This is a genomic window from Micromonospora sp. NPDC048986 (assembly GCF_040649335.1).
In the GTDB taxonomy this organism is placed as follows: domain Bacteria; phylum Actinomycetota; class Actinomycetes; order Mycobacteriales; family Micromonosporaceae; genus Micromonospora; species Micromonospora alfalfae.
In genome coordinates, this window is sequence record NZ_JBEZFJ010000006.1 from 187,427 (window position 1) to 244,386 (window position 56,960).

Annotated in this window: 55 protein-coding genes and 3 pseudogenes (1 of these 58 cut by a window edge); 10 read left to right on the top strand and 48 right to left on the bottom strand. The window is 72.5% G+C overall.

The window, feature by feature from the left end; translation table 11 throughout:
- Both trpB and trpC read right to left on the bottom strand, forming a co-directional pair.
- A protein-coding gene (trpB, locus tag AB0B94_RS14855; protein WP_238667348.1) for a tryptophan synthase subunit beta crosses the window boundary here: on the bottom strand, positions 1–638 show its 5' portion. 601 nt of this gene lie to the left of the window's left edge; 638 of the gene's 1,239 nt are visible here — the first part of the coding sequence; it begins with the start codon at positions 636–638; its stop codon lies off the left edge, out of view.
- A gap of 38 nt (positions 639–676) precedes the next feature.
- Positions 677–1,480 (bottom strand): indole-3-glycerol phosphate synthase TrpC, encoded by an 804-nt coding sequence (gene trpC, locus AB0B94_RS14860; protein WP_030334428.1) that lies wholly within the window; start codon positions 1,478–1,480, stop codon positions 677–679.
- A gap of 487 nt (positions 1,481–1,967) precedes the next feature.
- Between trpC and AB0B94_RS14865 the strand changes: the two genes are divergently transcribed.
- Entirely contained in the window at positions 1,968–2,237 is a 270-nt protein-coding gene (locus AB0B94_RS14865; protein WP_357278465.1) for a hypothetical protein, read from the top strand.
- 28 nt (positions 2,238–2,265) lie between these two features.
- On the opposite strand, the gene AB0B94_RS14870 is transcribed toward AB0B94_RS14865, so the two are convergent.
- From AB0B94_RS14870 to AB0B94_RS14885, 4 genes and pseudogenes are all read right to left on the bottom strand, one after another.
- A complete protein-coding gene (locus tag AB0B94_RS14870; RefSeq protein WP_357277853.1) occupies positions 2,266–2,856 on the bottom strand; it encodes a Trp biosynthesis-associated membrane protein in 591 nt (196 codons plus the stop codon).
- Between the two features lie 52 nt (positions 2,857–2,908).
- On the bottom strand, positions 2,909–4,462 hold the full coding sequence (locus AB0B94_RS14875; RefSeq protein ID WP_357277856.1) for an anthranilate synthase component I: 1,554 nt from the start codon (positions 4,460–4,462) through the stop codon (positions 2,909–2,911).
- A gap of 58 nt (positions 4,463–4,520) precedes the next feature.
- Positions 4,521–4,883 (bottom strand): annotated as a pseudogene (gene hisI, locus AB0B94_RS14880) (phosphoribosyl-AMP cyclohydrolase); the annotation flags it as partial.
- Positions 4,884–5,225: 342 nt separating this feature from the next.
- Positions 5,226–5,510: pseudogene (locus AB0B94_RS14885) on the bottom strand (phosphoribosyl-AMP cyclohydrolase); the annotation flags it as partial.
- Between the two features lie 597 nt (positions 5,511–6,107).
- On the opposite strand from AB0B94_RS14885, the gene AB0B94_RS14890 reads away from it, so the two are divergent.
- The 3 genes from AB0B94_RS14890 to AB0B94_RS14900 all read left to right on the top strand — a co-directional run bounded on the left by AB0B94_RS14890 (position 6,108) and on the right by AB0B94_RS14900 (position 8,303).
- Positions 6,108–6,863: an ABC transporter ATP-binding protein gene (locus AB0B94_RS14890; RefSeq protein WP_357277861.1), complete on the top strand. Its 756-nt coding sequence runs from the start codon at positions 6,108–6,110 to the stop codon at positions 6,861–6,863.
- A complete protein-coding gene (locus tag AB0B94_RS14895) occupies positions 6,860–7,615 on the top strand; it encodes an ABC transporter permease (protein WP_238667352.1) in 756 nt (251 codons plus the stop codon). The genes AB0B94_RS14890 and AB0B94_RS14895 overlap by 4 nt, the downstream gene beginning before the upstream one ends.
- A gap of 91 nt (positions 7,616–7,706) precedes the next feature.
- On the top strand, positions 7,707–8,303 hold the full coding sequence (locus AB0B94_RS14900) for a TetR family transcriptional regulator (protein WP_238667353.1): 597 nt from the start codon (positions 7,707–7,709) through the stop codon (positions 8,301–8,303).
- Between the two features lie 132 nt (positions 8,304–8,435).
- On the opposite strand, the gene AB0B94_RS14905 is transcribed toward AB0B94_RS14900, so the two are convergent.
- The 3 genes from AB0B94_RS14905 to AB0B94_RS14915 all read right to left on the bottom strand — a co-directional run bounded on the left by AB0B94_RS14905 (position 8,436) and on the right by AB0B94_RS14915 (position 12,939).
- Entirely contained in the window at positions 8,436–9,185 is a 750-nt protein-coding gene (locus AB0B94_RS14905; protein ID WP_357277869.1) for a DUF2470 domain-containing protein, read from the bottom strand.
- A gap of 83 nt (positions 9,186–9,268) precedes the next feature.
- Entirely contained in the window at positions 9,269–11,059 is a 1,791-nt protein-coding gene (locus AB0B94_RS14910) for an ABC transporter ATP-binding protein (protein WP_357277873.1), read from the bottom strand.
- Entirely contained in the window at positions 11,056–12,939 is a 1,884-nt protein-coding gene (locus AB0B94_RS14915; protein WP_357277877.1) for an ABC transporter ATP-binding protein, read from the bottom strand. Before AB0B94_RS14915 ends, AB0B94_RS14910 begins: the two co-directional genes overlap by 4 nt.
- A 228-nt stretch (positions 12,940–13,167) precedes the next feature.
- On the opposite strand from AB0B94_RS14915, the gene AB0B94_RS14920 reads away from it, so the two are divergent.
- From AB0B94_RS14920 to AB0B94_RS14930, 3 genes are all read left to right on the top strand, one after another.
- The gene (locus AB0B94_RS14920; RefSeq protein ID WP_357277882.1) at positions 13,168–13,797 is read left to right on the top strand and encodes a TIGR03085 family metal-binding protein; all 630 of its coding nucleotides are present in this window, start codon (positions 13,168–13,170) and stop codon (positions 13,795–13,797) included.
- Between the two features lie 214 nt (positions 13,798–14,011).
- Positions 14,012–14,872 carry a terpene synthase gene (locus tag AB0B94_RS14925; RefSeq protein WP_357277886.1) on the top strand — a complete coding sequence of 287 codons (861 nt, stop codon included), beginning with the start codon at positions 14,012–14,014 and terminating at the stop codon, positions 14,870–14,872.
- A gap of 137 nt (positions 14,873–15,009) precedes the next feature.
- Complete coding sequence (locus tag AB0B94_RS14930; protein ID WP_357277891.1) at positions 15,010–16,836, top strand: long-chain fatty acid--CoA ligase; 1,827 nt, start codon at positions 15,010–15,012, stop codon at positions 16,834–16,836.
- 45 nt (positions 16,837–16,881) lie between these two features.
- On the opposite strand, the gene AB0B94_RS14935 is transcribed toward AB0B94_RS14930, so the two are convergent.
- Both AB0B94_RS14935 and AB0B94_RS14940 read right to left on the bottom strand, forming a co-directional pair.
- On the bottom strand, positions 16,882–18,186 hold the full coding sequence (locus AB0B94_RS14935) for a low temperature requirement protein A (protein ID WP_357277896.1): 1,305 nt from the start codon (positions 18,184–18,186) through the stop codon (positions 16,882–16,884).
- A gap of 88 nt (positions 18,187–18,274) precedes the next feature.
- Entirely contained in the window at positions 18,275–19,729 is a 1,455-nt protein-coding gene (locus AB0B94_RS14940; RefSeq protein ID WP_357277900.1) for a PLP-dependent aminotransferase family protein, read from the bottom strand.
- 59 nt (positions 19,730–19,788) lie between these two features.
- Between AB0B94_RS14940 and AB0B94_RS14945 the strand changes: the two genes are divergently transcribed.
- Together AB0B94_RS14945 and AB0B94_RS14950 are read left to right on the top strand one after the other, a co-directional pair.
- The gene (locus AB0B94_RS14945) at positions 19,789–20,460 is read left to right on the top strand and encodes a hypothetical protein (protein ID WP_357277904.1); all 672 of its coding nucleotides are present in this window, start codon (positions 19,789–19,791) and stop codon (positions 20,458–20,460) included.
- A gap of 101 nt (positions 20,461–20,561) precedes the next feature.
- Positions 20,562–21,023 carry a hypothetical protein gene (locus tag AB0B94_RS14950; RefSeq protein WP_091407765.1) on the top strand — a complete coding sequence of 154 codons (462 nt, stop codon included), beginning with the start codon at positions 20,562–20,564 and terminating at the stop codon, positions 21,021–21,023.
- Positions 21,024–21,028: 5 nt separating this feature from the next.
- Here AB0B94_RS14950 and hisF read toward each other — a convergent pair whose 3' ends face one another.
- From hisF to hisD, 12 genes are all read right to left on the bottom strand, one after another.
- A complete protein-coding gene (hisF, locus tag AB0B94_RS14955) occupies positions 21,029–21,796 on the bottom strand; it encodes an imidazole glycerol phosphate synthase subunit HisF (protein ID WP_238667363.1) in 768 nt (255 codons plus the stop codon).
- A gap of 73 nt (positions 21,797–21,869) precedes the next feature.
- Positions 21,870–22,865, bottom strand: a complete 996-nt coding sequence (locus AB0B94_RS14960; RefSeq protein WP_357277916.1) for an NADP-dependent oxidoreductase — start codon at positions 22,863–22,865, stop codon at positions 21,870–21,872.
- 46 nt (positions 22,866–22,911) lie between these two features.
- The gene (locus AB0B94_RS14965) at positions 22,912–23,343 is read right to left on the bottom strand and encodes an organic hydroperoxide resistance protein (protein ID WP_112668570.1); all 432 of its coding nucleotides are present in this window, start codon (positions 23,341–23,343) and stop codon (positions 22,912–22,914) included.
- Positions 23,344–23,348: 5 nt separating this feature from the next.
- Entirely contained in the window at positions 23,349–23,795 is a 447-nt protein-coding gene (locus AB0B94_RS14970; RefSeq protein ID WP_357277921.1) for a MarR family transcriptional regulator, read from the bottom strand.
- 80 nt (positions 23,796–23,875) lie between these two features.
- Positions 23,876–24,265 carry a RidA family protein gene (locus AB0B94_RS14975; RefSeq protein WP_357277926.1) on the bottom strand — a complete coding sequence of 130 codons (390 nt, stop codon included), beginning with the start codon at positions 24,263–24,265 and terminating at the stop codon, positions 23,876–23,878.
- Positions 24,262–24,987 carry a bifunctional 1-(5-phosphoribosyl)-5-((5-phosphoribosylamino)methylideneamino)imidazole-4-carboxamide isomerase/phosphoribosylanthranilate isomerase PriA gene (gene priA / locus AB0B94_RS14980; protein ID WP_357277931.1) on the bottom strand — a complete coding sequence of 242 codons (726 nt, stop codon included), beginning with the start codon at positions 24,985–24,987 and terminating at the stop codon, positions 24,262–24,264. The genes AB0B94_RS14975 and priA overlap by 4 nt, the downstream gene beginning before the upstream one ends.
- A gap of 14 nt (positions 24,988–25,001) precedes the next feature.
- On the bottom strand, positions 25,002–25,325 hold the full coding sequence (locus AB0B94_RS14985; RefSeq protein ID WP_238667366.1) for a hypothetical protein: 324 nt from the start codon (positions 25,323–25,325) through the stop codon (positions 25,002–25,004).
- 36 nt (positions 25,326–25,361) lie between these two features.
- Positions 25,362–25,994 carry an imidazole glycerol phosphate synthase subunit HisH gene (gene hisH, locus AB0B94_RS14990; protein WP_238667367.1) on the bottom strand — a complete coding sequence of 211 codons (633 nt, stop codon included), beginning with the start codon at positions 25,992–25,994 and terminating at the stop codon, positions 25,362–25,364.
- A gap of 13 nt (positions 25,995–26,007) precedes the next feature.
- Positions 26,008–26,178: a hypothetical protein gene (locus tag AB0B94_RS14995; protein ID WP_167362522.1), complete on the bottom strand. Its 171-nt coding sequence runs from the start codon at positions 26,176–26,178 to the stop codon at positions 26,008–26,010.
- A 58-nt stretch (positions 26,179–26,236) separates the two neighbouring features.
- Entirely contained in the window at positions 26,237–26,848 is a 612-nt protein-coding gene (gene hisB / locus AB0B94_RS15000; RefSeq protein WP_030334475.1) for an imidazoleglycerol-phosphate dehydratase HisB, read from the bottom strand.
- Positions 26,845–27,918, bottom strand: coding sequence for a histidinol-phosphate transaminase (locus tag AB0B94_RS15005; protein WP_357277940.1), 1,074 nt, complete (start codon positions 27,916–27,918; stop codon positions 26,845–26,847). Before AB0B94_RS15005 ends, hisB begins: the two co-directional genes overlap by 4 nt.
- Positions 27,919–27,985: 67 nt before the next feature.
- Positions 27,986–29,308 carry a histidinol dehydrogenase gene (gene hisD, locus AB0B94_RS15010; RefSeq protein WP_357277943.1) on the bottom strand — a complete coding sequence of 441 codons (1,323 nt, stop codon included), beginning with the start codon at positions 29,306–29,308 and terminating at the stop codon, positions 27,986–27,988.
- Between the two features lie 106 nt (positions 29,309–29,414).
- On the opposite strand from hisD, the gene AB0B94_RS15015 reads away from it, so the two are divergent.
- Positions 29,415–30,122: an LON peptidase substrate-binding domain-containing protein gene (locus tag AB0B94_RS15015; RefSeq protein ID WP_357277947.1), complete on the top strand. Its 708-nt coding sequence runs from the start codon at positions 29,415–29,417 to the stop codon at positions 30,120–30,122.
- Here the strand turns inward: AB0B94_RS15015 and AB0B94_RS15020 are convergent.
- The 25 genes and pseudogenes from AB0B94_RS15020 to mraZ all read right to left on the bottom strand — a co-directional run bounded on the left by AB0B94_RS15020 (position 30,037) and on the right by mraZ (position 56,877).
- A complete protein-coding gene (locus tag AB0B94_RS15020; protein WP_357277952.1) occupies positions 30,037–30,867 on the bottom strand; it encodes a DUF2567 domain-containing protein in 831 nt (276 codons plus the stop codon). The two genes, AB0B94_RS15015 and AB0B94_RS15020, sit on opposite strands and share 86 nt — an antisense overlap.
- Before the next feature lie 56 nt (positions 30,868–30,923).
- Entirely contained in the window at positions 30,924–32,624 is a 1,701-nt protein-coding gene (locus AB0B94_RS15025; RefSeq protein ID WP_357277955.1) for an AAA family ATPase, read from the bottom strand.
- A gap of 74 nt (positions 32,625–32,698) precedes the next feature.
- Entirely contained in the window at positions 32,699–33,730 is a 1,032-nt protein-coding gene (locus AB0B94_RS15030) for a hypothetical protein (protein WP_357277961.1), read from the bottom strand.
- 42 nt (positions 33,731–33,772) lie between these two features.
- On the bottom strand, positions 33,773–34,717 hold the full coding sequence (locus AB0B94_RS15035; protein WP_357277965.1) for an RluA family pseudouridine synthase: 945 nt from the start codon (positions 34,715–34,717) through the stop codon (positions 33,773–33,775).
- Positions 34,714–35,331, bottom strand: a complete 618-nt coding sequence (gene lspA / locus AB0B94_RS15040; protein ID WP_357277970.1) for a signal peptidase II — start codon at positions 35,329–35,331, stop codon at positions 34,714–34,716. Before lspA ends, AB0B94_RS15035 begins: the two co-directional genes overlap by 4 nt.
- A gap of 64 nt (positions 35,332–35,395) precedes the next feature.
- Positions 35,396–35,815 carry a TraR/DksA C4-type zinc finger protein gene (locus tag AB0B94_RS15045; protein ID WP_124854350.1) on the bottom strand — a complete coding sequence of 140 codons (420 nt, stop codon included), beginning with the start codon at positions 35,813–35,815 and terminating at the stop codon, positions 35,396–35,398.
- 225 nt (positions 35,816–36,040) lie between these two features.
- Positions 36,041–37,540: a potassium/proton antiporter gene (locus AB0B94_RS15050; protein WP_357277977.1), complete on the bottom strand. Its 1,500-nt coding sequence runs from the start codon at positions 37,538–37,540 to the stop codon at positions 36,041–36,043.
- A 22-nt stretch (positions 37,541–37,562) separates the two neighbouring features.
- Positions 37,563–37,868 carry a DUF167 domain-containing protein gene (locus tag AB0B94_RS15055; protein ID WP_238667376.1) on the bottom strand — a complete coding sequence of 102 codons (306 nt, stop codon included), beginning with the start codon at positions 37,866–37,868 and terminating at the stop codon, positions 37,563–37,565.
- A gap of 10 nt (positions 37,869–37,878) precedes the next feature.
- Positions 37,879–38,616, bottom strand: a complete 738-nt coding sequence (locus AB0B94_RS15060) for a hypothetical protein (protein WP_357277984.1) — start codon at positions 38,614–38,616, stop codon at positions 37,879–37,881.
- An 80-nt stretch (positions 38,617–38,696) separates the two neighbouring features.
- On the bottom strand, positions 38,697–39,506 hold the full coding sequence (locus AB0B94_RS15065; RefSeq protein WP_036411965.1) for a DivIVA domain-containing protein: 810 nt from the start codon (positions 39,504–39,506) through the stop codon (positions 38,697–38,699).
- Positions 39,507–39,550: 44 nt separating this feature from the next.
- Positions 39,551–39,856: a YggT family protein gene (locus AB0B94_RS15070; RefSeq protein ID WP_238667379.1), complete on the bottom strand. Its 306-nt coding sequence runs from the start codon at positions 39,854–39,856 to the stop codon at positions 39,551–39,553.
- Between the two features lie 30 nt (positions 39,857–39,886).
- A complete protein-coding gene (gene sepF / locus AB0B94_RS15075) occupies positions 39,887–40,579 on the bottom strand; it encodes a cell division protein SepF (protein ID WP_238667380.1) in 693 nt (230 codons plus the stop codon).
- A gap of 193 nt (positions 40,580–40,772) precedes the next feature.
- Complete coding sequence (locus tag AB0B94_RS15080) at positions 40,773–41,516, bottom strand: YggS family pyridoxal phosphate-dependent enzyme (RefSeq protein WP_357277997.1); 744 nt, start codon at positions 41,514–41,516, stop codon at positions 40,773–40,775.
- Between the two features lie 9 nt (positions 41,517–41,525).
- On the bottom strand, positions 41,526–42,641 hold the full coding sequence (gene ftsZ, locus AB0B94_RS15085) for a cell division protein FtsZ (RefSeq protein WP_357278005.1): 1,116 nt from the start codon (positions 42,639–42,641) through the stop codon (positions 41,526–41,528).
- Positions 42,642–42,886: 245 nt separating this feature from the next.
- Positions 42,887–43,705, bottom strand: a complete 819-nt coding sequence (locus tag AB0B94_RS15090) for an FtsQ-type POTRA domain-containing protein (RefSeq protein WP_357278010.1) — start codon at positions 43,703–43,705, stop codon at positions 42,887–42,889.
- The gene (gene murC, locus AB0B94_RS15095) at positions 43,702–45,267 is read right to left on the bottom strand and encodes a UDP-N-acetylmuramate--L-alanine ligase (protein WP_357278018.1); all 1,566 of its coding nucleotides are present in this window, start codon (positions 45,265–45,267) and stop codon (positions 43,702–43,704) included. Before murC ends, AB0B94_RS15090 begins: the two co-directional genes overlap by 4 nt.
- Entirely contained in the window at positions 45,264–46,370 is a 1,107-nt protein-coding gene (gene murG / locus AB0B94_RS15100) for an undecaprenyldiphospho-muramoylpentapeptide beta-N-acetylglucosaminyltransferase (protein ID WP_328652834.1), read from the bottom strand. Before murG ends, murC begins: the two co-directional genes overlap by 4 nt.
- Complete coding sequence (locus AB0B94_RS15105) at positions 46,370–47,824, bottom strand: putative peptidoglycan glycosyltransferase FtsW (protein WP_357278470.1); 1,455 nt, start codon at positions 47,822–47,824, stop codon at positions 46,370–46,372. The genes murG and AB0B94_RS15105 overlap by 1 nt, the downstream gene beginning before the upstream one ends.
- Positions 47,825–48,189: 365 nt before the next feature.
- Complete coding sequence (gene mraY / locus AB0B94_RS15110; RefSeq protein WP_030334519.1) at positions 48,190–49,314, bottom strand: phospho-N-acetylmuramoyl-pentapeptide-transferase; 1,125 nt, start codon at positions 49,312–49,314, stop codon at positions 48,190–48,192.
- Positions 49,311–50,708: a UDP-N-acetylmuramoyl-tripeptide--D-alanyl-D-alanine ligase gene (gene murF, locus AB0B94_RS15115; RefSeq protein WP_357278031.1), complete on the bottom strand. Its 1,398-nt coding sequence runs from the start codon at positions 50,706–50,708 to the stop codon at positions 49,311–49,313. The genes mraY and murF overlap by 4 nt, the downstream gene beginning before the upstream one ends.
- The gene (locus AB0B94_RS15120) at positions 50,705–52,267 is read right to left on the bottom strand and encodes a UDP-N-acetylmuramoyl-L-alanyl-D-glutamate--2,6-diaminopimelate ligase (RefSeq protein WP_357278035.1); all 1,563 of its coding nucleotides are present in this window, start codon (positions 52,265–52,267) and stop codon (positions 50,705–50,707) included. The genes murF and AB0B94_RS15120 overlap by 4 nt, the downstream gene beginning before the upstream one ends.
- Before the next feature lie 52 nt (positions 52,268–52,319).
- Positions 52,320–54,530 (bottom strand): penicillin-binding protein 2, encoded by a 2,211-nt coding sequence (locus AB0B94_RS15125; protein ID WP_357278042.1) that lies wholly within the window; start codon positions 54,528–54,530, stop codon positions 52,320–52,322.
- Between the two features lie 3 nt (positions 54,531–54,533).
- On the bottom strand, positions 54,534–55,139 hold the full coding sequence (locus AB0B94_RS15130) for a hypothetical protein (RefSeq protein ID WP_357278047.1): 606 nt from the start codon (positions 55,137–55,139) through the stop codon (positions 54,534–54,536).
- Positions 55,129–56,239 (bottom strand): annotated as a pseudogene (rsmH, locus tag AB0B94_RS15135) (16S rRNA (cytosine(1402)-N(4))-methyltransferase RsmH). Before rsmH ends, AB0B94_RS15130 begins: the two are co-directional and overlap by 11 nt.
- Positions 56,240–56,445: 206 nt before the next feature.
- Entirely contained in the window at positions 56,446–56,877 is a 432-nt protein-coding gene (gene mraZ, locus AB0B94_RS15140) for a division/cell wall cluster transcriptional repressor MraZ (RefSeq protein ID WP_030488958.1), read from the bottom strand.
- Positions 56,878–56,960 lie beyond the last annotated feature (83 nt).

Genomic DNA, 56,960 nt, shown 5'->3' on the forward strand with positions numbered 1-56,960 from the left:
CGCACCATCGCCGGGAACGGGTGCGGGCCCGCGGCGGTGCCGATCAGGTAGTGCGTCTCGTCGACGTTCGCCACCCAGTCGCGCATCGCCTCGTTCATCGCGTCCTTGAGGGTGCGCGAGCCGTTGGTGACCGGGACGACGGTAGCGCCGAGCATCCGCATCCGGGCCACGTTGAGCGCCTGCCGCTCGGTGTCGACCTGGCCCATGTAGACCACACACTCCAGGTCGAACAGGGCGGCGGCGGTCGCGGTGGCGACACCGTGCTGGCCGGCGCCGGTCTCCGCGATCACGCGGGTCTTGCCCATCCGCTTGGTGAGCAGCGCCTGGCCGAGCACGTTGCGCACCTTGTGCGCACCCGTGTGGTTGAGGTCCTCGCGCTTGAGCAGCACCCGCGCGCCGACCTTCGCGGAGAACCGCCGGGCCTCGTAGAGCAGCGACGGCGTGCCGGCGTAGTCGCGCAGCAGCGCGCCGAACTCCGCCCGGAAGGACTCGTCCGCCATCGCCGTACGCCACGCCCCGTCGAGCTCGTCCAGCGCGGCCACCAGGGCCTCGGGAACGAACCGACCGCCGAAGCGGCCGAAGTGGCCGGCGGAGTCGGGCTGCGGGCCGGCCACCGGGGCCAGCGCGTCGGCGCTCATCGGGGATCCTCTCGGTGGGACGTCGGACCGGGGCGGGGTCAGCGCACCGGCCGGGGCGTTGCCGGGTGGTTGCCGGCGTTGACCAACTCGGCTACCGCCTCGCGGGGGCTCTTCTGGGTGACCAGGCCCTCACCCACGAGGACCGCGTCGGCGCCCGCGGAGGCGTACCGGATCAGGTCGTGCGGGCCACGAACGCCGGATTCGGCGATCTTGACGACGCTGCTGGGCAGGCCGGGCGCGATCCGCTCGAACACCGACCGGTCGACCTCCAGGGTACGCAGGTCACGGGCGTTGACCCCGATCACCTGCGCGCCGGCCTCCAACGCGCGGTCGGCCTCTTCCTCGTCGTGCACCTCGACCAGGGCTGTCATGCCCAGCGACTCGATGCGCTCCAGCAGGCCCATCAGGACGTTCTGCTCAAGTGCGGCGACGATCAGCAGCACCAGGTCGGCGCCGTGCGCGCGGGCCTCGTGGATCTGATAGCTGGAGACCACGAAGTCCTTGCGCAGCACCGGCACGGTGACCGCCGCACGGACGGCCGCCAGGTCGTCCAGCGAACCGCCGAACCAGCGCCCCTCGGTCAGCACGCTGATCGCCCGCGCCCCACCGGCCGCGTAGTCGACAGCGAGGTCAGCCGGATCGGCGATCTCGGCCAGCCGGCCCTTGGACGGCGACGAACGCTTCACCTCGGCGATCACCGCCACGCCGGGCTTGCGCAGCGCGGCGTACGCGTCCATGGGTGGCGGCGCCGCCGCTGCCAGTTCACGGATCCGCTCCAGCGGAACCTGCTCCTGGCGTCGGGCGACGTCTTCACGCACGCCGGCCAGGATCTCGTCGAGCACGCTTACGGACGCTGCCTGGCCGGCCTCGTCCCCCTCCGCGTGCGCATGCTCAGCAGTCACGAACGGACTCCCCTCTCCGGGCGTCATGGGCCGATGCTAGGGGCAGCCGACCGACGCCGAATGCCGGGGGTATGGCGCTGCTCACGAAAAGGCCTGCGGCATAATGGCCGACTTGCCGTGAAGGGGTTGTCACGCAGCGCCACCTCCGGTATCGACCACCGTCACGCGGTACGGAGCCTGGCGGCCACAGTCAGACCGGGCCGATCCATCGATCATGCCACCAGTTTCCGCTCGCCGCCCGGCGGCAGCGATGCCAGTCGATGCTGTGAGCAAGCTCAAGGCCGAACGGACGGTGCCTGGTCACGACCGAGGCGAGACAGTTGACCGGGCGGTCACCGCGGCGAAACGTCGACGGGCGAGCATCGTCCTCGGGCAGACTCGATGGCGCGCCTGCCCCGACCGCAGCAACTCCTCGTGCGAGGTGACCATGAGCATTTCCGAGCCGAACCCGACCATCGGACTGACCACCATCTCGCGGACCGTGGCATCGCTCGCCGTCGGAGTGGTGCACACAGTGGAACGGGCAGTGGTGGGCGAGGGACGGATGCGGACGGCACGGGGCAACGCCTGGGAGGCGGTCTGCGCCGACCGGGCCCGCGCCGACCAACGGGCCGAGCTGAACCGCCTGGTCGCCGAACTGACCGCCGCCCGCGCCGCCAGTCACCGTACCCAGTGGGAACGCCAGCCGGTCGGCTGACAATCCGCCGGCTGTCGCGGCCACCGCGTCAGTCGTCCGTCGGGTCCTCGCCCCGGTCCAGCGCGTCCCACGCCTCGGTGGTCCGCCGCCCCGCCAACGGCGTCGGCGGCACAACCGGGTCGCCCTGCGCCGGCGCGGCCTGCGGCCCGGTCCGCGCCGGACGTTCGTACCGGGCGCCCATCGCCGGCCAGTCAGCGCCACGCACCGCCGTCCACCAGCCACCCCCGGCGGCCAGCAGGCCACCGAGCAGGCAGAGCGCCGGCCACTGCCGGCTCGCGGCGCCGCCCACATCGGCCACCAGCCCGTACCCGCCGCCGGCCGCCACGGCCAGGCCGAGCACGCCGAGCAGCGCCCCGAGCACCCGACGCAGGCGACCCCGGGTGGCAAGCACCGCGCCAGCCCCGGCCAGTGTCACAAGGGCCAACGCCGGCAGCCACGGCAGCAGGCTCGCACCGCTGCGGGTGTCCCGCACCGGCGGCAGCGGCGCCGGACGTACGGTCAGCTCGACCGACCAGCTGCGCGTCGCGGCCCAGAGCGCCAGGCCCGCGCCGGCCAGGCAGAGCAGCACGGCGTACGTCAACGCGCGCCGGCCCGTGACGGACCGCTCCCCGCCGCTCACGACCTCGTCCCATCGTTCACCGCGGGGCTCCGCTTCGCCGCACTCCTCGCGCTCACCGTGCCGGCCGGAGGGTTTCGGCGGCCGCGATCGCAGCCAGCACTGCCGCTGCCTTGTTCCGCGTCTCCTGGTCCTCGGCGGCCGGGTCCGAGTCGGCGACCACCCCCGCCCCGGCCTGGACGTAGGCGCGGCCGTCCCGCATGAGCGCGGTCCGGATGGCGATCGCCATGTCCAGGTCGCCGCCGAAGCCGAAGTAGCCGACGGTGCCGCCGTAGAGGCCACGACGGACCGGTTCCAACTCCTCGATGATCTCCATGGCACGCACCTTCGGCGCCCCGGAGAGCGTGCCGGCCGGGAAGGTCGCGGCCAGCGCGTCGAAGGCGCTCTGGTCGTCACGCAGCGTGCCGGTGACAGTGGAGACGATGTGCATGACGTGGCTGTACCGCTCGATGGTGGCGAACTCGGGCACCTCCACGGTGCCGGGCTGACAGACCCGACCCAGGTCGTTGCGGCCCAGGTCGACCAGCATCACGTGCTCGGCGCGTTCCTTCGGGTCGGCGAGCAGCTCGGCGGCGAGCGCGGCGTCGGCGGCGGGGGTGCCGCCCCGCGGCCGGGTGCCGGCGATCGGGTGCAACAACGCCCGGCGTCGCCCGTCGGCGGCCCCGGTGACCTTCAGGTGCGCCTCGGGGGACGAGCCGACGATGTCGAAACCGTCGAAGCGCAGCAGGTACATGTACGGGCTGGGGTTGCTGGTACGCAGCACCCGGTAGACGTCCAGCGGGTCGGCGTGGGTCGTCCGCTCGAAGCGCTGGGAGAGCACGATCTGGAAGCACTCACCGGCCCTGATCGCCTCCTTGGCCGCCTCCACCGCCTTCGGGTAGCCGCCGTCGGGCGTGCGGCAGAGCACCTCGCCGGCCGGCGGACGCTCGACCGTGGAGATCATCGGTGGGATGGGCCGGGACAGCGCCGTGGTCATCGCGTCCAACCGGCCCACCGCGTGGTGGTAGGCGGCGGCGACCTGCGGGGCGCGGTCCGGTGCGTCCAACGGCGGTAGCACCGCGTTGGCGACCAGGATCGCGGAGCCGTCGTAGTGGTCGAGGACCACCAGGTCGGTGGCGAGCATCATGCCCAGCTCCGGGACGCCCAGGTCGTCCTCGGTCAGCTCGGGCAACCGCTCGAAACGCCGGATCAGGTCGTAGCCGAGGTAGCCGACCATGCCCCCGGTCAGCGGCGGCAGACCATCGGACGGGTCTCCGGCCGGGCCGGCCAGCGCCGCCACCGTCTCCCGCAGCATCCGCACCGGGTCACCCTCGGTGCTCAGCCCTGCCGGCGGCTGGCCGAGCCAGGTCGCCACGCCGTCGCGCTCGATCAGGGTCGCGCTGCTGCGGACGCCGATGAACGAGTACCGCGACCAGGCCATGCCGGCCGAGCCGACGCCCTGCTCGGCCGATTCCAACAGGAACGTGCCCGGCCCGCCGGCCAGCTTCCGGTAGACCCCGACCGGTGTCTCCGCGTCGGCCAGCAGCCGCCGGGTGACCGGCACCACCCGCCAGTCGGCGGCCAGCGCGGTGAAGGTGTCCAGGTCGGGGCTGAGGGTGCCGTCGGTCATCGGCCGACCCGCCTTTCGGTAGCGACTGCCGTGTGTCGCCGCGCTGCGCTCCGCGTGCTCACGGCGCCTCCGTCCCGGTGACGGGCAGCTCGGTGAAGAAGCAGGTCCGGTGCCCGGTGTGGCAGGCCGCGCCGACCTGGTCCACGCTCACCAGCAGCGCGTCCCCGTCGCAGTCCAGGGCGACCGACCGCACGTACTGGTGGTGCCCGGAGGTGGCGCCCTTGACCCAGTATTCGCGGCGGCTGCGCGACCAGTAGGTGGCCCGGCCGGTGGTGAGGGTGCGGTGCAACGCCTCGTCGTCCATCCAGGCCACCATCAGCACCTCACCGGAGTCGTGCGCGCGCACCACGGCGGCGACCAGACCGTCGGCGGTGCGGCGCAACTGGGCCGCGATGGCCGGGTCGAGCCGGGACGGGCGCGCCGACGCGGCCACCTCGTTCGGATCGCTGGGGACGCCGGTCACCGGCGGGTCAGGTACGGGCACAGTCGCCAATTCTCCCGCACGCGGCGCGGGCGCCGCCGACCGCTCCCGCCAGGGCTGCGGCGGAGGCCCCGAGAGCCAGCGCTGGGACGGGAGCAAGGGCTGCGACGAGGACCGGGACTGCGACGAGGACCGGGGCCGCGACGAGGGCCCGGACGGCGACGAGGGCCCGGCCGGTCGGGCCAGTTGGGCGACGTAGCGGTCCAGCCGGCCGTCGACCAGGGCGGCGGCCAGGTCCGCGCCGGCGGTGTCGGCGATCTCCTCGGCGTACGGCCGGATCAACGGCAGCGTGCCGGCGACCAGCCGAACGGCGGCGGCCCAGAGCTGCCCGGTGGCGCCCGGGCGCAACCCGAGGCAGAGCAGCATGTCCGTCCGGTAGCCGGGTGGCGCCACCGGCAGTTCCAGGGCCGCCGCGAAGGCCGCCCGGCGGGAGTGGACCCGCACGGACGGGTTGGCCGGTCGCAGCACCGAGGGGCAGAGCCGCGCCAGGTCGGCGACGGCGAGCCGGACCCCGAGACGATCGCTGGCCGCGCGGGCGGCGGCGGCCTTACCCAGCGTGGCGATCATCTCTTCCAGTCGGGGTGGCTCGGCGGGCTGGCAGAGCACCGGCAGGTCGATCCGGGGCCGCCAGTGCGGGTCGGCCCAGAGCAGCCGCGCCGGCGCGGTGACAGGCAGCCCGAACGCCCAGTCGGCCGGTTCGCCCAGCCGGTGCACCCAGGACCGGATGTCCCGGGCGGCCACCGAAACGTGAGTGACCTGGCCTGCGGACTCGTCCAGGTAGGCCCGGCGGGCCGCGTACGGGGCGCCGCCGACCAACACGTCGAGGTCGACGTCGCTGTGCGCGGTGGCGGCGCGGCGGGCGTGGCTGCCGCGCAACACGATGCCGACCACCGGCCGCTCGGCGGCCTGCCGCAACCGCGCGGCCCAATCCTCAAGAAAACCGCTATCCGGTAACGGAGCGTGACCCACCGCGCCATCGTGCCGTACGTCCGATCGGCGCGCAATGCCCGTTGGCGGACTTCGTGTCCGGTCCGGAGCCTACTGCCCTTTCTCGCGCTCCGCGCGACGGTTGGCCAGCCGGACACCGGCGCGGGCGTTGCGCCCGGCGCGATATTTCATCTAGCGTTGAGTTCAACAGGTGATGAGTTTCTGTGGAGGTGCGCGATGGACGATGCGATAGCCGTCCGAGACCTGGTCGTGGACCGGGGTGGGCGGCGGGTGCTGGACGGCATCAGCTGCCGGGTCCCGCGCGGCGCGGTCACCGGGCTGCTCGGCCCCAGCGGCAGTGGCAAGACCACGTTCATGCGCGCGGTGGTCGGGGTGCAGCTGGTCAGCGGCGGGACGGTCACCGTGCTCGGTCAACCGGCGGGCACCCCCGCGCTGCGGCACCGGGTGGGCTACCTGACCCAGGCCCCGAGCGTCTACGCCGACCTCACCGTCGGGGAGAACGCCCGTTACTTCGCGGCCCTGTACGGGCGTGGCCGCGCCGAGGCCGACCGGGCGATCAGCGATGTCGGGCTGGCCGAGGCCGCCGGTCAACTGGTCGGCACCCTCTCCGGCGGTCAACGCAGCCGGGCCTCGCTGGCGTGCGCCCTGGTCGGGGAGCCGGAGCTGGTCATCCTCGACGAGCCGACGGTCGGCCAGGACCCGGTGCTGCGCGCCGACCTGTGGGCCCGGTTCCACGCGATGGCCGCCGCCGGCACCACCCTGCTGGTGTCCAGCCACGTGATGGACGAGGCAGCACGCTGCGACCAACTGCTGCTGATCCGGCAGGGGCGGTTGATCGCCGACGACAGCCCTGCCGCGGTCCGCGCCGCCGCCGGTGTGGACGACCTCGACGAGGCGTTCCTGCGGCTCATCCGGGCCGGCGAGGCCGCCTCCACCAACACCGACGCGACAGCCGCACGGGAGACAGCATGAACGCGCGAATTCTCGCCGCCACCACCGGGCGCATCCTGCGTCAGCTCCGGCACGACCGACGGACCATCGCGCTGCTCGTGGTGGTGCCGGCCGTCCTGCTCACCCTTGTCTACTTCATGTACGCCGACCAACCGACCCCGCCCGGCCAGCCGACGACCTTCGACCGGATCGCGCTGGTGATGCTCGGCATCTTCCCCTTTGTGATCATGTTTCTGGTGACCAGCATCGCCATGCTGCGGGAACGCACCTCGGGCACGCTGGAGCGGCTGCTCACCACGCCGCTGGGCAAGCTCGATCTGCTCTTCGGGTACGGCATCGCGTTCGGGCTGGCCGCCGCCGTGCAGGCAGCCGTCGCCGCCGCGGTGGCGTATTGGATCTTCGATCTGGACACCGCCGGCAGCATCGGGCTGGTGCTCGGGATCGCCGTGCTCGACGCCGTGCTCGGCGTCGCCCTCGGGCTGCTGTGCAGTGCCTTCGCGCGCACCGAGTTCCAGGCAGTACAGTTCCTGCCAGTCGTGGTGATCCCCCAACTGCTGCTCTGCGGGCTGTTCGTGGCTCGCGACCAGATGGCCGGCTGGCTCCAGGCGCTCAGTGACGCCTTCCCCCTGTCGTACGCCATCGAGGCGTTGCAGGAGGTCGGTGCCCATGCCGAACCGACCGGCCGGATGTGGCGCGATGTCGGCGTGGTGTTCGGCGCGGTGGTGCTGGCGCTGGTGCTCGCGGCGGCCACCCTGCGCCGACGCAGCGGCTGACCGCCGGCGCCGGGGGCGGCGGCCAGCGCGGCAGCCGACCCCGGCGTGGGCCGGCCCACGACGGGCCGAGGCGAACGAACGAAGGGCGGCGATGACGCGGCGGACCGGCCGGCGACCCGGCAACCCGGGCACCCGGGAGGCGATTCTCGACGCGGCGCGGACGGCGTTCGCCGAACGTGGCTACGACGCCGCCTCGATCCGGGGAATCGCCGGAACGGCGCAGGTCGACCCGGCGCTCGTGCACCACTACTTCGGCAGCAAGGACCAGCTCTTCCTCGCCGCGATGAACTTTCCGGTCGACCCCGGTCAGCTGGTGCCGAGGGTGCTCGCCGGCGACCGGGACGGCGTCGGTGAGCGGATGGTGCGGATCTTCCTCGGCGTCTGGGACTCCCCGACCGGCAGCGCCGCACAGGCACTGCTGCGCTCCGCGGTGAGCAACGAGTGGACCGCTCGACTGCTGCGTGAGTTCGTCACCACCCAGGTGCTGCGCCGGGTGCTGGAAAACCTCGACGTCGACCCGGTCGAGCTACCGCTGCGGGGTTCGCTGGTGGCCACCCAGATGATCGGCCTGGCCATGATGCGGCACGTGGTACGCCTTGAGCCGGTCGCCTCGGCGGACCCGGAAACCCTGGTGGCCGCGATCGGCCCCACGATCCAGCGTTACCTCACCGGCCCGCTGCCAACCTGACCCCCGGCGCCGATCCCCCTCCCCTGGCCCCCGCGATCTTGCACTTTCTGCCCCGACCAAAGGGACACGCCACGCATACCGACGGCCGAAAGTGCAAGATCGGCGGAGTGGGGGGCGGGGTGGGGCGGGGGGTTAGTGCGGCGGGTGGGCGTGGGCCGTTTGGGGGAGTGGCGGCAGCAGCCGCAGCAGCTCGGCCGGGTCGGCCACCGGGCCCGGGAAGGCCAGCCGGACCCGACGCCGGGCGCCGGGTTGGCCGAGGGCCACCACCAGCCCGTAGCGGTCGATGCGCACCACCCGGGGCGGCCCGTCCGGGGTCTGCCCGGCCAACCCGAGCTGCCGGCACAGATACTCCGTCACCTGCGCGCCATGGCACTCGGCGAGGTCGGCGAGCAGGCGGGCCTCGACCGGGTGCACCGGGTCCGGCTCGGCCTCGGCGTACTCCACCGGGTCGATCCGGTGCACGACGCCGGCCCGCTCCCAGCGGACCTCGACCACCTCGAAGCGGAACAGCCGGAACCGGGTGCCCACGTCGAGCAGGTCGCCGGTCGGCTCCACCGCGGCGAACTCGACGGCCGCGTGGCGGGCCTCGTCGCCGCGCAGCTCGGCCGCCCAACCGGACACCCAGGCGCGACCCAGGCCAGGCGCGCCGGCGGCGGGCGGCAGGTCGAGCACGTCGAGCACCACAGCGACGTCGCTGCCCCCGACTGCCGGTTGCAGGGCGGCGGCCAGGTGGCTGGCCACCGGCACCAGCAGCAGCACCCGCCCGTCCGGGTCGGTGACGTGCCGGGCGTGGTGCGGACCCGGCCGGTGGGCCAGGTGCACGAGGCCGGGCAGGCGGCCGGCGACGAGGGTACGGACGATCTCGGCGGAGTTGGGCCGCATGGGCGCGACCTCCTTCTGAGGTTAGGCTTACCTAACCCGGAGCCTAGAGCACCCGCCCGTCGGCGTCCACCACACCGCGCGCCTCACCGGGTCTGCTCCAGCCAGGAGGCGTAGAGCAGGCCGTACACCGAGTCGGCGTCGCGGACCAGCTCGTCGTGCGGGCCGCGCTGCACCACCCGACCCCGATCCACCACTATCACCTCGTCGGCCGCCTGCGCCGTGGAGAGCCGGTGCGCGATCGCGAGGGTGGTCCGACCCCGGGTGACCGCGTCCAACGTGCGTTGCAACCGGACCTCCGTCGCCGGGTCGACAGCGCTGGTCGCCTCGTCGAGCACCAGCAGATCCGGATCAGCCACGTACGCGCGGGCCAACGCGACAAGCTGCCGCTCCCCGACACTGAGCGCCTCGCCGCGCTCCCCGACCGGAGTGTCCAGGCCCGCCGGCAGACCCTCCAGCCAGTCCGACAGGCCCAGCTCGGTGAAGGCCGCGCTCAACTCCTCGTCGGTCAACTCCGGCCGGGCGAACCGGACATTGTCCCCCACCGTCGCGTCGAAGAGGAACCCGTCCTGCGGCACCATCACCACGCGGGAGCGCAGCGAGTCGAACCGGACGTCGGTCAGCTGCACCCCGGACAGCAGCACCGCCCCGGCCGACGGGTCCATCAGCCGGGTCAGCAACTTGGCGAACGTGGTCTTGCCGCTGCCGGTCTCACCGACCACCGCCACCCGACTCTTCGCCGGGATCTCCAGGTCGATGTCGTGCAGCACCGGAGGGCCACCCGGATAGGCGAACCGCACGCCGGCGAACCGGATGTCCAGCGGCCCGCCCGGCAGCTCCCGCCCCTGCTCCCCCGGGTCGGCCACGTCCGGGGCGACGTCCAGCACGTCCAGCACCCGACGCCAGCCGGCGATCGCGTTCTGCGCCTCGTTGAGCACCTCGGTGGCGATCTGCACCGGCTGGATGAAGAGCGTCACCAGGAAGAGGAACGCGGTCAGCTGGCCGATCGACAGCGTGCCGTCCACCCCCAGCAGCACGCCGAGCACCACCACGCCGGCCAGCGCCAGCCCCGCCGCCAACTCGCCGACCGAGCTGCCCACGATGCTGATCCGGATCGCCCGCTGCTGCGCCAGCCGCTGCCGGTCGATCGCCTCGTCCAGCCGCCGCTCGGTGCGCCCGGCGATCCCGTACGCCCGGATCACCGGCGCGCCCACCACGCTCTCGCCGATCGCGCCGAGCAACGTGCCGGTGCGTTGGCGCACCGTCGCGTACGCGCTGCCGAGGCGACGTTGCAACTGCCGGATGACGAACACCGCCGGCAGGAACGCGGCCAGCACCACCACTGTCAACTGCCAGGAGTACGCCAGCATGACGGCGGTGGTGACCACCAGCTGACCGAGGTTGACCAGCAGGATCACCCCGCCCCACTGGAGGAACTGGGTGATCTGGTCCACGTCGCTGGTGACCCGCGAGACCAGCGAACCGCGCCGCTCCGACTGCTGGTGCAACATCGACAGGTCGTGCACGTGGCGGAACGCGCGCGTCCGGACATTGGCCAGCGCCGTCTCGCTGACCGTGAACAGCCGGCGCATCATCAGGTAGCCGCAGATCGTGGTGATGGTCAGGATCGCCGCGGTGACCGCCACCACCGTCCAGACCACGTTCAGATTCAGGCCACCGACGAGACCCCGGTCGATGCCCTGCTGCACGGCCACCGGCACGGCAACCCGACCGACCATGTAGACCAACGCCAGGGCCAACGTGCCGGCCAGACCGATCCGTAGCTCCGGCGAGAGCGCCAGGCCCCGACGCAGGGTCTGCCAGGTCGTCTCCTGCCGGGCCTCCTGCTCGTCGGTCCCCGTAGTCGTCGTACTCACCGGTCCACCTCGATCTCCAGGCCCGACGGCAGCGGCGCCACGTCGTCGCCGTAGGAACTTTCCTGTGCCCGCTCCACCTCGGCCTGCTCGTAGGCGGTGACCAGGTCGACGTAGCCGGGCACGGTGGCCAACAAATCGCTGTGGGTGCCGCGGGCGACCACCCGTCCCTGCTCCACGTAGATGACCTCGTCGGCGAGCGCGATGGTGGCCCGGCGGTACGCCACCACCAGGATCGACGCGGCCGGAACTCCCGCCTGCGTGGTCGACGACCGCAGCCCCGCCAGGATGGCCGCCTCCACTCGAGGATCGACAGCGCTCGTCGCGTCGTCGAGCACCAGCAGGCGCGGTCGGCCGGCCAGCGCGCGGGCCAGTGTGAGCCGTTGCCGCTGACCGCCGGAGAGCGACGTGCCCCGCTCGCCGACCATGGTGTCCAGACCATCGGGCAGCGCGGCGACGAACCCGTCCGCCTCGGCCAGCCGCAGCGCGGCCCAGACCACCTCGTCGTCGACACCGGGCCGGTCGAGGGCGATGTTGGCGCGGACCGTGTCGTCGAAGATGAAGGGCACCTGGGCGACCAGGGCCACAGTGCCGGCCAACGACGCGGAGGTCAGCTCACGCACGTCCACGCCGTCCAGGCTCACCGTGCCGGAGTCCGGGTCGACGAGGCGCACCGCCAGCGAGGCGATCGTGGACTTGCCGGCGCCGGTCGGCCCCACCAGGGCCACCGTCCGCCCGGACGGCACCGTGAAGCCGACCTCGCCGAGGACCTGCGCGCCCGGCGGGTGCGCTTCGGCCGGCGGGTAGGAGTAGTGCACGTCGGTGAAGGTGAGGGTGGCCGGGCCGGCACCGGCCGGGTCGAGCACCCGCTGCCCGTACGGCATCTCGCCGGTGGCGTCGAGCACCCGGCGCACCCGGTCCCAGCCGGCGACGCTGCGCGGCAGCTCGGCCAGCACCCAACCGATGGCCCGCACCGGGAAGGCCAGCACTGTGAAGAGGAAGGCCACGCTGACGAGCTCGGTCACGCTGATCGCGCCCTGGCGCAGCCGGAACGCCCCGACCACCAGTACGGCGAGGGTGCCGAGACTGGGCAGCGTCTCCAGCAGCGGGTCGAAGACGCCGCGCAGCCGGCCGACGGCGATCAGCGAGTCGCGCAGCTCACCGGCGCGGCCCGCGAACCGGGCGGTCTCCTGGGCCTCGCGGCCCATCGTCTTGACCACCAGGGCGCCGTCGAAGCTCTCGTGGGCGATGCCGCTGACCTCGGCGCGCAGTCGCTGCGCCCGCGCCTGCCGGGGGGCCATCCGGCGGGAGTAGACGACGTTGAGCGCGAAGAGCGCGGGGAAGACCGCGAGCCCGACCAGGGCGAGCGCCCAGTCGGTGGCGAAGAGCGACACTATCGCGCCGACCAGCATCACCAACGTGCCGACGGCGAACGGCAGCGGCGCGATCGGATACCAGGCCGCCTCCACGTCGGAGTTGGCGTTCGACAGCAGGGTGCCGGTGGAGTTGCGGTGGTGCCAGGACAGCGGCAGCTCCAGGTACCGGCGGGTCACCCTGCGTCGGTAGGAGGCCTGGAGGCGGTACTGCATGTAGCCGGCGCCGAGCCGGCGGCCGAAGATGCCGGCCACCCGCAGCACGCTGATCCCGAACAACGCGGCCGCGGCCAGCGCCAGGGTGCCGGCGCCCACCTCGCCGCGTTCGATGGCCGGAAGCGCCACCTCACCGATGACCGACCCGACCACCCGGGCGCTGACAATGATCATCCCGCCGAAGAGCACGCTGCCGACGACCGCCACCGAGAAGATCCGCGGTTGCTCACGGATCGCCTGCCGCAGGACCCCCAGCCCTCGACTGAGAACGTCCCGACTTGTCTTGCTCGCCACGCTCTCCCCCGCCGTAAGCCGCAATTATCTCCCTCATCCTTACCGGTCGGGGCCGATGCCGCCGACCCTGACTGGATATGTCGACCATCACGTAACGGACGGGGGCGTGCCGCAGGCGCCGACCGGCGTCGTGTGTCACGCGCTGGCCGACCGTGGTCCGCTGTCGCGCGCCGGCCGACCGGCGTCCGCTGTCGCGCGCCGGCGGGCCGCCGGGCCTACGATCGGGCCATGCCGCGGTACGCCCGAGCCGAGCGCGAGGCGCTCGCCGATCTTCTCCTGGCCCTCGGGCCGGACGCCCCGACCATCAACGAGGGCTGGGCGACCCGTGACCTCGCCGCGCATCTGGTGTTGCGGGAGCGCCGTCCGGACGCGGCGGGTGGGATCGTGCTGCCACCGCTGCGCGGCTACGCCGAACGGGTCCGTCGGCGACTCGCCGCACGGCCCTACCCCGAGCTGGTGGCACAGGTGCGCCGACCGCCGCTGTGGAGCCCGGTCAGCAACCCGCTGACCGACGAGTTGGCGAACACGATGGAGTTCTTCATCCATCACGAGGACGTCCGGCGGGCCGGCTCCGGGTGGCAGCCGCGCGATCTGCCCACCGGCCTGCAGAGCGCGCTCTGGAAACGCGCGGCCCCGATGGTCCGGCTGGCACTGCGCCGCTTTCCGGCGGACCTCTACGTGCAGGCGCCCGGCCACGGCGAGATCTCCCTCGGACGCGGTGGTGAGCCACTGCGCCTGGTCGGCGCCCCGGCCGAGCTGGTGCTGTTCGTCTCCGGCCGGCAACGGGTGGCCCGGGTCCAACTGAACGGCTCGACCGAGGCGGCTCGGCGGCTACGCGCCGCCAACCTGGGCATGTGACTGTTTGTACGTAAACGGTCACCGAACAACTGTGGAGTTGCCCACACCCAGCGAAAGACGCTGATACCTCCTCCCGTACGCTTCACCGCGCCGCTCCGCGCCGAGCGGCACGAAGTGGGGGCGCATTGTGCGGGACTTCGCGATTTCGGCGCTGAGGGAACCCCCGTTTCCCACCGGGCGCCACGGGGCCACCGACCAGGTGGCGGGTGAGAGCGTGGAGTGGGCGCGCACGTTCGGGCTGGTCGATTCCAGCCAACGCGTGCGACGCCTGGAACGGGCCGACGCCGCCGGACTGGCCGGCCGTGCCTGCCCGGACGGCTCCGTCGAGGGCCTGCGGCTGCTCACTGACCTGATCAGCTGGCTCTTCGTGATGGACGACGCCTGCGACGAGGACGGCCTCGGCGCCGACCCGGTCCGACTGGGTCCGGCGATCAGCACCCTGCTCGACGTGCTGGACCGCTGCGGTGACCCGTACGTCGTGCCGCCCGCCGTCGGGCCACTGGGTGACGCGCTGCACGACCTCTGCCGCCGGACCCGACTGCACGATCACGCCGGACTGCTGCTGCGGTTCGTCAGCCAGATGCGCGAGTACCTGTTGGCGCTGCTCTGGGAGGCGGGCAACCGGGAACGTCGGCGCGTGCCCGAGGTGGCGGAGTACGTGCAGCTACGCCGGCACATCGGCGGCGTGCACCCCTGCCTCACCCTGACCGACCTGGCGTCGACGCGGCCCTCCGGGCCAGCCCAGCGGGCCAACCCGGGGCTGGTCGCCCTGGACCTGCTGGCGGTGGACCTGGTCTGTTGGTGCAACGACCTCTTCTCCTACGGCAAGGAGAGCCAGGCCGACCCGGACGCGCACAACCTCGTCACGGTGATCGCCCAGGGCAGCGACGCGGACGAGGTGACAGCGCTGCGGAGTGCGGCACACCGGTTCAACCAGGGGTTGGCGACGTACCTGGACGCGGAGGAGGCGCTGCGCGCCGCCGGCGACGACGGGATCCGCGACGCCCTGGCCGCCCGGCGCAACTGGGTCCGGGCCACCTACGACTGGTCAGTGGTGGCTGCCCGCTACGCCTGATCGGCCGTACCGGTTGGCGGGATGGGCCGGCCGGACGATCAACAGGGCTAGCCGATGCACGGCAACAGGCAATACTCTTCGGTAACCATCATGACGTGACGACCGTCACGCCACCACCCCCGAAGGCGGCTACAGCGATGGCTCTCGATGTACCGTACCGCTCCATCCCGGACATGTTCCTCAAGCGCGTGGCGGCCACCCCCGACCGGAACGCGTTCGCGTCCCCCAACCCCGACGACTCGGGGCCCGTCTGGCTGACCTGGGCGCAGGTCGGGCAGCGCGCCAAGGCGGTCGCCGCCGGCCTGCACGGCCTCGGCGTCGGCCAGGAGGACCCAGTCGCGATCCTCGCCAACACCCGGCTGGAATGGGTGATCGCCGACCTCGGCATCATGTGCGCCGGCGGCGCGACAACCACCGTCTACCCCACCACCGAGCCGGCCGACGCGACGTACATCATCGCCGACTCCGGATCGAAGGTGCTGTTCGCGGAGAACCCGGCCCAGGCGGCGAAGATCGCCGGGGCGTCCCTGCCCGCGCTCACCCACGTGGTGCTCCTCGACGGCGCCGTCGACCCGAACGCCGCCATCGCGCAGTTGACGCTGTCCGACCTGGAGGAGCGCGGCACCCAGGCGCTGGCCGCCGAGCCGGAGCTGATCGACATGCTGGTGGCCGGCATCGGCCCGGACCACCTGGCCACCCTGATCTACACCTCCGGCACCACCGGCCGGCCCAAGGGCGTCGAGCTGCTGCACGGCGGCTGGTGCTGGGAGGCCGTGGCGCAGGCGGAGGTCGGGCTGCTGCGCGACGACGACCTGCAGTACCTGTGGCTGCCGCTGGCCCACTCGTTCGGCAAGACCCTGCTCTGCGGCGCCATCCACGTCGGCCTGCCCACCTACGTCGACGGGCGGGTGGACAAGCTGGTCGACCTGCTCTCGGTCATCCGCCCGACGCTGATGTGCGGTGCTCCCCGGGTGTTCGAGAAGGTCTACAACAAGGCAGTGACCACCGCGCAGGGCGCCGGCGGCGCGAAGGCGAAGATCTTCGGCTGGGCCGTCGGCGTCGGCAAGGAGAAGGTCACCCTGGAGCAGGCGGGCAAGCCGGTGCCGGCCGGGCTGAAGCTGCGCTACGGGCTTGCCGAGAAGCTGGTGTTCAGCAAGCTTCAGGCCCGCCTGGGCGGCCGGATGCGGGTGCTGGTGTCCGGCGCCGCGCCGCTCAGCCCCGAGATCGCCACCTTCTTCGCCGCCGCGAACCTCCCGATCTCCGAGGGCTACGGCCTGACCGAGACCAGCGCCGGCAACTTCGTCAACCCTCCGGCCGGGCTACGGATCGGCACCGTGGGCCGGGCGATGGGCGACCTCGAGTGCAAGATCGACACCGACGGGGAGATCCTGGTGCGGGGTCGGCCGGTGATGCGCGGCTACCACAACCTGCCGGAGGAGACCGCTGCCGCGTTCACCGAGGACGGCTTCTTCCGTACCGGTGACATCGGCAGCCTCGACGAGCAGGGCTACCTGCGCATCACCGACCGCAAGAAGGACCTGGTCAAGACGTCGGGCGGCAAGTACATCGCGCCGTCGCACATCGAGGGCATGTTCAAGGCCATCTGCCCGTACACCTCGCAGGCGGTCGTCGTCGGTCAGGCCCGCAACTTCTGCACGATGCTGGTCACCCTGGACCAGGACGCGATCCGGGGCTGGGTCGCCGGCGGCCCCCTCGAAGGGCGCAGCTACACCGAGATCGTCGCGTCGGCTGAGGCCCAGACGATGGTCGAGGAGTACGTCGCCCAGCTCAACGCCAAGCTCAACCGCTGGGAGACGATCAAGAAGGTGGCCATCCTGCCGCGCGACCTGACGATCGAGGACGGCGAGATCACCCCGTCGTTGAAGATCAAGCGGCGTGGGGTGGAGAGCAACTTCTCCGCCGAGATCGACAAGATGTACGCCGGCACCCTCGCCGAGCTCTGAGCCGACCGAGGGTCCCGTGCCGGCGAGCAGGCCGGTGCGGGACCCTCACAGGTGGTGACCCCGCCACCTCGTCTGTTCCTCCTCCGCGGCGAGCTGCTCCTCCAACGCCATCTGCCGGACCCCGGCCCGGCGCCGGGAGTCGATGACCGTCTGCGCCGCCACCGCCACCGCCGTGGCCAGCGCCAACATGGTCAAGGCGATCAGCTCGGGTAGCGACCCGGCAACCGGCACCAGCGCAATCAGCAGCAGGATCCCGCCGACGGTGGGCCAGCGGGGCGCGCCGAGCATCCGCCGGCCGAGCACGATGAGCGAGAGCAGGTAGAGCGCGACCCCACCGTAGAGCGCCAGCAGGTCGAAGCTCGGCAGCGGAATGCCCCAGCTCGGTGTGGTGGGATCGGCGCCTTCGTGGATCAACCCCTTGAGTCCGAGCGCGAACAGGATGATGCCGGCGATGACCGGCAAATGCAGGTAGCTGTAGGCGTTGCGGGCCAGGATGGCGCGCGCGTCCGGGTCGCGGGTGCGGTGCAGGGTCTGTTCCATGCCGAGCGCCAGGGTGTCGAAGTACGCCCACCACATCGCGGCGGCCACCGCGATGCCGAGCACCGCGGCGAACAGCACCGGCCAGGTCAGCGGCAGGCCGGCGGTTTCGCCGGGACTGAACCCGAGCGCGATGATCGCCTCGCCGAGGGCGACCAGGACGATCTGACCGTGCCGCTCCGCCCAGTGCCCGGCGGAGAGCACCGTCCACCCGGTGCCCCGCAGCGCCAGCCCGGCCCCGTACTCCACGCTGAGGGCCGCGAGCCAGCACAGCAGCCGGGTCACCGACTCGGCCGTTCCGTCGAAGAGCCGCTGGGGCAGCAACCCGGCGACCACGATGAGGCTCGTGGCCAGGAACGCCGGCAGGGCGAGCAACTGCCAGCGTCGACGCACGTCGCGGTTCCGGCGGCCGATCCACAGGAAGATCACACTCTCGCTCACCCGGACCACGAAGTAGCAGGTTGCGAAGACCAGCGGACCGAACAGCCCACCGGGACGGTCGACGAACGCCTTCGGCAGACTCAGCGCCAGCACGAAGGCGGCGGCGATGGTGACGAACCCGACCGCCGGGACGATGCCCTGGTCGGTACGGATCAGGTTGCCCAGCACGGCGAACCCCGACCAGCACCACCAGAGCAGGGCCAGCAGCACCAGGCACTGGGCCAGGCCGCGGGCGGTCGGATTGCCGGCGGTGGCCGTGGTGACGTGCAGAAAGGCGAAGACGAAGACCAGGTCGTAGAAGAGTTCCAGCGGGGTCGCCCGCGAGCCCGGCGCACTCCGGCGGACCCCGCGTGTCCCGCCACCCTGGCCCACCAGGAGAGTGTGGCAGCCGAACCAGATCGAATGACATGTTCCCGGCATAACGGTGCCGGCGGATCCCGATGGTGTGTTCGGCGCTGGCTCAGGCGATGACGGCGGGCTCCCGCCACCGCTGGCGGCCGGCCCGGTCCAGGTCGTAGCGGATCGCCGCGATCCGCCCGACGGCCTCCACGAGGTCCGCCGCGGGCAGGGTGAAGGGCAGCCGCAAAAAGCGCTCCAGGGTGCCGTCCAGGCCGAACCGGGGACCCGGGGCCAGCCGTACGCCGACCTCCTCCGCGGCCCGGGCCAGCGCGCTCGAGACCGGGCCGTCCAACTCGGCCCACAGCGTCACGCCACCCCGTGGCACTGTGACCCGCCACTCCGGCAGTTGGTGCGCCAGCGCGCCGAGCAGGGCGTCGCGCTGGACGGCCAACTGGACGCGGCGGTCGGCGACGATGGCCTCGGCGTCGGCGAGCAGGTGCACCGCTACCAGTTGGTCCAGCACCGGGCTGGCCATGTCCACCCCGACCCGCACGGCGGCCAGCCGCTGCACCTGCGGCGCGGACGCGCGGACCCAACCGATCCGCAGGCCACCCCAGTAGGGCTTGCTCATCCCGCCGATGCTGACCACCCGGCTGTGCCGGTCGTAGGTGGCGACCGGGGGTGGCACCTCGGTGCCGTCCATGGACAGGTCCACGAAGGACTCGTCGATGATCAGATCGGTGCCGACCGCGTGCGCCGCGGCCACCACGTGTTCGCGCAGGGAGGCGGGCATCAGATGCCCTGTCGGGTTCTGGAACTCGGGAATCAGATAGGCCAGCTTGGGCCGGGTCTGCCGGAGAGTGCCCAGCAACAGGTCGGGCTCCCAGCCGGCGTCGGCGGCCAGCCCGTGGGTGCTGATCCGGGCCCGCCGGCCGGCCAGCGCGGCGAGGGCGTTGGGGTAGGTCGGGGACTCGACCAGCACGGTGCCACCCGGGGCCAGGGCGAGCCGCAGCACCAGATCCAGTGCGTGCTGGGTGCCGCTGGTGACCATGATCTGATCGGCCGAGGTGGGCAGACCCCGGGCGGAGTACGCGTCGGCCACCGCCTCGCGCAGCTCGATGATGCCGGTCGGGTGGTAACCGGCCCCGCTGAGGTAGCGGGGCAGGTCCTCGGCGGCGGCCCGCGCGGCTGACAACAGCTGCGGCGGGGCGGCCAGCGCCGCGACGCCGAGGTCGAGCATCTCCCTGTCGTCCAGCGGAGTCCACAGGCCGGTGCTGGCCACCCGGTGGTTGCCGGGCAGCATCGTCCAGCTACCGGCGCCACGACGGCTGGTCAGGTGTCCGGTCTCGCGGAGCTGCCGGTAGGCGGCGGTGACGGTGGTCCGGCTGATCCGCAGCGCCTCGGCCAGCTCCCGTTCGGCCGGGAGGCGGACGCCCAGCGGCAGCCGGCCGTCGGCGAGCAGCCCGCGCACCGAGCCGGCCAGCGCGGCGTAGTCGGGGCTGCGGCGGCGGCCCGGCAGGGCATGCCACTGCCCGAGCAGACGGGCCAATTGGACGCCGCGCACCTGCCCTGTCATAGCCACTCCTCGGATATTGGCTTCTTCCTCGACGCGGATTGGCACCTAGGGTGGCATGCATGGCACTGCTTGGCAATCTGCGGCACCGACCGGTTCGACGGTTGGTCCAGCTCTACCTCGGGCTCACGCTCTACGGCGTCAGCATGGCCCTGATGATCCGCTCCGACCTGGGCCTCGACCCGTGGGACGTGTTCCACCAGGGGCTCTCCGAGCTGACCGGGCTCTCCTTCGGCACTGTCACCATCGGCGTCGGCGCGCTGGTCCTGCTGCTCTGGATCCCGCTACGGCAGCGGCCCGGCCTCGGCACTGTCAGCAACGTCGTGGTGATCGGCCTGGTAGTGGACGCCACACTGGCCCTGGTGCCCCCGGGTGGCCCGTTCAGCGTCCGGATCGCGATGCTGATCAGCGGGATCGTCGCCAACGGCGCCGCCACCGCTCTCTACCTCGGCGCCCGGTTGGGGCCCGGCCCCCGCGACGGTCTGATGACGGGGTACGTGGCCCGCCGGCCCGGCCGGTCGATCCGACTGGTGCGCACCGTCATCGAGGTCACGGTGCTGGCACTGGGCTGGCTGCTCGGCGGCAAGGTCGGCTTGGGAACCGTCGCGTACGCCCTGGCCATCGGCCCGTTGGCCCAGTTCTTCATCCCGCTGTTCGTCGTGCCGGAGGGCACCGAGCCGGACAGCGCCGCGCCCCCACCGGGCAACCCCGCGCCGGCCACCCCGGCCGGCTGAACCCTCACCGACCGTCCGCGAACCGGTACGTGGTGGTGGTGCCGCGCACCGGTTCGCGGGTGGGTGTTCCCTTCCGCGACGCGCGCCGTCATCATCTCTGCATGGGGGAGAACGGTTGGCGCTGGAACGACGCCTGGATCTTCGTGTCGCTCGTCATCGCGAGCGGGGCCGGACGGCACCGCCGGTCGGCGACAAGCCGACGACCGGAGGGCGTCCGCCTGACCGACGTGCTCTCCACCGCCGACCACCTCAACCACGCGATTCCGCAGCGACACGAGGTGGAGGCAGCGGTCCAGCGGTTGGTCGGCGCCGGGCTGGTCAGCGTCGCCGACGGCTGGTTCCGGATCACCGCCGAGGGTGAGCAGCTGTGGCGTACCCGGCCGCGCGCGGGTGTGGCCACAATGGTGGACACCGTGCAGGGTGTGTTGACCCGCCGGCACGCGCCGGGCAGCGCCGACTGGATCCTGGACGAGGCCGACCACGCGGCTGCCGTCCAGGAGTACGCGGTCCGTTCGATTCCCACCCCGCGCCGGTCACCGGAGGGGCACTCCGGCGAGCGCTGAACCGTTCAGCGCACCGGATGGCCGCCGAGGCGCAGCGCGTCCTTGACCTCGGCGACGGTCAGCTCGCCGAAGTGAAAGACGCTGGCGGCGAGCACGGCGTCCGCGCCAGCGCCGACAGCGGGCGGAAAGTGCGCCACCTCGCCGGCGCCCCCACTGGCCACCACCGGCACGTCCACCACCGCGCGCACCGCGGCGATCAGCTCCAGGTCGAAGCCCGCCTTGGTGCCGTCGGCGTCCATCGAGTTGAGCAGGATCTCCCCCGCGCCCAACTCGGCGCCCCGGTGCGCCCACCACACGGCGTCGATGCCGGTGCCGCGCCGACCCCCGTGGGTGGTGACCTCGAAGCCGCTGGGCGTGCCGCCGTTGGGCGAGCGCCGCACGTCGAGGGAGAGCACGAGCACCTGCCTGCCGAACCGGTCGGCGATCTCGGCGATCAGCTCCGGACGGGCGATGGCGGCGGTGTTCACGCCGACCTTGTCCGCGCCGGCGCGCAGCAGTGTGTCAACGTCGGCGACCTGCCGGACCCCACCGCCGACGGTCAGCGGGATGAACACCGACTCGGCGGTGCGGCGCACCACGTCGAGCATCGTGCCCCGGTCGCTGGAGGACGCCGTGACGTCGAGGAAGGTCAACTCGTCAGCGCCGGCCCGGTCGTACGCGGCGGCCAGCTCCACCGGGTCGCCGGCGTCACGCAGGTCGAGGAAGTTGACCCCCTTGACCACCCGCCCGGCGTCCACGTCCAGACAGGGGATCACCCGTACCGCCACCGTCATGCCGCGAGCCTATCCTCCGCACGCGGCACGGCGGTCGACCCGATCGGGTCGACCGCCGTGAGAGAGGTCCGCGTCACACGCGGACGAGCATCTTGCCGAGGTTGTCGCCGCGCAGCAGGCCGAGGAACGCGGCCGGGGCGTTCTCGATGCCGTCCACGATCGTCTCGTCGTAGGACAGCGTGCCGTCGCGCAGCCAGCCCGCCACGTCGCGCACGAACGCCGCCCGCATGTCGTTGTGGTCGTTGACCAGGAAGCCGCGCAGTGTGAGCCGCTTGCCGATGACCAGCGCCAGGTTGCGCGGGGCGGCCGGCGCCTCGGTGGCGTTGTACTGCGAGATCATGCCGCAGATGGCGGCCCGCCCGTGCAGGTTCATGGCGGAGATCGCGGCCTCCAGGTGGTCACCGCCGACGTTGTCGAAGTAGACGTCGATGCCGTCCGGGGCGGCCGCCCGCAGCGACTCGCGGATGCCGTCGTGGTAGTCGAAGGCGGCGTCGAAGCCCAGCGCCCGCAGCCGCTCGACCTTGGCCGGCGAGCCGGCGCTGCCGATCACCCGGCCGGCGCCCTTGAGCTTGGCGATCTGGCCGACCAGGCTGCCCACCGCGCCGGCCGCGGCGGAGACGAAGACCGTCTCGCCGGGCTTCATCGCGGCCACCTCCAGCAGCCCGGCGTACGCTGTCAACCCGGTCATGCCGAGCACGCTCAGGTACGCGCTGACCGGGGCGATGTTCGGGTCGACGGGTCGGGCCGCGGTGGCGTCGAGCAGCGTGTACTCCCGCCAGCCCAGCCCGTGCAGGACGGTGGTCCCCACGGCGATGTCCGCCGCCTCGCTGGCCACCACCGCACCGATCGCGGCACCGTCGAGCGGCGCGTCGAGCGCGAACGGCGGCACGTACGACTTGACGTCGTTCATCCGTCCGCGCATGTACGGGTCGACGGACATGTACTGGTTGCGGACCACGATCTGGCCCGGTCCGGGCGTCGGGACCTCGGTCTCGACGAGCCGGAAGGTGTCTTCGGTGGGCCAACCCTGGGGGCGGCTGGCCAGGTGGATCTCGCGGTTTCTGGTCACGGGGTGGTCGTCCTCTCGTCCGCGGATGGGGCCTGGGGCCGCGAGGTCACGCGGACAGGGTCTCGCGGACGGTCAGTGTGACGTCGACGTTGCCACGGGTGGCGTTGGAGTACGGGCAGACCTGGTGGGCCTGCTCGACGATCTGCTCGGCGACCTCGCGGGGCGCGGCGGGCAGGTCGACGACGAGCTGCACGGTGAGCCCGAAGCCGCCGCTGCCGTTCGGGCCGATGCCCACCTCGGCGCCGACCACGGAACCGGTCACGTCGGCCTTGGCCCGGCGGGCCACCAGCCGCAGCGCGCTGTGGAAGCAGGCCGCGTAACCGGCGGCGAAGAGCTGCTCGGGGTTGGCCGCGCCACCGGCGCCGCCCATCTCCTTCGGCACGGCCAGGTCGAGTGCGAAGGTGCCGTCGGAGGTTTCGACGTGGCCGTCCCGGCCGTCGCCGGTGGCGGTCGCGGACGCGGTGTAGACAACCTGCATGGTGGTCACTGCTCCTTCTGTCGGTGGATGGTGTCGGTGACCCGGGTGAGGGTGTCGCGCAGCGCGACGAGCTCGCCGAAGCCCAGCCCGGTGGCCTGCGCGATCCGCAGCGGGACGTCGCAGACGCGCTCGCGCAGCGCCCGGCCCTGCTCGGTGAGGCCCACCTCGACCCGCCGCTCGTCGCGGGCCGACCGCCGCCGCACCACCAGGCCCGCCCCCTCCAGCCGCTTGAGCAGCGGGGAGAGCGTGCCGGAGTCCAGCCGCAGCTCGGTGCCCAGCTCGGACACCGTGGGGGCGTCGTCGGGACGCTCCCAGAGCACCAGCAGCACCAGGTACTGCGGGTAGGTCAACCCGACCTCGTCGAGGATCGGCCGGTAGACGTCGGTCAGTGCGCGCGACGCGGCGTAGAGCGCGAAGCACACCTGCCGGCGCAGCACCAGGTCATCGGTCACCGCTGAACCGTAGCCCACAATTAAATTGTGCACAACCTATCGGGCCGCGGAGCGGCCCGGCAGGACGCCCGGGCGGTACCTCAGCGATCGCCGAGGTACGCCTCCAACTCCACCTCGACCAGGTGCTCCGGGTCCAGCAGACCGGCCACCACCACCAGGGTGGCGGCCGGCCGGACCGCACCGAAGACCGCGTTGTGCGCCCGGCCCACCTCGTCGGCGTGCAACCGGTCCGTCACGTACATCCTGGTCCGGACCACATCGCCCGGCTCCGCACCCACCTCGGCGAGCGCGGCCAGCCCGATCCGCAGCGCCTGCGCGGTCTGCGCTGCCGGATCACCCACGTGCGCCACCCGGCCGTCCACAGTCGCCGTGCACCCGGCCGTCCAGGCCCACTCACCGGCCCGGACCACCCGGGAGTACCCGTAGCGCTGCTCCCACGGGCCGCCCGACCCCAGTCGGGTCGTCGTCACGCCTCGGCCAGCGTCCGCAGCGCCTCGGCCACAGTGAAGGCACCCGCGTAGAGCGCCTTGCCGGCGATCACGCCCTCCACCCCGGCCGCCTCCAGGGTCGCCAACGCCCGCAGGTCGTCCAGGGTGGACACCCCACCCGAGGCGATCACCGGCCGGTCCGTACGGGCACACACCTCACGCAGCAGATCCAGGTTCGGCCCACGCATCGTGCCGTCCTTGGTGATGTCGGTGACCACGTACCGACTCGCGCCCGCCTTGTCCAGCCGCTCCAGCACCTCGTACAGGTCACCACCATCGCGGGTCCAACCCCGCGCCGACAGGGTGTGACCCCGCACGTCCAGCCCGATGGCCACCCGGTCGCCGTACTCCGCTACCACCCGGTCACACCAGACCGGATCCTCCAGGGCGGCGGTCCCGATGTTCACCCGAGCCGCACCGGTGCCCAGCGCCGCACGCAGCGACTCGTCATCACGGATGCCCCCGGAGAGCTCCACCTTCACATCCAACTGGCGCACCACCTCCGCGAGCAGGTGCGCGTTCGTGCCCCGACCGAACGCCGCGTCCAGGTCGACCAGGTGGATCCACTCCGCGCCGTCCTGCTGCCAGGCCAGCGCCGCGTCCAACGGGTCGCCGTAGATGCTCTCGCTTCCGACGGCGCCCTGCACGAGCCGGACGGCCCGGCCGTCAGCGACATCCACGGCGGGTAACAGGGTGAGGCTCAAGGTCTTCTCCTCGATCAGGTACGACGGTCCAGGGCGATCACCACGATCGCCGGCAGTACGAGCAGCAAGAGCACGATCAGCGCGATACGCAACGCCAGGTTGTCGACAAACGTCCAGATCAGGAGCAGCGCCGCGCCGGTGAGCAGCACGATCGCGGCCCGCTCACCCCGAGTGTGCCGGGCCAGCCGCCCGGAGCGACCCCGCCGCAGCCGCGGCGTCAAACTGCGGACCACCGCGCGGCGGCGTTGCCGGCGGGCCACCTGCCGCTGCCGGACCGCCCGCTCCCGGGCCTGCTCCGCCTCCCGCTCCGCCCGTCGGCGGGCGCGCTCCCGGCTCACCGCGACGCCCGCCGCTCGGGCACCGCGCGACGGCGCTCAGTCACCGCTGGGCAGCGTGGCGAGCCAGTTGCGCAGCAGCGCGGCACCGGTGTCGGCGGACTTCTCCGGGTGGAACTGGGCCGCCGACAACGAGCCCCGCTCCACCGCCGCGACGAAATCCGTGTCGTGATGGGCGGTGGTCACAGTGGCACCGGCAGCCACCAGCGCCGCCGGGTCTCCCATCGCGTACGAGTGGACGAAGTAGAACCGGCTCTGCTCGGTCAACCCGGCGAACAGCACCGACTCCCGCGGAGCCCGGACCGTGTTCCAGCCCATGTGCGGCAACCGGGTGGCGGCCAGCCGGGTCACCCCGCCAGGAAGCAGCCCCAGCCCCTTGGTCACCACGCCGTGCTCGTCGCCGTGCTCGAAAAGCACCTGCATGCCCACGCAGATGCCGAGCACCGGCCGGCCGGCAGCCACCCGTTCGGCGATCACCGGGCCGGCGCCCAGCGCCTCGATCCCCGCCATGCACGCCGCGTACGCGCCCACACCCGGCACCACCAGACCATCGGCGGCAGCCGCCGCGGCCAGGTCGTCGGTCACCCGGACGTCCGCTCCGGCGGCGGCCAGCGCCCGCTCCGCCGAGCGCAGGTTGCCCGAGCCGTAGTCGAGCACCACCACGTCACTCATGTCGTCACCCCGATCACCCGTTCTCCGGCAGCAGCCGCAGCACCCCGGCGACGGTGGCGAGCACCGCGAGCGCCGCGGTGATCAGCACGGCGGCCTTCGGCGCGCCCTGCCGGTAGAGCGACCAGGTGCCGCCCACCAGCACCCCGGCCAGAATCAGCAGCAACGTCGGCAACGCGGCACCCATCAGAGCCACCTTCCATTCGTGACTGCGGGGCTCGGCCGCGCTGCACTCCTCGCGCTCATCAGAGCGCGCCCTTCGTGCTCGGGATCGCTCCGGCGGAACGCGGATCGATCGAGGTGGCCTCGCGCAACGCGCGGGAGACCGCCTTGAACTGCGCCTCCACCACGTGGTGCGCGTCCGGGTGACCACCGGGCCGGGCCGCCCGCAGCACGTCGACGTGCAGCGTGACCCGGGCCGCCTGACCGAAGGACTCCCAGATGTGCCGGGTCATGCTGGTCGCGTACACCGGCCCGATGTACGGGGCGAGCACCGGCTCGTCGTGCACCACGTACGGCCGACCGGACAGGTCCACCGCGGCCCGGACCAGCACCTCGTCCATCGGCACGGTCGCCGAACCGTACCGCCGGATGCCGGCCTTGTCGCCCAACGCCTGGTCGAACGCCGCACCCAGGGCCAGCGCGGTGTCCTCGATCGTGTGGTGCGCGTCGATCTCCAGGTCACCCACCGTGCGCACGGTCAGGTCGAAGCCGCCGTGCCGGGCGATCTGGTGCAGCATGTGGTCGTAGAAACCGACGCCGGTGCTGATCTCGGCGGCACCGGTGCCGTCGAGATCGATCTCGACGAGGACCTTGGTCTCCTTGGTGATCCGTTCCACCCGGGCGGTCCGACTCATTGCGAAGTCTCCATTGCAGAAAGGAAGGCGTCGGTCTCGGCGGCGGTGCCGGCGGTCACCCGCAGCCAGCCGGGCAGGCCGACGTCACGGACCAGCACCCCCTGCGCCAGCAGGGCGTTCCAGACGATGGTCTGGTCGCCGCCCACCTCGAAGAGCACGAAGTTGGCGTCGCTGTCAGCGACCCGCAACCCCCGCTCGCGCAGCGTCGCCACGATCCGGTCCCGCTGCGCCATGATCGCGCTCACCGTACCGAGAAGGGCGTCGCGGTGAGCCACCGCCGCGCGTGCGGCGGCCTGGGTGAGCGCGGAGAGATGGTACGGCAAACGGACGAGCTGCACCGCCCGCACCACCGCCGGGTCGGCGGCCAGGTAACCCAGCCGACCACCGGCGAAGCCGAAAGCCTTGCTCATCGTCCGGGTGACCACCAGCCGTGGGTGGCCGGGCAGCACCGCCAGGGCGCTGACCGTCCCGGGCCTGGCGAACTCGGCGTACGCCTCGTCGACGACCACCATGCCGGGCGCGACGTCGAGCACCGCGGCGATCACCGCCGGGTCCAGTGCGGTGCCGGTGGGGTTGTTCGGCGAGCAGAGGAAGACCACGTCCGGCTGGTGCTCGCGGACCTGGGCCACCGCCTCTTCGGCGGTCAACCCGAAGTCGACGCCGCGCGCGGCGGGCACCCACCGGGTGCCGGTGCCGAGGGCCAGCAGCGGGTGCATCGAGTACGCCGGAACGAAGCCGAGCGCGGTACGCCCCGGCCCACCGAACGCCTGGAGTAGCTGCTGCTGGATCTCGTTGGAGCCGTTGGCCGCCCACACCTCATCGACAGTGAGCCCGTGCCCGAGATATTCGGCCAGGTCGGCGCGGAGCGCCACCGCGTCGCGGTCCGGGTAGCGGTTCAGCTCACGCAGCTCGGCCGCGAGCGCCTTGCCGATCGCCTCGACCACCGGGTCCGGCACCGGGTGGGAATTCTCGTTGGTGTTGAGCCGCACCGGCACGTCCAACTGCGGCGCCCCGTACGGCGACAGCCCCCGCAGGTCGGCCCGGATCGGCAGCTCTTCCAGGCTGGTCACGCCGCCACCCCGTTTCGCGAGACCCCGGCCGGAGGCACCGGACGCCCACGCCGGCTGGTGCGCGCGCTCACGCCGACCCTCCCGGGAAACGGGCCTGGACCGCCTGGCCGTGCGCGGGCAGGTCCTCCACGTTGGCCAGGGTGACCACGTGCGGGGCCACGTCGCGCAGCGCGGCCTCGCTGTATTCGATCAGGTGCACGCCGCGCAGGAAGGACTGCACGGACAGGCCGGAGGAGTGCCGGGCGCAGCCGCCGGTGGGCAACACGTGGTTGGAGCCGGCGCAGTAGTCACCGAGCGACACCGGCGACCAGGCGCCCACGAAGATCGCCCCGGCGTTGCGGACCCGCAGCGCCCACTCCCGGGCGTCCACCGTCTGGATCTCCAGGTGCTCGGCCGCGTACGCGTCGACCACCCGCAGCCCCGCCTCGAGGTCGTCGACCAGGACCACGCCGCTCTGCTCACCGGTCAGCGCCGTGGTGACCCGTTCGGTGTGCTTGGTCGCCGGCACCTGCCGGGCCAACTCCGCCTCGACCGCCTCGACCAACGCCACCGACGGGGTGACCAGCACGCTCGCCGCGAGCGGGTCGTGCTCGGCCTGACTGATCAGGTCGGCGGCCACGTGCGCCGGGTCGGCGGTGTCGTCGGCCAGGATGGCGATCTCGGTCGGCCCGGCCTCGGCGTCGATGCCGACCACGCCGCGCAGCAGCCGCTTGGCGGCGGTCACCCAGATGTTGCCCGGGCCGGTGATCAGGTCGACGGGGTCGCATCGCAGCTCACCCGCCGGGTCCACCGCCGCGCCGTACGCCAGCATCGCCACCGCCTGGGCCCCGCCCACCGCGTACACCTCGTCGACGCCGAGCAGCGCGCACGCGGCGAGCACCCGGGGATCGGGCAGGCCGCCGTTGTCCTTCTGCGGCGGGCTGACCACCACCAGCGAGCGCACCCCGGCCGCCTGGGCGGGCACCACGTTCATCACCACGGTCGACGGGTACATCGCCAGGCCACCGGGCACGTAGAGGCCGACCCGGTCGACCGGCAGCCATCGCTCGGTGACAGTGCCGCCGGGCACCACAGTCGTGGTGTGGTCGGTGCGCCGCTGATCATCGTGCACCCGACGGGCCCGGGCGATGGACTCCAGCAGCGCGGCACGCACCGCCGGGTCGAGCACCCCCTCCGCCTCGGTGATCGCCTCGACCGGCACCCGCAGCACCTCCGGGGAGATGCCGTCGAACCGAGCGCTGGCCTCCCGGATCGCTGGGTACCCATGCTCACGGACCGCCTCCACCAGGGGCCGGATGCGCTCGACGGCGACGGACACGTCGAGCTGGGCACGGGGCAGCAGGCGGCGCGGGTCACCGAGACCGTCGCGCAGGTCGATCCGATTCAGCACCCTTGCGAGTCTAGGCGGCCGGCCCGACGTCCACCCGAGCCGCCCGTCCGCCGGGACGGTGAGCCGGGCCACGCCCCCGGGGGCGGGATTGGTTAGGCTCGACCATGTGACCGCACGGCTGCCGGTTTTCCCGCTCGCAACGGTGCTCTTTCCCGGGTTGGTGCTGCCGCTGCACATCTTCGAGGAGCGCTACCGGGCGCTGGTCCGGCACCTGGTCGGCCTGCCCGACGGTGCCCCACGCGAGTTCGGCGTGGTGGCCATCCAGGCCGGCTGGGAAGTCGCGCCCGCCGGTCCCGCCGGCGCCCCGGCCGGATCGAGCGTCGGCGAGGTGACGCTGCACGAGGTGGGCTGCACCGCCGAGCTGCGCCAGGTGACCGAGTTGACCGACGGTGGTTTCGACATCGTCACTGTCGGGCGGCGTCGATTCCGGATCGCCGACATCGACGACAGCGCCGAGCCCTACCTGACCGCCGACGTCGAGTGGCTGCCCGACCCGGGCGGCCCGGACGAGGTGGCCGATCTGCTGGCCGCCCGGGTGATCGCTGTGTTCCGGCAGTACCTCGGCCTGATCCGCTCCGACCCGGAGGAGATCTCCGAGCAGTTGCCGGAGGACCCGACAGTGCTCTCGCACCTGGTGGCGGCGACCGCGGCGCTCACCGTCGACGACCGGCAACGGCTGCTGGCGATCGACGACACCGCCTCCCGGCTCCGCGCCGAGCTGCGGTTGCTCAACCGCGAGGCGGCTCTGCTGCGTCAGGTGCGGGCGGTTCCGGTGCCGCTGTCGGAGCTGGCGTCCCCGCCGACACCCAACTGAACTCCCCCGGCTCGGGCTCCGGGCGCAGCCCCGGCCACCGCGACCAACCGGCCAGCAGTGTGTACATGACAGCGGCCCCGAACGCCGGCAGCAGCAGGTTGCCGTGCGGCACCGGCAGCACGCCGAGCAGCCAGTCCACCCCACCCGCCCGCAGGTCGGCGGGTTTGCTGAAGGCCTGCCCGACCGGGGCGGTCGCCAGCAGCCGGTCGAAGGTGGCCAGGCCGATCCGCCGTCCCACCTGCCAGGCCACCGGCGCGGCGACCAGGGTGCCGAGCACCGCGGCGAGCAACCCGACCGGGCCGCGCCGTCGACGCAGCACGAACCACAGGGCGAACGCCACGAGCAGCCCGAAGGCGAGCCCGAGCAGGCTGAACCAGCCGTCGGCGGCGATCGGCTGCTCCGGTTGCGGCTCGGCGTAGATCGCCCCCTCGGCGGTCTTGAGCACCGGGGTGTCCGGCGCGAGCGCGGCCCAGAGCAGCCCGAGCGGAACACCCGACACGGCCAGCGCGAGCACGGTGCCCAGCACCGTCGCCAGGGCACGCAACGGGCGACGCGGCTCGTCGAACCGAAGCTCCAACAAGCTCTGGTACGCCGCCGAGTCCGGCAGGCGGCCCGGACCGAACCCGCCGGGCGTCGTCGCGGCCGGCGGGTCGACCTCCGGCGGTCTCGCGTCCGGCGTACCGGGCGGCGCGGATTGGTCGGGCTCGTCGACGGGCCGCTCACGGTCGGGGTTGTCCGGGCTCACCCGATGATCCTCTCAGGCCCGGTGCGCGGCCGGGGCTCCGGTGGCGGCAGACCAGCTCACCGGGCGAACGGCTCCACCATCATCGCCGCGGCCCGCAGCCACGCCTGCCGGGTCTCCGGTTGGAGCTGGTGGTACTCGATGGACGACCCGGTCTCCAGAGCCGGGTCGTACGGCACGACGGCCACGCCCCGGGTACGCGTGGCGAAGTGCCGCTCCAGGTCGTCCTGGAGCGTCGAGCGACCGGGGGTCGGGCAGGAGATGAGGGTGATCGCGTTGTCCGCCAACTCGCCCATGCCCTCCTCGTGCAGCAGGTCGAGCATCCAGTCCGCGCTGAACGCCGCGTCCTCCCGGGGCACAGTGGTCACCACCAGTTGGTCGGCGGCCTGCATCACAGTGCGCCAGTTGGGGCTCTCCACGTTGTTGCCGGTGTCCACGCAGACCACGTCGTGGGTGCGCCGCAGCAGCTCCAGCACCCGTCGGACGGTGAACTGGTCCAGTCGCTGGGCGAAGCGTGGGCTCTCCTCGCCGGCCAGCACGTCGTACGAGCCGTCGGAGGCGTGCCGCAGGTAGTCGTCAAGGCGGTCCAGCAGGGTCGCGTCTTCCAGGATCTCGATCTGGGCCAGGTCGCTGATCAGGTGCCGGATCGTCCGGGCGTGCCGGGCGCTGCCGGCGCGCAGGCCGAGGGTGCCGCGCAGCTCGTTGTCGTCCCAGGCCAGCACGCCCTTGCCACGGACGCTGCCGACCGTCGCCGCGGCGAGCACTGTGGCGGTCGTCTTGTGCACCCCGCCCTTGGGGTTGGCGAAGGCGAACACCCGGGGCGTGCCCAGGTCCCGTTGGAGCACCCCGTTGGCGCGCTCCTGCTCCTGGTCGACGGCCGGTGGGCGCCATTCGATCCGGGGCGGGTAGGCGCGTTCGGCGACCGCCGAGCCGACCGCCGGGGCGGGTGGTGGCGGAACGGGCGGCGTGACCGGCACGGCGACCGGCGGCACGGGCGGCGGGGCGACCGGCGGTGGCGGGGCGGCCGGGTAGCCGGTCTCCGGCTGGTAGCCGGTCTCCAGCAGGGCGTACCGCGACTCCACCGGCGGGTCGCCCGGCCGGTAGCCGTTGTCCAGCAACGCGTAGCGCGACGGGACCGGGTCGGGGCCGCGTGCCGGTGGCTCGGGCTCGGCCCGGTAGGTCGGCTCGGCCCGGTAGTCGGGCTCGGCCCGATAACCCGGCTCGGCCCGATAACCCGGGTCCGCCCGGTAGTCGGGCTCGGCCCGGTAGCCGGGCGTGGCGGGGTAGTCCGGTTCGGCCCGGTAGCCCGGTTCGGCGCGGTAGCCCGGCTCGGCCCGGTAACCGGGCTCGGCGCGGTAGTCCGGCTGCCCGGTCCGGTACGCCGGCTCGGCTCGATAGTCCGGCTCGGCCCGATAACCCGGCTCGGTGCGGTACGCGGGCTCGGCCCGGTAGTCCGGCTCGGCCCGGTACGCGGGGTCGACCCGGTAGGTCGCCTCAGCCCGGTAACCAGGCTCCGCGCCGTACGACAGGTCGGCCGGATGCCCGATGGCGGGTGCCCGCCCGGCGTAGCCGTTGGGGGCCGCACGTCGTGGCAGCGGGTCCGGCGGCGGTTCCTCGCCGCGCCGCTCCGGCTCGGTCTGCTCCGCGCCGCGACCGCCCAGCCGGGCACGGTCCAACAGCGCGCGCCACCGCGGCGCTGGTTCGGCCGGCCGGCCCCAGCCGGTCTCACTGCCCTCCACGGCCCGCCCTCCCAGCGCCATCGATCTCTGTCTGACAGGCTACGAACCCAACCCTATTCGGACCACACCTCAGAGCGCACACCAGCCGGCGCAGATCACGACGACGGCGATGGCGGCAACGGCTCGGTGAGGGCGGCGTCCGGCGAGGTGGTGACGCTCGGCGGCGCCGACTCGGCGGGCTCCGGCGTCGACGGTTCGGGTGACGGAATCGTCACGACTGGTGCGGGTTCCGACGATTCGCCCACGGGGGTCGACGGCGCCGGTGCGCTGATCATCGGCGCTGGCGGCTCGGACCGGGTCGGTACCGGGCTCGGCCCGGTGTCGGCCGGCGGGCGCACCACGTCGCGCTGCTCGGGCAGGGGCGGCGTGAAGACCGTCCGGTCCAGCCGGTACACCTCGGGGGCCGGGTCGACCGCCCGTACATCCGGCCGGGCCGCGACACCGCGCAGCGCCACCGGCGTCGCGCGAACCACCGCCGCGTAGACGCAGGCGCAGCCGGTGCGGTACGCGACCGCCTCGGCGGCGGCCACCTCGGCGCCGCTGGCGTACTGCTCCCGCAACTCCCGCTCGCCCACCCCGTCGCCGTCCACAGCGGCGGCCCTGGCCCGGTAGTCGGCGGCCTCGGCCTCCTTGCGGGCCGCCACCTGTTCCATCCCGGCCACCACGTCGTCCGGCACCCGCAGCGCGGGGATCTTGACGATCTCGGTCTGCCGGCCGGGCAGCGGAACCCGCCCGAAGACCGTCGAGACGCCGACGTCGCCGAGCACCGTCGCCAGCCGCTGCGGAGGCAGGTACGTGTCGAGCGTGACCAGCGCGTACGTCCCGCCCTCGGCGGCCGGGGCGGACGCGGGCAGCGCGGCCAGGTCGGCCGCGGCGGACCGCAGGTAGCCGGGGACGGAGTCGCCGTCGGCAACGCCGACCCGGGTCACCTCGCCGACCGTCCGGTCGCCGACCGGAGTGTCGTCGACGGCCCAGACGGCGGTGCCCAACACCGCCGCCGCGGAGAGCACCGCGGCCCAACTGAGCACGCCGGAGCGCGCCGACCGGTCGCCGAGGCGGGCCACGGTCCGGGTCAGCGGCGGCAGCAACCGCTGGTCCAGCTGCCGCAGCAGGTTGCCGGCGCGCACGGGCGGGATCCCCTCTGTGGAACGGTGTCGGGCGGTCGCCGCTCAGTCACGCAGGATCTGAAGCGCACGGTCCAGGTCGTCAGGGTAGTCGCTGACGAACCGGACCTCGTCCCCCGTTCGGGGGTGCAAAAAGCTCAGTTCGCGGGCGTGCAGCCACTGTCGGGCCAGGCCGAGACGGGCCGAGAGGGTGGGATCCGCGCCGTAGGTGAGGTCACCCACACAGGGGTGTCGCAGGGTGGAGAAGTGCACCCGGATCTGGTGGGTCCGGCCGGTCTCCAGCCGGACGTCGACCAGGCTCGCCGCCGGGAACGCCTCGAGGGTGTCGTAGTGGGTGATGCTCGGCTTGCCGCCGGACACCACCGCCCAGCGGTAGTCGTGGGTGGGGTGCCTGTCGATCGGCGCGTCGACGGTGCCCCGCAGCGGGTCCAGGTGACCCTGCACCACCGCGTGGTAGCCCTTGTCGACCTCGCGGTACTTGAAGGCCCGCTTCAACGCCGTGTACGCCTGCTCGCTCTTGGCCACCACCATGATCCCGGTGGTGCCCACGTCGAGCCGGTGCACCACGCCCTGGCGTTCGGCGGCGCCGCTGGTGGAGATGCGGTGCCCGATCGCGGCGAGCGCGCCGATCACCGTCGGCCCGGTCCACCCGGGGCTCGGGTGCGCGGCCACCCCGACCGGCTTGTCGACCACGACGATGTCGTCGTCGGCGTAGACGACCCGCAGGCCGGGCACCGCCTGCGGCACCACTGTCGGCGGTGCGACAGGGGCGGGCAGCGTGACGTCCAGCCAGGAGCCGGCCTTGACCTTGTGCGAGTTGGCCCGGGCGGAGCCGTCGACCAGCGCGTCCCCGGCGTCGACCAGGGCCGCGGCGGCGGTGCGGGACAGCCCGAACAGGCGGGACACGGCCTGGTCCAGGCGCATGCCGTCGAGGCCGTCCGGAACCGGAAGGGAACGGTGGTCGCCGCCAGCGGCGAATGCCGAGGTCATGCCCGCTCCCGCTGCTCGGCGCCCGACGCGGCGGAGTCCGTCGTGGCCGGGTCGCCGTCGCGCCCCGCCCGCCGGCCGTCACGCTGGCGGCCGGTCAACTCCAACAGGACGGCCAGCAGCACGCCACAGACCAGTGAACTGTCGGCAAGGTTGAACACCGGCCAGACCTGACCGTACGGGTCGAAGAGGCTGATCATGTCGACGACGTGCCCGTGGAACGGGGACGGCGCCCGGAAGATCCGGTCGACGAGGTTGCCCAACGCGCCACCGAGAACCAGGCCGAGCGAGACCGCCCAGGGCAGCGAGCGCAGCCGCAGTGCCATCCAGACGATCCAACCGACCACACCGATGGTGATCAGTGGGAAGACCCAGGTGTGGTCCGCGCCGATGCTCCAGGCCGCACCGCTGTTGCGGGTCAGGCTCAGGTAGACGAACCCACCGAGCAGCCGGACCGGCTCCCGGTCGGTCAGCGCGGCGAGCGCGAGGTGCTTGGTGACCAGGTCGGCCAGCAGGGCCACCAGGGCGACTCCGGCGAGAATCGCGACTGCCCGGGGCCGGCGGGTGCCGCCGCCCGGATCGGTGCGGCCGGGTTCGGCGGACGGTACTGCGGTCATGCGCTCCCCATCGACAGTCTTGGCGGTGATCGCTCACCGTCTCATCGCCGCCGGGGAACGGACCTCAGCGCCGCTCCTCCAGCTGCTTGCACGTCACACACAGGGTGGCCGACGGGAAGGCGGCGAGGCGCTCGACCGGGATCGGGTTGCCGCACCGCTCGCACCAGCCGTAACCACCCTCGTCGAGACGCTCCAGAGCGCGCTCCACCTGCGTGATCCGTTCCAGAATGCTGTTGGCGAGAGAGATCTCCTGCTCCCGCTCGAGCGTCTTGGTGCCCGTGTCGGCCTGGTCGTCCCCGGCCGAGTCGGTCAGCCGATCGCGCTGCAGCTCGGTGATCTCACTCAGCGTCTGATCGTACTCGGCACGAAGCTCGTCCCGCCGCGCCGCCAGCGCCGCCCGGATCTTCTCGGTCTCCGCCGTGCTACGGGTGGCCTTCGCCGCCGGCTTGCGCCCGGCGGTCCTGGTGTCGGATGGCTTCGCCATGGGTCGCTCCCTCGGCCGGGGAACCGCGCGGTCCGCGGCGCCTGGACAGGGGGCGCCGACCAGGGCGTCCCCTATGTACGAAAAGGGGCGCACGGCGACGATGGCCGCGCACTCCGGAGGTTGGCAAGAATACGGAACGTACAGGCGTCCGACAACGTGCCGCACCGTCGCACCGTCTAACAGCCCCTAGCCCTGCCTAACTGGGGCAAAGGGAACGCTAGCAGATCAATTGGGCACCTCATCCCCGTACTCACCAAACCATCGGGCCAGACGACCCCGCCGGCTGACCGCCCGCAACCGCCGTTCCGCCGCGTCCCGCACCCCCGCGGTCGCCACGATCAGCAGACTGTCGCCGGTCTTCAACCGGGTGTCGGGTGCGGGCACGAAACCCACGCCGTCGCGCAGCACAAGGGTCACCGACGCGCCCAACGGAAGGCGCAGCTCGTCGACGTGCACGCCGGCCAGTCGTGAGCCCGGTGGCACCTCCACCTGGAGCAGGTCCGCCCGCATTCGCTCCAGCGGCGCGGTCTCCACGTGGATCTCGGCGGCCTCGGCCGGCGCGGTCACCCGCAACCGGCGGGCGAACGGCCCCAGCGTCCCGGTCTGCACCAGCGTGAAGATCACCACCAGCACGAAGACCACGTCGAAGAGGCGCTCCGCGCCGGGCACCCGCTCGGACAGCGGAATGGTGGCCAGCACGATCGGCACCGCACCGCGCAGCCCCGCCCAGGACAGGAACGCCTGTTCTCGAAGCCCGACCCGGAACGGCACCGCCGAGACAGCCACCGACAGCGGCCGGGCCAGGAGCACCAGAGCCAGCCCGGCGACCACCGCGGGCAGTACCGCCGCGTCCAGCCGGCCCGGCGAGACCAGCAACCCGAGCAGCACGAACAACCCGATCTGGGCGAGCCAGGCCAGCCCGTCCGCGAAACCGAGAATCGCCTGCCGGTGCGACAGGCGGGCATTGCCCAGCAACACCCCTGCCACATAGACGGCGAGGAAGCCCGAGGCGTGCAGAACAGCCCCCGCGGCGTACGCCAGCACTGTGATGCCCACCGCGGCGATCGGGTAGAGCCCGGCCGAGGGCAGCGCGGCCCGGCGCAGCGCCCAGGTGCCGGCGACGCCGGCGGCCACCCCCACCGCCGCACCGACGCCCAGCTCGTAACAGACCAGCGCGACCTCGTACCACCACGGATGCGCGAAACCCCTGTGGGACAGCAGCACCACCAGCAGCACCACCGGGGCGTCGTTCATCCCCGACTCGGCCTCCAGTGTCGCCACCAGCCGGGGCGGCAACCGCAGCCGGCGCAGGGTGGCGAAGACGGCCGCCGCGTCGGTGGACGAGAGCACAGCGCCGTAGAGCAGCGCCATCCGCCAGTCCAGCCCCAGCAGCAGGTGCACCGCCACGCCGACCACCGCGATGCTGACGATCACGCCGACAGTGGAGAGCGCGGAGGCCAGCCCGAGCACCGGGCGCAGCGTGGTCCACCGGGCGGTGAGCCCGCCCTCCGCGATGATCACGATCAGCGCGCAGAAGCCGAGGGTCCGGGTCAGCTCGACATCGTCGAAACGGATGCCCAACCCGTTCTCGCCGATCGCCACACCGAGAGCCAGGTAGACCAGGAGGCTGGGCACGCCGAGCCTGGTGGAGAATCGCACCGCGCCGACAGCGACCAACAGCACTGCCGCACCGAGCAGCAGCGCGATATCCAACCCGGGCGTCACGGCTGCCTTGCCTGGGCTGTCCTCACTCGACGGATCCGTCGCGCAGACGGCGCAGCACCTCGGGCAGCTCCGGGCCGGGCCGGTCGACGAGGAAGAGCTTGTCCCGACTGGCCGCGCCGGCACGCAGTGACACGACGGCAGGTCGGACGCCCAACGCGCCGGCCAACGCCCGCCGGGCGGCCTCGGTGGCCCGACCGTCGACGGCCGGGTCGTGGACCGCGATCACGAGCGCGGGCCCGTGCGGGCCGTCGAAGCGGCCACCCACCCGGTCCCGCGAGGCGCCGGGCTTCACCCGTACCGCCACGGTGAGCGTGTCCTGTGCGGGCACCGGCGCCGCTTCAGATCGGCCGGGCGTCGGCGAGGAGAGCGGTCGCCGGCGCGCAGTGCGCGCACGGGGTGAAGCCGAGGTCCACGGCCTCGGCGACCGGCAACGTCTCGGGCTGCCAGCCGATCAGGTGGGGGCAGCCGTCCAGGTGGTAACGGGGGCGGCCGTCGACGACCTCGACGGCGTCGAGCAGTCGGGCCACCCGGGCCGCCTCGGCGGCCGTGATCTGCTGGGCGGCCGGCTCGTCGACAGCCGCGACCGCGGGGTCGAACACGTCGTCCATCGGCGACGCCGGGCTGACCGGCCGGGCCCGCGCGGGCGCCTCGTCCGCCGCACCCACCAACGGCGACGCGTCATCGACGTGCGACGCGTCGACCGGCGACATCTCATCGACCGGCGGCGCATGGTCGACCGGCGGCTCGGGTGGTTGCCGCCACCCGGTGCCGCCGGTACCAAACGTCGTGGGCACGTGCTGGACCGGCACCTCCGGCTCGACCAGCGGCGGCCCGTACGCGACACCCGGTGTGGCCTGGCTGGCCGTGCGGGGCGCGTCGGGGTGCCGCCGGTCGGTCCGGCCGGGATCCGCCATGGCGCGGTTGGCGGCTGCCTGGCGGGCGCCCACCACCAACGCCACGGCGGCCAGCAGACTGGCCGCGATGGAGATGACCAACAAGAAGCTGGAGCCACCGGCCAGGCCGAGCACCAGTAGCGCCACCGCGACGAGGATGAGCAGAAGACTTGCGACTATCACGGCTCACCCCCGCCGCGTCGAACCGTCCAGGCCAGGCCGGCGACCGTCACCATTGGCGGACAGCGATCGCCGGCCGGTGCTCAGCGTCCGGCTTCGAGGGCGCCGGAGCGCCCGCCGCCGCCATACGAACCAGCGAGACCCGCTGCGGCCAGCCCGTTGCCGCCAGCGACCCGGCCGGCTTCGGAGCGGGTCATCTCGGCCTCGAGGCCCTGGCCACGACCGTCGAGGTCACGCAGCTGGCTCTCCAGGTACGCCTTGAGCCGGGTGCGGTACTCGCGCTCGAACTGCTTGAGCTCCTCGATGTGCTTCTGCAGCGCCGTGCGCTTGGCGTCCAGGCCGCCCATGGCCTCCTGGTGCCGCTGGCGGGCGTCCCGCTCAAGGGCGTCAGCCTTGGCGCGCGCCTCCCGGGTCACCTCCTCGGCCTTGCTGCGAGCCTCGGACAGCAGCTGGTCGGCCTCGCGGCGAGCGTCGGACACGTGGTCGTCGGCGGTGCGCTGGGCCATCATCAGCACGCGCAGGGCCTGCTGCTCACCGTCACCGGTGACGCCGCCGGCCGGGCCGCCGGTCGCGCGGACCTGCTCCAGCTCGGCCTGCATCGCGCGGGCAGCCTGCTCGGCCGCCGACTTGTCGCGCTGCACCCGGTCCAGTTGGGCCTTGACATCGTTGAGCTCCGCCGCCAGTCGGGCGTCGCCGCCGGGGCCGGCGGGGGCACCGCCACGGCCGCCGCGCTCCACCTGGGCGCGCAGCTCGTTGTTCTCCTCGATGAGACGGGCGAGCTCGCGCTCGACCTCGTCAAGGAAGGCGTCGACCTCCTCCTCGTCATACCCCCGTTTGCCGATCGGCGGCTTTTTGAAGGCGACGTTGTGGACGTCGGCCGGGGTCAGCGGCATCGAAACTCCTCGGGTCAGTTGCGGCCGCGAAAGCGCGTCGGTCATCAGGCAGATGCCCTGATCGACGGCCCTAACACGAACTCCATCAGCACGAACAGGATAACCAGGAGCACAAGGGAGGCCAGGTCGATGCTCACGGTACCAATTCGCAGCGGAGGGATCACACGCCTCAACGTGTTGAGAGGGGGATCAGTGACGCTCCACACGGATTCCAATCCTGCCGATGCTCCACGCCCCGGTTGCCAGCGACGGCCGTACTGCAGGACGGCGCTCAACACGAACCGGGACAGAAGAAGGAGCAGGAAGACATAAAGGATCAGGTACAACACTTGCAGTAAGATCGACAACACGGTCAGCGACGTCCCTCGGGTCGGGCGGGATCAACTCAGACTGAAAAAGCCGCCCTCAGCGATCTTGGCTTTGTCCTCAGCGGTGACCTGGACGTTAGCCGGTGAGAGCAGGAACACCCGATTGGTCACGCGCTCGATCGTACCGCGCAGGCCGAACGCCAGTCCGGCGGCGAAGTCCACCAGACGGCGGGCATCGGCCTCATCCATCTCGGTGAGATTGATGATCACCGGGACGCCGTCGCGGAAGTGCTCACCGATGGTGCGCGCCTCCCGGTAGGTGGTGGGGTGCAGCGTGGTGATCTGGTAACGCTGCTCCTCCTCGGGCAGAGCCCGCTCGCGCGACGTGACCTGCGGCGCGAGGGCCAGGTTGTCCCGCGTGTGGTAGGTCAGCGCACCGGAGGTCTCGCCCGCCGACGACCGGGTGATCGACCGGACACTGGACCGCTCGATCCGCTCCGGCCGCTCACCGTCACCACGCTCGGACTCGCTCAACCGCCCGCTCGACCGCTCGGAGAGTCGACCCCGCCCGCTGTCGCGCGGCCGGGGAGCCGGCGGCTCCTCGGCGTCGTCCTCGTCGTCGTCGGCGAACTCCTCGGCGTACCGGCTCTGCCGGTAACGCGAGTCGCGGTAGCCACCCTTGTCGTAGCCACCGTCGTCGTAGGCCCGCTCGTCGTCTTCTTCGACCAGACCGAGCCAGACCCCCGCCTTGCGCAGTGCACCCATCCCGCGCCCTTCCGTCCGCCGTGCGGCACGCGCCCCCGTGCCATGTCGCCCGTCGCGAGTGGACAACCATGCCCACCGGACCGGAACGGCAATCCCCCCGGCGCGCGATTCGCGTCGCGCGCCACGACCCCCGACTAAGGAGACGCCCGCCCCTGAAACAACACTGATGTAATTTGCTTGTCTCGCGGTCAGGCTACCGCAGCGTGGGACGCATTCCGAGCAACGCGCTACCGACGCGGACATGTGTCGCGCCGTAACGGATCGCGATTTCGAAATCTCCGCTCATACCGGCGGACAGCGCGGTAGCTCCCGGATGGACAGCCCGAAACGCGTCGGCGACCTCCGCGAGCCGGGCGAACGCCCGCTCCGGCTCCCACCCCAGCGGAGCGACCGCCATGAGACCGACCAGACGCAACCCCGGCGCGTCGGCCACCGCCTCGGCCACCGGCTCCAGACCGACCGCCGGATCCGCCGAACCGGGCAGTGCACCACCCCGCGCGGCGTCGCCGTCGATGCTCACCTGGACCAGAGCGTCGAGCGGCTCCTGCCGGTCGGCAGTCGCACTGGCCAACGCCCGGGCCAGCCGGACACTGTCGACGGAGTGCACCACGTCGGCGTAGCGGACCACCGAGCGGGCCTTGTTGCGCTGCAACTGGCCGATGAAGTGCCAGCGGGGACGCACCCCGGCGGCAGCCACCTCGGCGGCCTTGCCGGCTGCCTCCTGGTCGCGGTTCTCCCCCATGTCGGTCACCCCGAGCCCGGCCAGCGCCAACACGTCGCTGGCCGGGTAGGTCTTCGTCACCGCGATCATGGTCACCTCGGCTCGATCCCGGCCGGCCTGCGCGCAGGCGTCGTCGACCCGGGAGCGAACCTGGGCCAGACCGGCCGCGAGTTCGGCGTGCCGATCTGGACGTACCGTGGCTGAGCTGTCGGTCATCGGCGGTGCTCAGGACCCGTTCTTGAGGAAGTCGGGAACGTCCACGTCGTCGAAGAGCACGCGACGCGGCGACTGGGCCGGAGCCGGGTTGGCGGCCGGCGTCGGCGCCGGGGTGCTCTGCGGTGCCGGCTGGTTGGTGTTGGTCTTGCGGGTCGGCTCGGCCGCCTTGTACGCGGGCGTGCCACCGTCGAAGCCCGCCGCGATGACAGTCACCCGCACCTCGTCACCGAGCGCGTCGTCGATGACCGCGCCGAAGATGATGTTGGCGTCCGGGTGGGCCGCGTCGGTGACCAGCTGGGCGGCGTCATTGATCTCGAACAGGCCCAGGTCGGAGCCGCCGGCGATGGAGAGCAGCACCCCCCGCGCGCCGTCCATGCTCTGCTCCAGCAGCGGGCTGGAGATGGCCGCCTCGGCCGCCTCGACCGCGCGGTTCTCGCCGCGGGCGCTGCCGATGCCCATCAACGCGCTGCCGGCGCCGCTCATCACGCTCTTGACGTCGGCGAAGTCCAGGTTGATCAGACCCGGGGTGGTGATCAGGTCGGTGATGCCCTGCACACCCGAGAGCAGCACCTGGTCGGCCGTGCGGAACGCGTCCATCATGCTGATGTTGCGGTCACCCAGGGCCAGCAGCCTGTCGTTCGGGATGACGATCAGCGTGTCGCACTGGTTGCGAAGCTCGTCTATCCCCGTCTCGGCCTGCACCTGGCGGCGCTTGCCCTCGAAGGAGAACGGCCGGGTCACCACGCCGATGGTCAGCGCGCCGAGCTTGCGGGCGATGTTGGCCACCACCGGCGCGCCGCCGGTGCCGGTGCCGCCGCCCTCTCCGCAGGTCACGAAGACCATGTCGGCGCCCTTGAGCACCTCCTCGATCTCGTCGCGGTGGTCCTCGGCGGCGTTCTTCCCGACGTCCGGGTTGGCCCCGGCCCCCAGGCCACGGGTCAGCTCCCGACCGACGTCGAGCTTGACGTCGGCGTCGCTCATCAGCAGCGCCTGCGCATCGGTGTTGATCGCGATGAACTCGACGCCCTTGAGCCCAACCTCGATCATCCGGTTGACGGCGTTGACGCCGCCACCCCCGATGCCGACGACCTTGATGACCGCCAGGTAGTTGTGCGGAGGTGTCATCTCCGGTCCTTTCCTTCGAGATTGGCTTCGGCCGACCGGTTACGGCGTGGCCAGACCAGCGGCCGACGACAGCTGTCACCAACGAGGATCAGGGGTAAACCCTAACCCTCTACTAGAGGCTTACAGTTATGTCAACCACTGAAGCTCTTCGAGGCAACGTAAGCGCCACCGCGCTATGAGCCAAGGACCCGGGCGGCGTGTCGCCGCGCGGAGCGCCACGGGTCACGTCCGCGCACGCTCACCGGTCAACGAAAGGTCACCACATCCGGTGCGCTCACGTCGATCCGGTCGGTGTCCTCGTCGAGCAGCGCGGTGGCCACCCGAGCCTTGTCCGTACCCCGGGTCGCGTCGCCCCAGACCACCGTCCGCTCGCCGCGCAACCGCAGGCTGATCCGGGCCAGCCCCGCCACGTTCACGTCCACCAGCTCCGCGCGCAGCTGCGGCGTCAGCGCGACGAGCACCTCCAGCCCGGCCCGGGTGCCCGGGTCGTCGGCGGCCGGCCGGGCCACCGTCACCTGTGGCAGGTCGGCGGGGCGTCGCTCCACGGTCCGGAACGCCACGCCGCTCCGGTCGATCAGGGCGAACGCCTCGCCCTGCGGCACCACCGCCACCGCGGTCCGCTCGGTCACCCGCACCACCAGCGCGCCGGGCCAGTCCCGGGAGACAGTGGCCCGCTCCACCGCCGGCAGCGCGCCGACCCGACGGGCGGCGGCGGTCAGGTCCACCCGGGCCAGCGGCACGCCGTCCGGCACCCCGACCGCGTCGTGCACCTGCACCGGAGTGACCAGGTCGGCGCCCTCCACGCGCACCTCCCGCACACCGAACAGCCCGGTACCGAGCACCGTCCAGGCGAGCAGCCCGGCGAGAGCGAACACCCCGGCGGTCACCGCCCACGGCAGCGCCGCACGCATGCGACGCTGCCGGGCACGGGCCATGAACCGGCGGGTCGAGGGCGGTACCGCGTCGCGGCCCGCCCGGACCAACTGCCACCGCCGGGCCGGACCGCGGCGCGGGGCGCCGCCGTCGGCGGCGCTGGTGCGCCCTCGGGCCGGGCCGGGACTCATCCGGCCGTGGGCGCCGAGCCGCCGGGCACGGCGGTGCCACCGAGAGCCGCGCCGTCGCCGCCGGACGTCGTCCCACCCGGCACCGGATCACCGATCGCCGGGGTGGTGGCCACCGGGTCGACGGTCGCGGTCGGTGCCGAACCGGCCGTACGCTCACCCAGGGCGGCCAGCAGCTCGTCGCCCATCAGCGAGATCGGCGGGGCGCCCATGGTGACCACCACGTCCCCGGAGCGGGCGCGACGGGCCACCTCGACCGGGGCCTGCTCCCACGACTCCACGAACACCTTGCGGTCGGCGGGCAGATCCACAGCCGCGATCAACGCCGCCGAGCCCTCGCCGGGCTGACGCAACTCACCGGGCCCGAAGACCTCCAGGAGCACCACCTCGTCGGCGATGGCCAGCGCCTCGGCGATCTCCGCCTGGTTGTCGCGGGTGCGGTACAGCCGGTACGGCTGGAAGACGACGATCAGCCGGCCGTCCCCGGCGACCTCGCGCAACGTCTGCATGGCCAGTGTCATCGAGGTCGGGTGGTAGGCGTACTCGTCGTAGATCAGCACACCGTCCGCGACGCCCTTGCGCTCGAAGCGCCGTCGCACCCCGGGAAAGACCGCCAGCGCGGCCTCCGCCGCCTCCAGCGGCAGTTCCAGCAGGTACGCGGCGAGCACCGCGGCGGCGCTGTTCAGCCCCATGTGCCGCCCCGGCACCGGCAGCCGGAACTCGCCCAGCGACCGGCCGTCGATCGCGGCCAGGTAGCGCACCCCCCGCGCGGAGGAGACCATCTCGGTCAACCGCAGGTCGGCGTCGGCGGCCTCGCCGTAGGTGAAGACCCGTCGCCCCTCGGCCCGCAGGCTCTCGGCCAACCGCCGGCCACCCGGGTCGTCCGCGCAGGTGATGATGAACCCGTCCGGGTCGGTGAGGCGGGCGAACTCCACGAACGCCGCCTCCAGCGTCGCGTAGTCGCCGTAGGTGTTCAGGTGGTCCGCCTCGACGTTCGTGATGATCGAGACGTACGGGCGGTAGATGAGGAACGAGCGGTCGCTCTCGTCCGCCTCGACCACGAAGTGCTCGCCGGTGCCGTGGTGGGCGCCCGAACCGACCTCGGAGATCTCTCCACCGATCACGAAGGACGGGTCCACTCCGGCCTGCTGGAGCACCATCGTCACCATCGAGGTGGTGGTCGTCTTGCCGTGCGTGCCGGCGACTGCCACCGCCCGACGGCCGGTCATCGCCGCGGCGAGAGCCTCCGAGCGGTGCAATACCCGCAGCCCGCGCCGACGCGCCTCGACCAACTCCAGGTGGTCCTGGGGAATGGCCGACGAGTAGACGACGGTGTCCACGCCGTCGAGGTTGCTCACCTCGTGGCTGAGGTGGATGGTGCCGCCGAGCGCCCGCAGGCCGGCCAGCGAGGGCCACTCCCGCAGGTCGCTGCCGGAGACCCGGATACCGCGGGTGAGCAGCAGCCGGGCCACGCCGAGCATGCCCACCCCACCCACCCCGATCAGGTGGACGGCGCCCAGGTCCTCGGCGGTGAGCGTGCCGGCCGGGGTGAACTGCGCCGTCATCGGGCCACCGCCGCCAGCACGAAGGAACGCAGCGCCTCGTCGCCGTCGCGCCGGCCGTACGACCCGGCGGCGGCACCCATGTTGTAGAGCCGCTGTGGGTCACGGATGAGGGGGATGACAGTGCGCTCCAGCCAGTCCGGGGTGAGCTCCGCGTCGTCGACCAGCAGCCCACCGCCGGCCTCCACCACGGGCAGCGCGTTGCGCCGCTGCTCCTGGTTGCTGTGCGGGTACGGGACGTAGATGGTGGGCAACCCGATCGCGGCCACCTCGGCGACGGTCATCGCCCCGCCCCGGGCCAGCATCAGGTCGGCGGCGGCGTAGCCCAGCTCCATCTCGGACAGGTACGGCAGCGTCACGTACGGCACCGGCAGGTCGGTGGGGATCGGCACCGGCTCGTTGCGGGCGCCCATCACGTGCAGCACCTGCACGCCGTTGCGGGCCAACTCCTTCGCCGCCCCGGAGACCGCCAGGTTGATCGAGCGGGCGCCGGACGAGCCGCCGGACACGAAGAGCACCGGCAGGTCCGGGCGGAGCCCGAAGTGGGCGCGGGCGGCGTTACGCAGCGCGTACCGGTCCAGACCGGCGATGCTGCGGCGCAGCGGCACACCGACGACTGTGGCGTCCCGCAGCGACTCGGCCTGGCTCGGCTGGTTCGGGAAGCCGACGGCAACGTTCTTGGTGAACTTCATGCCCAGCTTGTTGGCCACGCCCGGTGGCACGTTCACCTCGTGGATCACCATGGGCAGTTCGCGGCGCCACGCGGCCAGGTAGGCCGGCACCGAGACGTACCCGCCGAAGCCGACGACCACGTCGGCGCGCACCTCGTCGATCACCTTGCCCGCGGCGCGCGCCGCGGTCCACATCCGGCCCGGGGTGCGGACCAGGTTCATGTTGACCGACCGGGGCAGCTGGTACGCCGGGATCTGCCGCAGGTCGTAGCCCTGCGGCGGGATCAGGTCGTTCTCCATGCCCCGTGGTGTGCCGAGGCAGGTGATCCGGACGCCCGGGTCGTGTCGGCGCAGGCAGTCGGCGAAGGCGAGCAGCGGGTAGACGTGCCCCCCGGTGCCACCTCCCGCGAGCACCACCGAACGCAGCGGACCCATCAGCGTCTCCTCTCGCTCGCCGTACCACCGCGGCTCCGGTCCTGTCGGACACCGCGCGGCGCGGCCTGATCGTCATGGCGCCGCTCGCGGGACCGGGGTACGGACCCTCGGCCAGCGGGCGGCGTCGCCGGTCGGCGACGCCGGCCGGGAAGCGGCGGCAACGGGGCCCAGAGTAGTCGGACCCACCGGGCCGGCGGACGGGCATGCAGTGCTCTGGCCGCATCGGGTTCGGCGCGGGCGAAGGACGCCAGCATGCCGATGCCGGCCAACGTCACCACCAGGGCACTTCCGCCGTCGGAGATGAACGGCAACGGCAGACCGGTGATCGGCAGCAGCCCCACCACCCCACCGATGTTGATCACGGCCTGGCTGACCAGCCAGGTGGTGACGGCGGTGGCGGCGAGCCGACGGAACGGGTCGTCGACCCGCCGGGCGATCCGGAAACCGGTGTACGCGAGGACCGCGAAGAGGCTGAGCACCACGACGCAGCCGATCACGCCCAGCTCCTCGGCGATGATCGCGAAGATGAAGTCGTTGTGCGCCTCGGGGAGCCAGTCCCACTTCAGGCTGCCCTTGCCCAGCCCGACACCGAACCAGCCGCCGTGCTCGATGGCCAGCCGCCCCTGGTAGAACTGCAGGCAGCCGTCGAGTTTGCAGGTCTCCGGGTCCGGTGGATTGAAGAACATGTCCAGCCGGGCGAAGCGGTAGTTGTCCTCGCCGCGCTCGCCGGAGCCGGCGCCCAGCGAGGCCACCGCTACCAGCAGGCCGATCCCGACCAGCCCGGCCGCCGCCAGGGCGCCGAAGACCCTTATCCGCACCCCGGCGGCCCAGAGCAGGCCCACGATCAGGGCCAGCAGGCAGAGCATCGTGCCGGTGTCGTTGTAGCCGACCAGGACGAAGAGCAGGCCGACCACCGGGAAGAGCGGGGTGGCCAGTTCGCGCCACCACCCGAGCGCGGCGCCCTTGCGGGCGACGATGTGCGCACCCCAGAGCACCATCGCGAACTTGGCCAGCTCGGATGGCTGAAGCTGGATCCCGCCGACGAAGAGCCAGTTCAGCCGCGCCTCGATCGGGCCGATCTGCCCTGATTTCTGGTTCGTCAGTCGGGCGTAGGCGACCAGCAGGTTGAGCACCACCAGCAGGACGACCGAGGTGAACAGCAGCGGGCGGCCCAGCGACCGGTAGGTGCTGGCCGGCAGGCGCTGGCAGACCCAGAACGCGCCGATGCCGATCACCGCGAAGATGGCCTGCTTGGTCACCGAGGCCGAGGCGTTGCCGTCTTCGGCGTAGTCCTTCACGCTGGTGGCCGAGAAGACCATTGTCAGCCCGATCAACAGCAGCAGGCCGGAACAGGACAGCAGCAGGTAGTAGGAGGTCAGCGGCCGGTCCAGCAGGCCGCGCAGCGCGGCGAGCCCGCCGGCCGCGTCGATACCGCGCAACGGTGCAGTCGCCACCGCCTCCGGCTCGCGTCCCGCCGGCCCGGCCTCCCGCGCCGGCGGCCCGGGTTCGCGGGCCCCCGCGCCGGGCTCCGGGCCGCGCGCCCCGCCGGCCGACGGCGTACGCGTCGCGCTCGGCGACCGTCGCGGCCGTCCGACAGTCCCATCCTCGGTGCCGATTTCCTCCCCCACCCCGACATCATCACCGCTGAACACGCCCCACCGCCCCACAACGCCCCACCGGGCGTGTCGAACCCTCCCCACCCCCGCCGCCGGCACGCGTCGATCTTGCACTTTGGGTGGCGACCAAACGCCCACAAGTGGACGTTGCGCCAACCGAAAGTGCAAGATCGACGGCGGAAGCGGGGGCGCGGGCGCGGGGATCAGGTCATGTTGGCGAGGAACTCGCTGTAGAACAGGCCCAGGGCGATGGCCACGCCGATGCCGGCGATGATCCAGAATCGCACCACGATGTTGACCTCGCTCCAGCCCGCCAACTCGAAGTGGTGCTGGAGCGGAGACATCCGGAACACCCGTTTACCGGTGGTCTTGAACGAGATGATCTGAATCACCACGGACATCGTGATGATCACGAAGAGCCCGCCGATGATCGGCAGCAGCAGGATGGTGCGGGTGGACATCGCCATGCCGGCGATCAGACCGCCCAGCCCCAACGCACCGGTGTCGCCCATGAAGATCCGCGCCGGAGACGTGTTCCACCAGAGGAAGCCCACACAGGCGCCGGCCGCCGCCCCGGCGATCAGCGCGATCTCCAACGGGTCGCGGACCTCGTAGCAGTACGGCTGGGTGTAGTTCGGGTCGGCGCACCAGTGCCGGTACTGCCAGAACGCGATCAGCGCGTACGCGGCGAGCACCATCACCGACGCGCCGGTGGCCAGACCGTCCAGGCCGTCGGTGAGGTTGACGCCGTTCGTCGCGGCCATCACCACGAAGATGAAGATGATCACCGCGCCGACCTTGCTGACCTCCAGGAAGTCGATGTCCCGGATGAAGCTCAGCGTGGTGCTGCCCACCGTCTCGGTGTTGGTCGCCAGGCCCGAACCGTTGGTCATCGTGCTCGGGAACCACAGCGCGATCACCCCGAAGACCGCACCGACCAGGATCTGCCCGAGCAACTTGCCGCGCTTGTTCAGCCCGGCGCTGTTGCGCTTGCGCACCTTGAGGAAGTCGTCGAGGAAACCCACCGCGCCGGAGAAGACCATCAGGCCCAGCAGCACCAGCGCGGTGATGGTCGGCTCCACCTGGGCGATCTGCTGGTCCGGCAGGGTGGTCAGGGCGAGGTGCCCGGCCACGTACGCGATCACGGTGGCCAGGATGAAGACCACGCCACCCATGGTGGGCGTGCCCTTCTTGCCCTGGTGCATGGCGGGGCCGTCGGACCGGATCGGCTGCCCGGCCTTGAGCCGGGTGAAGACCTTGATCGCGATCGGGGTGCAGAAGAGCGAGACGAGGAACGCCACCCCGATGGCGACGATGACCGCCCTCATCGGGTCGACTCCCCACCGGCGTCGGCGCGCAGGGCGTCGGCCACCTCCCAGGTCCGGTACCGGGAGCCCTTGACCAGGACGACGTCACCCGGTCGTAGCTCGCTCCGCAGCACCTCGACGGCCGCCGCCTGATCGGTGAGCAGCACCGACTCTCCTCCCCAGTTTGCTACAGCTGTCGCGCCTTCGTGGATCGGCGCGGCCGGCTCGCCCACCACGAGCAGCCGGTCGACACCCAGCTCGGCCGCGAGTTGGCCGACCTCGGCGTGGCCGTCGTACTCGAACGGGCCCAGCTCGGCCATGTAACCAAGCACCGCGACGGTACGCCGCCCCTGGCCCATGCTGGCGAGCGCCCGCACCGCGACCGCCATCGAGGCCGGGTTGGCGTTGTACGAGTCGTCGATCACCGTCACCCCGTCGGGGCGGTCGAAGACGTCCATCCGTCGGGTCGAGACCAGCCCCAGCTCGCCGAGGGCCGTGGCCAGCTCGGCCAGCGGCATGCCCAGCTCCCGGGCGACCGCCGCCGCCGCGAGCGTGTTGCCGACCTGGTGGCGGCCGGCCAGCCGGAGCCGCACCGGCGCACGACCCTCCGGGGTGACCAGTGTGTACGACGGGTGACCCCGCTCGTCGAGCGTGACGTCCTCGGCGCGCACGTCGGCGTCGGGCGCCTCGCCGTAGCGGACCACCCGGGCCTGCGTGCGGCCCGCCATCGCGTCCACCCGCGGGTCGTCGGCGTTCAGCACGGCCAGCCCGTCCGGCGGCAGCGCCTCGACCAGCTCGCCCTTGGCCAGGGCGATGGCGTCCTGCGAGCCGAACTCGCCGATGTGCGACGTGCCGACGTTGAGCACCACGGAGATCCGGGGCGGCACCAGCTCGCACAGGTACCGCACGTGCCCGACCCCGCGCGCACCCTTCTCCATCACCAGGTAGCGGGTGTCCGAGTCAGCCCGCAGGGCGGTGTACGGGTGCCCCAGCTCGTTGTTGAACGAGCCGGGTGGTGCCACAGTGGCCCCGAGCCGGGCGGTGAGCTGACCGATCAGGTCCTTCGTGGTGGTCTTGCCGGACGAGCCGGTCACACCGATCACGGTCAGCCCGGTCAGCCGGTCCACCGCCGCGCGGGCCAGTCGGCCCATCGCGGTCAGGGCGTCGTCGACCAGCACCATCGGCACCCCGGGCACCTCTCGGCTGCCGAGCACCGCCACCGCGCCGGCCTGGATCGCCGTCGCCGCGTAGTCGTGCCCGTCGACCTTCTCACCCGGGAAGGCCACGAAGAGCGAACCGGGACCCACCTTGCGCGAGTCGAACTCCACCGACCCGGTGACGGTGGCCCCCGGGTCGGCGGCCACCAGCCGCCCGTCGACCGCCGCGGCAACCTCGGCCAGGCTCAGCGTGATCACCGCTGACCCGCCAGGTCCCCGAAGCGGGCCCGCAACGCCTCGGCCAACTCGATGCTGTCGTCGAACGGAAGCACCTGACCCGCCACCTCCTGGCCGCGCTCGTGGCCCTTGCCGAGCAGCGCGACAACGTCGCCCGGCTCGGCCAGCCGCACCGCCTCGTCGATCGCGGCGCGGCGGCCCGCCACCTCGATGATCCGAGCGGCCGTGCCGGCCCGGTACGCCCCGGCCAGCACCTCGGCGCGGATCTCCCCCGGCTCCTCGGTGCGCGGGTTGTCGTCGGTCACCAGCACCACGTCGGCTCCCTCCGCCGCTGCGGCGCCCATCACCGGCCGCTTGCCCCGGTCCCGGTCCCCACCGGCGCCGATCACACAGATCAGTCGGCCGGCGCTCAACTCGCGCAGCGCGGCGAGCGCGGCCACTATCGCGTCCGACTTGTGGGCGTAGTCGACCACCCCGCGCACCGGCGCGGCCACGTCGACCAGTTCCAGCCGGCCCGGGACGCCCCCGCAGGCAGCCACACCGGCCGCCGCGGTCACCGGGTCCACCCCGGCACCGACCAGTGCGGCGATGGCCAGCAGCGCGTTGGCCACGTTGTGCCGGCCGGGCAGTGCGACACCGGCGGGCACCGTCACGCCGTTCGGGCCGTGCGCGGTGAACCGCTGCGCGTACCCCTCGCCGCCCACACCGTCGGCCCACCAGGTCGCGCCCTGCTCACCGGCCGCCGAGTAGGTGACAGTGGTCGGTTTGAGCAGCGGCGTCAACGCGGGGTCGTCGTGGTTGAGCACCTCGACCGCGCAGCGCCCGTCGAAGAGCTGGGCCTTCGCGGCGAAGTAGTCGTCGCTGTCGGCGTGGAAGTCGAGGTGGTCGGAGCCGAAGTTGGTGTAACCACCGACGGTGAACCGCACACCGCCCACCCGGCCCATGGCCAGCGCGTGGCTGGAGACCTCCATGACCACTGCGGTGACCCCACGCTCGCGGGCGGTGGCCAACATGGCGTGCAGGTCGGTCGCCTCGGGGGTGGTGCGGACACTGTCGATCACCAGATCACCGAGCCGGGTCTCCACCGTCCCGACCAGCCCGGTGGTGTGCCCGGCGGCCCGCAGCCCGGACTCGATCAGGTACGCGGTGGACGTCTTACCCGCGGTGCCGGTCACTCCGATCACTGTGAGATCGGCTGTCGGATCGCCGTACACGGCCGAGGCCAGCTCGCCGAGCACGGCGCGCGGGTCGGGCACCACCAGGACGGGCAGACCGGTTCCCGCCGCCAACTCCGCACCGGCCCTGTCGGTCAACAGCGCCACGGCACCCGCCTCGACGGCCCCGGCGGCGAACTCCGCGCCGTGCCGACGGGCCCCGGGCAGCGCCGCGTACAGGTCGCCGGGGCGAACCTCCTGGCTGGCATGGGTGACCCCGGAGACGACCACCGCGGCGGCGTCCGCCGGAAGGTCGACGGCGAGCCGGACGGCGAGATCACCGAGCCGGGCTCCGGTCACGGTACGTGGACGTGGATTGCCGGGCACGGCGTCAGACCCTACCCGGTCGTCCGGTTCCGGCCGCACAGCCGCCCCGGTGGTTCGTCGGCACTCACCGATGATGTCCCGCCATTGCTGCTCAGCGCGGATAGACCACGAACTTGGGCGCGGATCCGCCGGTGGAGGGCGGCACCCGGTAGTGACGCAGAGTGAACTGCATCATGTCCCGGAACGCCGGATTGGCGATCGCCGCGCCTCCGCCGTTGGGCGCGTAGACGAAGACGGCGATCACGTAGCGGGGGTTCTCGGCGGGGGCCATCCCGATGAACGAGGACACCTCGCCGGGCTGCTTCTTGCCGTTCACCAGCCGCCACCCGGTGCCGGTCTTGCCGGCGACCCGGTACCCGGGGACCGCGGCGGTCAGGCCGGTGGCGTGGTCGACGGTGGTGACCGCCTCCAGCATGGTGCGCAGGGCCGCGGCGTTCTGCGGGCTGAGCACCGACCGGGTCACCGGGGCCGCCGCGGGGGTGCGCTTGCCGTCCGGCCCGATCACCTCCTTGACCAGGTGCGGCTGCACGTACGTGCCGTTGTTGGCGATGGCGGCGTACGCGGCGGCCATCTGCAACGGGGTGGCGTCGACGCTGTGCCCGATCGGTACCGACCCCTGCGACGACTCGCTCCACTCGTCGGCCGGCAGCAGTCGCCCGCTGGCCTCCCCGGGCATCCCCTCGCCGGTGGGCTTGCCCAGCCCGAATCGCTTCTGGTAGTCGATCAGCCGGTCCGGACCGAGTTTGTCGGCGATCGTGATCGTGCCGACGTTCGACGAGAAGGCGAGCATCCCCGGCACGCTCATCCGTTTGCCGTCGGCGGGGTGCGTGTCGGAGAACCAGGTGTCGCCCTTCTTGATGCTGTTGGCGATCGGCAAGGTGGTGTCCGGGGTGATCACCCCCTCCTGCAACGCCGCGCCGTAGGTGATGGCCTTGTGCACCGAGCCCGGGTCGACCACGAAGCTGGTCGCGGCGTCCTCCCGGGCGACCGGGTCGCTGGGCGTCGGCCTCGCCGCGTTGTAGGTGGGGTTGCTGGCCTGGGCCAGCACCGCGCCGGAGGGAATCTCGATGATCACGGCCGCGCCGGTGCCACCCGGCGCCTGGGCCATTCCGGCGCTGAGGATCTGCTGCGTCCGGAACTGCAGGTCGCCGTTGATGGTGAGGGCGAGTGAGCTGCCCGGCTTGGCGACAGTGGTCCGGCTGTAGCCGCCCGGGATCGGCGCGTCGAGGTCGCCGAGGCCGGCCTCGTACACCCGCTTGCCGTCCTGACCGGCGAGCACGTCGTCGTAGCGGGCCTCCAGCCCTTCCAGCCCGTCCATGTCCTGGCTGGTGAAGCCGAGCAGGTTGGCCGCCAGGTCACCGCCGGGCACCTCGCGGCGCTCGTCGCGGTGCACGCCGACGCCGGGCAGTTCCAGCGCCTGCACCCGCTTGGCGGTCGGGATCTCCACACCGCGGGCGAGGTAGGCGAACGTGGAGTCCTTGCCGTTCTCCAGCTTGCGGGGCCTCATCAACTCCATGAGCTTCGACACCGGGATGCCGAGCAGCGGGGAGAGCGCCTTGGCGACGCCGGGTGGGTCCTCCACCTTGGTCGGATCGGCGAACACGTACCGGGCCTCGACACTGCGGGCCAGCGGCGCGCCGGTGCTGTCGTAGATGGCACCCCGTGGCGCCGGCAGCTCGACGGTGCGGAGACGGTCGGCGGTGCCGCCCCCGGCGTACGCCGGAGCGTCGACCGCCTGAAGGAAGATCAGCCGGATCCCGATGACAGCGAACAGGGCCAGCGCGAGCACGGTGCCCAGCCGCAGCCGCAGCCGCGAGTCGGCAAGCTTCGGGGGGCGGCGTGGCTTGCGGATCGGCCGCCGGGCCACCGGTCGGTCGGTGCGCCGCGGCGCGCGGGGCGTGGTCCGGCGACGCGGCGGCGGCTCGTCGCCGGCCAGGCCCCTGGGGGTACCCGACGCGACGGTGCGCACCACCTGACCGCGTCCGGCGGCCGGAGCGTCGCGCCGGCCGGCCCGGGCGGCGGCCCGGCCCCCGTCGAGCACCTGCAACGCCGGCCGGAAAGGGTCACCGGAGCGGGTGCTGCTTCGCGGTGTACGCCGCTGCTCCGCACCCTGCCCGCGTGCCGGCGTGGCGCGTTCCTCGCGGACCGTCCGACCCCTCGGGGTGTACGCCCGGGCGCCGGAGATACCCCCGATGCCTGGCTCGCCGGTGCGCGGCTCGCCGTCGGCGGGCCGAGGGTCACGTGCAGAACCGCGCCGGGACCCCGTAGGGTCCCGGCACGGCTCGTCCGACCTTGGTGGCACCGGTCAGCCTCCCGCACCCTGGCTGGTCACCGACGGCTCGCCGGTCGCCGGCTGGGGCACGCCGATGGTCTTGCCGTCCGGCAGCCGGATGTAGCCGGGCTCGCCCGCGTCGACCAGGCCCAGCCGCCGCGCCTCGGCGGTCAGGTTGCCCGGCGCCTTGGACTCGGCGATCTGCTTGTCCAGTTGCTGCTTCTCCAGGTCCAGTCGAGCCTGCTGCTGCTGCAACCGCTCAAGCCGGAACGCGTTCTCATTGATCTTGGTGTTGACCGCCAGGATGCCGAGCACCCCGCCGACCACCAGCACCACGATCAGCGCCGCGAACGGCGCACGCGGCACCGAGATCGGCGGCGGCGGCGCCACCCGCAGCCGCGGCGGCCGGGCGCTGGCGGCGCTGGCGGCCTTCTCGACCGGTCGCAGCGCGGCGCTGCCCTGAGTCGGGAACTCGCGCGCCCCCCGGGCGCGAGTCTCCCCCTGCCGATTCGTTCGATCGATGCGTGGCGTACCGTTTCCGAGGCGCGGAGCCCGCTCCGCCGCGATCCGGCCCCCCGACCGCGGTGCGCGCTGCCCGCCGCCGGTGACGTCCCGGCGGTCGCGCTTGTCAATGCTCATGTCCCTCCCCCTCAACGTCCGTCCCTCTAGCCGTCCCGGTGCCCCTGACCCCCCACGGATCAGGCGGACCCCGTGCCCGGTTGGTGCATTCCCTTCACCCGTCGGCGAGACCGTTCGCGGTCGGTCCGCCAGTGCTCTGTCGCGTCCGGGTCGAGTCGCTCCGCGGCCCGCAGCCGCACCGAGGCGGCCCGCGGGTTCGCGGCGACCTCCGCCTCCCCCGGCAGTTCGGCGCCCCGGCTGAGCAGCCGGAACGTCGGACCGGACCCGGGAAGCTCGACCGGGAGGTCAATCGGGCCCTTACTGCGGACCCGGTCCGTGAGGGCCGCCTTGGTGAGCCTGTCCTCCAGCGAGTGGTAGGACAGGACCACCATGCGACCGCCCACTGTCAGTGCGTCGAGTGCGGATGGCAACGCTGTCTCCAGCGCTGCCAGCTCTCTGTTTACCTCGATCCGTAAAGCCTGAAACGTTCTCTTTGCCGGGTGCCCACCCGTTCGTCGGGCTGGTGCCGGGATGGAGTCCCGAACCAGCTCCGCCAGCAGCGCGGACGAGGTGATCCGGGCCCGCTCCCGCTGCCGAATGATCGCCGAGGCGATCCGACCGGCGAACTTCTCCTCGCCGTAGACCCGCAACACCCGGGCCAGGTCCGGATGCGCGTACGTGTTGACCACCTCTTCGGCGGTCACCCCCCGGGTCTGGTCCATCCGCATGTCCAACGGCGCGTCCTGGGCGTACGCGAACCCTCGGTCGGGCGCGTCCAACTGCAACGACGAGACGCCCAGGTCGAACAGGATGCCGTCGATGGCCGGATAGCCCAGCCGGTCGAGCACGTCCGGCAACTCGTCGTAGACGGCGTGCTCCAGGTGCACCCGATCGGCGAACCGGGCCAGCCGGACCCGCGCGTGCGCGAGCGCCTCGGTGTCCCGGTCGAGCCCGATCAGGACCGTCTCCGGATGCGCCTCGAGCACCGCCTCCGCATGCCCGGCCAGACCGAGCGTCGCGTCGACGTAGACCGTCCGGCCGCCTCGACCCAGCGCGGGGGCCAGCAGCTCGAGACACCGCTCGAGCAGCACCGGCACGTGCGTGCCGCGCAACTCCCCCATGATGACCCCCACTGGTTGAAACGTCCGTTCTTCTCGTGCGCCTGTCGTCGGACGGCGCTGCCGTCGTACCGCCAGATCCCCATCCGCTCCCGCCTGACACCGGACCGTCGCCCAATGACTGGATCGTGCGCCTGGCACCGGGGAAGTGATGCCAGGAACTCGAAAGCGGCTGGAGATCTCGCAGTACGTCGGGCGCCGTTACCGCCCTACAGACCGCCGGGCAGCACCCCCTCCTCGATGTCGGCGAAGTCGTCTTCGCTCTCGGCGAGGTAGGTCTCCCAGGCGACCTTGTCCCAGATCTCCACCCGCGTGCTCGCGCCGATCACCACCAACTCACGGTCCAGCGCGGCATAGGCCCGCAGGTGGGCCGGGATCGTCACCCGACCCTGCTTGTCCGGAACCTCGTCGTGCGCGCTGGCGAAGAAGACCCGGCTGTAGGCCCGGGCCGCCTTGTGAGTCATCGGCTGTGCGCGCAACTGCTCCGCGATCCGCTGGAACTCAGGGGTCGGGAAGACGTAGAGGCAGCGCTCCTGCCCTTTGGTGACCACGACACCCCCCGCCAGCTCATCCCGGAACTTGGCCGGAAGGATCAACCGGCCCTTTTCGTCCAGGCGCGGAGTGTGGGTGCCGAGAAACATCGGCCCAACCCCCTCGCCCCTGAGCGGCGTTCGCGGCGCCGCTGACCCCCCGGGCCGGTGAGCCCTCCCGGCCTCACCATTGG

Coding starts and splice junctions, on each gene's coding strand:
- AB0B94_RS14865 (WP_357278465.1), top strand. CDS start 1,968: ATGAGCATTTCCGAGCCGAACCCGACCATCGGACTGACCACCATCTCG.
- AB0B94_RS14875 (WP_357277856.1), bottom strand. CDS start 4,462: ATGACCGACGGCACCCTCAGCCCCGACCTGGACACCTTCACCGCGCTG.
- AB0B94_RS14890 (WP_357277861.1), top strand. CDS start 6,108: ATGGACGATGCGATAGCCGTCCGAGACCTGGTCGTGGACCGGGGTGGG.
- AB0B94_RS14895 (WP_238667352.1), top strand. CDS start 6,860: ATGAACGCGCGAATTCTCGCCGCCACCACCGGGCGCATCCTGCGTCAG.
- AB0B94_RS14900 (WP_238667353.1), top strand. CDS start 7,707: ATGACGCGGCGGACCGGCCGGCGACCCGGCAACCCGGGCACCCGGGAG.
- AB0B94_RS14905 (WP_357277869.1), bottom strand. CDS start 9,185: ATGCGGCCCAACTCCGCCGAGATCGTCCGTACCCTCGTCGCCGGCCGC.
- AB0B94_RS14920 (WP_357277882.1), top strand. CDS start 13,168: ATGCCGCGGTACGCCCGAGCCGAGCGCGAGGCGCTCGCCGATCTTCTC.
- AB0B94_RS14930 (WP_357277891.1), top strand. CDS start 15,010: ATGGCTCTCGATGTACCGTACCGCTCCATCCCGGACATGTTCCTCAAG.
- AB0B94_RS14940 (WP_357277900.1), bottom strand. CDS start 19,729: ATGACAGGGCAGGTGCGCGGCGTCCAATTGGCCCGTCTGCTCGGGCAG.
- AB0B94_RS14945 (WP_357277904.1), top strand. CDS start 19,789: ATGGCACTGCTTGGCAATCTGCGGCACCGACCGGTTCGACGGTTGGTC.
- AB0B94_RS14950 (WP_091407765.1), top strand. CDS start 20,562: ATGGGGGAGAACGGTTGGCGCTGGAACGACGCCTGGATCTTCGTGTCG.
- hisF (WP_238667363.1), bottom strand. CDS start 21,796: ATGACGGTGGCGGTACGGGTGATCCCCTGTCTGGACGTGGACGCCGGG.
- AB0B94_RS14965 (WP_112668570.1), bottom strand. CDS start 23,343: ATGCAGGTTGTCTACACCGCGTCCGCGACCGCCACCGGCGACGGCCGG.
- hisH (WP_238667367.1), bottom strand. CDS start 25,994: ATGAGTGACGTGGTGGTGCTCGACTACGGCTCGGGCAACCTGCGCTCG.
- AB0B94_RS14995 (WP_167362522.1), bottom strand. CDS start 26,178: ATGGGTGCCGCGTTGCCGACGTTGCTGCTGATTCTGGCCGGGGTGCTG.
- hisB (WP_030334475.1), bottom strand. CDS start 26,848: ATGAGTCGGACCGCCCGGGTGGAACGGATCACCAAGGAGACCAAGGTC.
- AB0B94_RS15025 (WP_357277955.1), bottom strand. CDS start 32,624: ATGGCGCTGGGAGGGCGGGCCGTGGAGGGCAGTGAGACCGGCTGGGGC.
- AB0B94_RS15035 (WP_357277965.1), bottom strand. CDS start 34,717: ATGACCTCGGCATTCGCCGCTGGCGGCGACCACCGTTCCCTTCCGGTT.
- lspA (WP_357277970.1), bottom strand. CDS start 35,331: ATGACCGCAGTACCGTCCGCCGAACCCGGCCGCACCGATCCGGGCGGC.
- AB0B94_RS15045 (WP_124854350.1), bottom strand. CDS start 35,815: ATGGCGAAGCCATCCGACACCAGGACCGCCGGGCGCAAGCCGGCGGCG.
- AB0B94_RS15065 (WP_036411965.1), bottom strand. CDS start 39,506: ATGCCGCTGACCCCGGCCGACGTCCACAACGTCGCCTTCAAAAAGCCG.
- sepF (WP_238667380.1), bottom strand. CDS start 40,579: ATGGGTGCACTGCGCAAGGCGGGGGTCTGGCTCGGTCTGGTCGAAGAA.
- AB0B94_RS15080 (WP_357277997.1), bottom strand. CDS start 41,516: ATGACCGACAGCTCAGCCACGGTACGTCCAGATCGGCACGCCGAACTC.
- ftsZ (WP_357278005.1), bottom strand. CDS start 42,641: ATGACACCTCCGCACAACTACCTGGCGGTCATCAAGGTCGTCGGCATC.
- AB0B94_RS15090 (WP_357278010.1), bottom strand. CDS start 43,705: ATGAGTCCCGGCCCGGCCCGAGGGCGCACCAGCGCCGCCGACGGCGGC.
- murC (WP_357278018.1), bottom strand. CDS start 45,267: ATGACGGCGCAGTTCACCCCGGCCGGCACGCTCACCGCCGAGGACCTG.
- murG (WP_328652834.1), bottom strand. CDS start 46,370: ATGGGTCCGCTGCGTTCGGTGGTGCTCGCGGGAGGTGGCACCGGGGGG.
- mraY (WP_030334519.1), bottom strand. CDS start 49,314: ATGAGGGCGGTCATCGTCGCCATCGGGGTGGCGTTCCTCGTCTCGCTC.
- AB0B94_RS15130 (WP_357278047.1), bottom strand. CDS start 55,139: ATGAGCATTGACAAGCGCGACCGCCGGGACGTCACCGGCGGCGGGCAG.
- mraZ (WP_030488958.1), bottom strand. CDS start 56,877: ATGTTTCTCGGCACCCACACTCCGCGCCTGGACGAAAAGGGCCGGTTG.